Genomic DNA, 56,932 nt, shown 5'->3' on the forward strand with positions numbered 1-56,932 from the left:
GCTCACATCCGGCAGACGCAATTGCCAAAGGATCACGTAGAGCGGATTATACAAATGTATACAGAGCAGACCGAGCAACTACAACTTGATATCGCCGTTTAGACGGTTTCAACTGGACAGAAACCAAAACAAGGAAGTGTCATCAAGGCCAAGGGATTCGTATGCCCTTTATAAGCTGTCTATCGTTACCGCTTGTGGATACCGACCACTCCACCTGGTTTCCAAGGAATGAATACCCATAAGAGGAAAGTGAATTGCTGTGTTTTACGCCCTCATAAACTCATTCGGAAGGCTTTTCGGACACGCTCTACAAGCATGGGATAGAACCCAAAGGGAAGAGTCCCTATTTGAACAAAGATGGCACGTTCAAATGGTTGACCATGAGGTGTCCATCTATTATTATAAAATGTACGAATTATTTGAATAATAATCAAATAATAATCGAAATTTGTGTAGATGAGTATCCCGGCCATTGTGAATCAATAGCAGTCGAAAAACCAGAACTCCTTACATTCCGAATTGAGTAAATGAAGAAAGGGGGGATCATGTGGGTCTCGATACCACTATAACAAGCAAGATTTCTTGGCGCACCACTGTTCAGCAAGGGTTTCGTGATGCTCTTCCTCTTGCAATCGGTATTGCCACGTATGGAATTCCATACGGGGTCCTAGCAACTCATTCAGGGTTTGGGTTATTAAGCACTTTGGCAATGTCGTTCTTAGTCTTTTCAGGATCTGTCCAGATGGTATCCGTTGCAATGCATACTGCAGGCGGCGGCTTGGTGAGCATTCTTGGGACATCGATACTTATTAACTTGCGAAATCTCCTTTATGGCGCATCATTGGCGTCTGGACTTGCACCAGCAAAAAAATGGAGATGGCTCTTGGCGTTCGGTGTGTCTGATGAACCATTCGTCCTTGGCAGTGCTCGTTTTCGAGCTTGCGGTCCAGATCCTATGTACTTTGCAGTTGTTGCACTTACCTTCTATTTGACTTGGATTTTAGCCTCCTTCATTGGAGCTATCATTGGGAGTCATATCAATACAACAGGACTCGGATTGGAACTTGCGTTTCCTATGACCTTCGTTGCCATCCTGATGCAAATACTTGTTGACATCCAAGTCATCTCGACTGCAGCAGCAGGTGCCGCAATCGCAATTGTAATTGAAGCAGTTTCACCTGGCTCCCCTTATGTCATTTTAATCGCCGGTATAATTTCCCCCTTAGTGGGTTGCTACGTAAGGAGTCGACAAAAACATGTGGAATAATTGGGTTCTGATATTGTCTCTAGCCCTGGTTACTTATGTTAGCAGGCTATTGGGAATAGAGGCCTTAATAGGTAGGCAGGTCAATTCCAGAGTTGAAATGTACTTTCATTTTGTTCCCGCAGGTGTGATTTCAGCGCTCGTTGTATCGCAATTGTTCGTAACAAACAAAGGGCAGTTGTCCCTATCCATTCCCGTTTTAGTCGGTGGATGCGTTGTAGCCGTCTGTATGAAAATCACAAAATCATTTCTTCTGGCAATTATTTTGGGAGTCGTAGTCGGTGCTCTCGTAAATCAGCTTATTCATCTTCATACGATTCCACTATAAAAACTTAGGAATTGTGGTATGAATGAACTTGGCTATTCTTGCTGACGTTTGTCGTTGCCTACACCTTACGTTGTTTGGTGGAATAGGCCTTCAGCCTGTCTCACCACGTAAGATTGGCTTCTCTAGTGATTAATAAATGAGCCCCCACCTCACACGACAAAGAGACAGCGTCGTTACTGCATGCGCTTTCCACTCCACCCAGCCGCCCACTTAATGAAGCCGGTTGTTCTGTAACCTATACTCAAATCAGCAGCCTGCTTGTAAGCGTAGGTTGCAAGTCTTTCTTCTCCTGTTGGCCCCCTGCGGGGCCATACATAATTGGAATTGTCCCTGCCTCGGCTGAGGAGGGGGCTCTTTTCGTTACGCTGTGGGCTGGCCGGGTTGCGGTTCAACCAGCACGCGCTTGAGCCTGGCTGAACCCATGAGACGCGTGATACATCGGCGTGGCCGCATGTGCGCCAGACTCACAATGCGCAAAATCCGACGCGGTTTCCGTCCCCCTGAGCCAGACGATGCAAATGGCCATAAAACGTTACCATCCAAAGTTCGCCGGATATGGTGTAATAGATGTATTCGACGAAGGAGGAGTGACTTTAGAGTGTTCCTCATCTTGCTCATCACCTGCGCGGCAATCATAGCTTTTGGCTGGGTCATTTGGGCAGCAAAAAACCTGCTGCACAAATAGCATGGTGCACACCTTCACCGGACCATACCCCCATTCCTCAAAGGATGGGGGATTCGTTATGCAGTGGCCTGAGGCGTCGGCGCCTTGCGCTGGACCGGCGAGAGCGCGCTGAGCGCCACGCCAAAGGTCCGCCGCCAAGGGGTTTTAGCCCAACAGACAGATTTTGAATTTTTAGCGTCCAGTTGGGCAACTTAGAGGTGTCCTTTTCAAAAACCCTGCAAGGTGGTATAGATATGCGGACAATACGGCGATTGCTTGTGAGTACCATGGTATTCTGCGCGGCATCGTTTTTCGGGGATTTCCAACCCACGCATGCATTTGCGCAGCAGCGCACCACGACTGCAACGGTTCAGTTCCGAGTGGTATCGGCAGAAGATTACCGGGCGTTGCCTGGCGCCCGAGTCATTGTCGTTTCGGAAGACGGGCGACTCCTTGCGTCTGGGCTCACCAATGCACAGGGGATTTGGTCATCATCGCTCACGGTCCCTTTGGATTCTCGATTCCAAGACCTCGGTATTGTCACAGCCATTGGCATTGCCAATGGGCACAACGAAAACGTGGTTTTTGAAGTACCTATCAAGCAGGGCACCGTACAACCCATTACCTTGTACCCCATCCGACCGAAACTCCGTAACGAGGCATCCGCCTCATTGGGACAGTTGCATCACCTGGATGTGATACACATCGTCAATCGCTACGCCCAAATGTTGGGGCTGTCCAAACAGCCTGCGATTGCTGGAGAGTCGGGGTATTCTCCATGGAGTCCTTCATTAAAGGCCGGGCGTTAGGCCCTCTACCGATTCAGTGCGGCGCATGCGGGGGATATCGTGATGAAAAGCGGTCCACTGGCGTTGTGGCCGTGTCATACGACGCAACATGGCATGATTCGCCCCCACCTCGTGATGAGATGGGGGCTTGTTGCGTCTGCCGAAGGATTATCCGTGATGTCCGCATGGCTTGCAGTGGGTGCCTGGGCATCCCGGATCAACGACCACATGCTTTGTCATCGGTTGATAGTAATGCTTCGGCACATTGACAATGATGTGTCGGTTGACCGTCACCACAGGATGAACAACGGGAACCTCGCGCGGAACATAGCAATCCCGGATCACATATTGCGGGTCGCAGACGATGGGCGGGCAGTGGGTTTTGTGCGATACGGGTGCATGCGCCGGGGTATGTGCCGCCACATAGTGACCAGAAACGTGCACTTTCTTCTTCACCGCCTTTGGTACGCCATACGGAATGTAAGCCGGTGTGGGATACGCGGCAGGCGAATCATCAAAGTGTTTGTACACGCCGTGTGGATCCGAAGCGGATTCGTGCCAATGATGAGATTCTTTGTCGTGCTTGTAATGTCCGCTGTAGTCCGATTCCTGCTCAAAGTGATGTGACGCTGATTTCTTCCATTTGGATTTTCCATCCCATGGATAACCGTGCTGTCCTGGATGCTCTGCCATCGAGATGATTCCTCCCTATCCTGAAGATACATTACATGTATGAACACCCAGTCAACGAATGTCCTAGTCATTCGGCCATTTTCCCGTGTCAGATCTGGAAATGGGCCGGATGAGGTGGACAGGCGCACACAACCTTAGGCGGAAATGCGAGTGTTCCGTCAAAGCGGTGGAGGTTACGGAGCCATGCTTGTTTGGAAGCGTGTGCCACCGTCGCTTCAAATCCCCCACACCGCTGCGAACCCACAAAAAAAACGGCAGCCGCCTCATCGCGACTGCCCAATCGGAACAACAAGGGGGAAACTGGAGCGTACTGGCTGCCATCGTTCGATGACACTACCATCATGGACCGGTCTGCGGCGTTTTAGACGTCCCACCGAAAGAATATTCGTGAACGCCTCGTCATACTTGTCTAGGAGACAAGCCCGGCCCAAGCATCGTCTGGGCGGGGGTGAGGAGGAATATGGCAGTGGTCGGAAGGTGGGTCATCGGAACCATCAACACGCGCAGATTTTGGTTGGGCTTCCGGGTGAGGCTGCGCCGGTTCCTCCGCGCGCTGCGCCGCACCCGCGCTGGCGCACGGAACCAACCGCCGTCAGCCTCCGTCATCCGCTTTCCACACTGGAACAGTCGGTTTCGGGCCTGGATGAAGGAGCACATGGATTGGCGCGGAAAATTGACCGTGGGCCTCACGGCGGCGTTCACCGTGCTCATTCTCGTTCCGTCCATGACCGCGCTCGCCGTGCATCGGCCGGATACGGATCTCGCGCGCGCATGGCTGCATGCCGACGACGCCCAGGTACAGGTTCGCGTGTACGACATGGCGGCGGGCCGGGTTCACTCGGTCGCGCTGAACGACTATCTGGTGGGGGTGCTCGCGGCGGAGATGAGTCCCAAGGACAGCATGCAGGCGCTGGAGGCGGCGGCGGTGGCCGCCCGCACCTATGTGGTTCACGCCATGACGCGTTCCGATTCGTCCGCCGATGCCACGTTCGCGGCGCAACACGGCGCCGACATCACCACCAGTGCCAGCCTCGACTTGCCCTGGTGGTCCATGGCGGAGCAGGAGGAGCGGTATGGCGCGGACATGGGGGTGAACACGGTTCGCCTCCAGCATGCGGTGCTCGACACCGATGGGATGATTGTGACGGCCAATCAACAGCCCATCCTCGCCTTCACGTTTGAACAGTCGGTCGGGCGCACGCGCGACGGCAGCCAGCGATTCGGCAAATCCCTGCCGTATCTGCCGAGCGTGCCCTGTCCGGACGATACCGACACGCCGCATCCGCCCATCCCCCTGTCCGAAGACAGGCTGGCGAGCGCGCTGCAGATTCCAAAGGCCAGTCTGCAGCTGTCGTCGCTCCAAGTGGTCGGGCGCGACGCCGAAGGCTATGTGAAATCGGTCCAGTACAAGAACCGAAGCTGGACCGGGGACGCCTTCGCCGCCGCCGTGGGGCTGCCGTCGGCCAACTTTACCTTTACGGTGCAGGGACAGCGGTTGATGGTCACCTGTCGAGGGACGGGCAACGGCATCGGAATGAGCCTGCACGAGGCGCGGGCCATGGCCGCCAAAGGAAAGTCGTGGGCCGAGATTCTCGCCTATTTCTACCCGGGCACCAAGATAGAAGCGGACGATCCGTACGTCGCCCATCTCCGCTCCGCCACAACGGGGGCCGCCGCGGCGGGGTGATTGAGACGTTCACGGGGAGAGGGGGCGGTTGACCGGTTCCAGATGCGGCGGCCCAAGCGTCCGGCGGAGATCTCTGAGGGTCACCTCGCCGCGGGCGGGCGCACTGCATACAGTCTCCAGCCAGGAAATTGCTTCACCAACGTCGCCCATTTTGCACCGTGCGCGTAGAACTGCGGGTATTGAAGGTTGATGGCGTCAAATTGAAATACGGTATCCGGTTCCGGAACCAGCATGAATTGCACGTGATGCGCCGGCGGGTTGTGCAGGGCTGCTTGAAAATCTCTGTCGCTCGTGATGATGAGACGCTTGGGATTCCGGGTGTTCACAATCACGTTGAACGCCGAAAACGAGTCCATGAGAATGAAGGAATGGGGCGCGTGCGCATCCAGGTATTGCGCAATCTCCCTCGTTGTCTCCATTCTTCCCAGATTCCAGCGCTGGTGAATGATGTCGTATTCCTCCGGTGCAAGGCGCGCATTGTCCATCACAAAGCAGACACCGCTTCCGCTCGTGACCAGTGCCAGCGCGACTCCGTAAAGCACGCGCCGCCGCTGAAATCTTGATGCGGGCGCCTCACATCGTTCGGCCTTCCTCGCGGCAGGTTCTCGGTTCGCGAGCTCATACGGCATCCACGCGATGGTCAACGGCAGCGGATAGAAGAAAAACCGAAGCCATCCATACGAGTGCCCCTCGAGCAAGAGCACAAATTGCAGCGACGGTATGCTCAGGATGAGGAGGGTCAGCGTCAGGCTCGACCATGTCCACAAGCGTCCGTGCAGCCAGCGAAACACCATCAGCGCCAGGTACGGGAGGACAAAAACAGCCAGTCGCTGCGCCATGAAGGCCATCACGTGCAGCGGATGGCCAACCATTGACGAAAATTCCTCGGTCGACTGCAACACACTCGACTGGGACTGATTCGAGTACGCGGAGTGAAAGAAGTACAGGGGATCTTTCATGATGATCCCATTCGAAAGAATCCAGATAATCCCGGCGTACACACTGGGAGTCAGAAAAACGAGCAGCGAGGCTGTCGTATACCAGCGCTGCTCCCGTCGGATGGAGCGCATTCCCCAAGCATGGCCTCCCGGCGGCAGCGTCTCCAAACCGGCCAGTACATTCCGGCTATGCCGCCATGCGGCCATGGTCACGGCGAGGGCCATGGCCATACCGAACGCCACTGCCTCATAGCGCGTCAGGAACGCCAGGGACAGCGCAATGCCAGCACGGGTGAGATCTTTCACCGCGTGCGACGCCAGCCAGTCCGTCCATGCACACACGCACCACACCAGAAAGAAGGAAAACATCATTTCGCTCATCCCGTTGGCACCGTACAGAAACAGAAAGGGATGGATGGCCAGCAGGCCGGCCATCGCGAGTCCCCACCCCACGCTGCCGAGGTGCTTTCGGAATTGGCGGAGGATGAGCACCGCTTGCCCGGCCGCCGCCACGGCCGCCAGGATGACCCCAGCCAGCGCGTGGGAGACGAGGAGTGGGCAGAGTCGCGAAAGCAGAACCAACGGCAGCTCGGCGAGACTGGGCAATGGATTCCATACAAAGCCAATCGCCGCCAGATGCGGATCGCGACTGAAGAACACATAGTATGCATTGGCGACTCGACTCAGCGCGTCGTTCGGAATGTCGTACTTCACGACGCACAAGAAATATCCGAATGCGAATTCCGCACAAAACATGAACAGAAATACAGTCCAGTCGAGACGAACCTCACGTGTTCGCATCTCGGGTTGCATCATGACAGGGAAACTCCTTCATCCGTTGTGTCCGTGAGTTGGGCGGAAACCAATCCGTGTTCGGTTTTTCCCAATAAAAGGGATTCGCAACCAGTTGCCATACGGCCCGGTACGCGGCAATGCTCATCAACGCCCAGTACACAGGGGCGAGTACCGCGGACCAGACCAGCCGGAAGGACAACAAACCAGGATTCGACGTCGCGTACCGATGCGCAAACGCATAGGTTCCCACCACGCCGCTGTACACGAACACAAAGTTGCCAAGCACCAACAGAGACGCGGCCACGTAGTAGATGGCGCCCGGAAACAACGCCGGGATCCACTGTTGGTGCTGGGCATACCAAAGCACCATCATGGCCCAGAAGGGCGGGTTCATCAGGGGGAGCAGCGGCGTTCCGAGAATCATCGCCTGGAATCCCCAGAAGCCGCGCCCGCCAATGTCGCGGTACAGTTGCACGGGATGGCGCATATGCACCAACCAGGTCTGAATGTACCCCTTTATCCAACGCGTCCGCTGCCGTATCCAGTTCCGTACCTGGCTGTTCGCTTCTTCCCACGTGGTGGAATCGACGATGGCCGTTTGATACCCGAACTTGTACAGCCGGACGCCCAAATCCGCGTCTTCCGTGACGTTGTACGGATCCCAGGCATTCAGTTCCTTCAACGCGGACATCCGAAAGTGATTCGACGTTCCCCCGAGCGGCACGGGAATATTTAAGGCCATGACGCCGGGCAGCAGCAACCCAAACCAGTTGCTGTATTCCTGCGTGAACCAGCGCGTCAGCAGATTTTGGTTGCCGTTGAAGTAATTCAACTTTGCCTGAACACAGACCACGCTGGGCCCTGCCTGTTGAAAGGTGAGCAGCACCTTCTTCAGTTGATCCGGCTCCGGTCTGTCCTCCGCGTCGTAGATGACCACATAGTCGCCACGCGCTCGGATGAGCCCGTAATTACACGCCTTTGGCTTCGTCCGCGGATGAGAGTTCGGCACCAGCACGAAGGTGAAGTAGTAAGGAATCTTCAATTGCTTGGCCCGCTCGATGGTCTCGGTATCGTCTTCCTCCAACAGGAGACGAACGTCCAATTTATGCTTTGGATAATCCAGCGCTTCGATGTGACGCACCAGGTCCGCCAATACGTTGGCCTCGCGGAACAGCGGAACCAAAATGGTATAAATCGGAAGTTTATCCTCGTCAAGTTTCGAAATGTCTGCGGGGCGAACTTCATGTGTCGTCGTGTTCATGCCTCGATAGATGATCATCGCTTTGAACACAGCCAAGAAAAAATATAGGGATTGGCATACCACGTTGACGATGAATAGATAATGCTTTCCCGACACACAACAAGCCAGGATGGAACCGAGGACGAGGAGGCAAAAGATCATCACCTGGTTCCTCGTCAGCACGCGTGTCGCGGAATTCTGCGGTTGTTCCATCTCCAATTTGTTGATGCTTTCAGCCAACAGGTCCCGCTTGTATACCTGACTCCACAAACGCTCCAATTCGTAAGGCGTGGCCAGAACCTGTTCGATTTGTTTGGATGTGTAAGAGGAAAGAATGGAACGTTCCTCTTCGGACAGCGGTTCGCTCACCGCCACCCGAAGCGTGTCCCCGTGTTCTTCAATGGCGATGGCGTTAAACCGCCTTGCCAATGGTGCCGGCAATGGGTGCTCAACGCCGACGGGTTCCGTCACATCCGCCCGATGGAAGTGCAGCTGCTCCGCGAGCACGTTAAATAAATCGCGAGGTTTGATAAAGTCCAGTGCAATCAAAATCTCTCCCAATTTACCGCCGGACTTCTCCTGGAACGCCAGGGCGGCTTGCAGCTGTTGGGGCGTGATGCATCCCTTCTGCAGGAGTAATTGTCCCAACGGCGGCGTTTCTTCGTGTTCTGTTTCGTATTCTTGTCCCACCTCGGGTGCCATCCTTGGTCCTCACTCCTGTATGGACGCCGATGCCTCAAAAATATCCCATGTTAACATTATGACCTTGTCGAATGGCTTTTGGAAGAACCTCTTTCTGGAATATCAGGGGCGTGGTGGGATAAACGAGGTTCCGTTCGGCTCATTTTCACAGGACGGGCAGTTGGATAAGGGGAAGGTGACGGTTGTACCGGCGGCGGAGCATGCCTCTACCCACCAGGTTCACTTTGTGATATGTTTTAATCAAAATTGATTCGAAACAACTTTATTTCAATATTATCGTTGTACGAAGGAGGCGCGGGGGATGAGCGAGGACAGCCAGCACGGTGCGGATGAGCTGCACGTGACCCGCGTGCTGATGACCCAACTGGATGACTTTCTTCCCATCGCCAAAGCGCTTTCGTCCGAGTTGCGCGTCGCGATGTACAAACAGCTGCTGCGCCGGTTCATGAACATCAACGAGATTGCGGAGATGTTTCAAATTCCGCCGTCCACGGCGGCGGTGAACATCAAGAAACTGGAAGAGGCCAACCTGATTAAAACAACGCTGATTCCCGGCACGCGCGGCACGCAGAAGGTGTGCGCCGCGGTCATCAGCCGCATTGTTCTCGACGCCGGCACGCCCGATATGTCGGCGGAAAACCACGTGTTGATTCCCATGCCCATCGGGCATTTTTTTGACGCCGAAGTGCACCCCACCTGCGGGCTGTTGAGCGAGACCGGCATCATCGGGGAATTGGACGATCCCGGATCGTTCGTGGAACCTGACCGCGTGCACGCCCAGCTCATCTGGTTCCGCCACGGCTACCTGGAGTACCGGTTCCCGAACCGGGCGCCGCGCGGAAGCACGGTGACGGGGCTTGAGGTGAGCATGGAAATTTGTTCGGAAGCGCCGCTGCACAACAACAACTGGCCATCCGACATCACACTGTGGTTGAACGGCGTGGAGGTCGGCACCTGGACCAGTCCCGGGGACTTCGGCGGAGAGCGGGGGTTGCTCACGCCGCTCTGGTGGGGCACGGACAATACCCAGTACGGCCTGCTGAAGACTTGGCGCGTCAGCCGGGAGGGCAGTTTTGTCGATGGCCGCAGGGTCTCGGATGTGACGTTGGACGACCTGCGGTTGAATCAGGGATCGCACATCACATTGCGCATCGGCGTGAAGGCGGATGCGGACAATGACGGCGGACTGAACCTGTTCGGCCGCCGGTTTGGCAACTACGAACAGGATATGGTGATGCGTCTCGACTATATCCGATGAGTCAGGGAGGGGATGGCGGATGGCGGAACTGCGTTACAATCCGTTGCTGCGAGATTGGACCATGGTCGCCTCGCACCGGCAGAACCGGCCGAACATGCCGAAGGACTTCTGTCCATTCTGCCCGGGGTCCGGCCGCGTTCCGGACACCTACGATGTGCTCAAGTACGACAATGACTTTCCGGCGCTGTCGCAAGACCCGCCGGAGCCGGACGATGTGGGTACGGCGCTGTACCCGGTAAAGCCGGCGTACGGGAAGTGCGAGGTGATTCTCTACTCGCCAGATCACCACGCCACGCTGCCGGAGCTGCCCGTTGCGCACATCCGCAAGCTGGTGGACCTGTGGGCGGATCGATACGTGTCGCTGGCGGCCAACCCGCGCCACAAGTACGTGCTCATCTTCGAGAACCGCGGACCGGAGGTGGGGGTGACCATGCCCCATCCGCATGGGCAGATTTACGCGTATCCGTACATTCCGCAGAAGCTGCGGGTGGAACTCGAATCCTGCGAGGCGCATCGGCAGGAGACGGGTCGGTGCCTCGTCTGCGACATCAACCGCGAGGAGCAGTCGGCGGGGGTGCGGATGCTGGTGGAGACGGATCACTTCGTGAGCTACCTGCCGTTCTTCACGGATTACCCGTACGGCGCGTTCATTTCGAGCAAGGCGCACCTTGGCAGCCTGGCCGAGTTCTCCGAAGCGGAGAAGGATGATCTCGCCAACATCCTGAAGCAGGTGACGGCCGGCATGGACGCGTTGTTTGATCGGCAGTTCCCGTATATGATGGTGCTGCATCAGTCGCCGGTGAACGGGCCGGACACGGAGGCGTACTACCACTTTCACATTGAGTTTTACCCGCCGCTGCGGGCGAAGGATAAGCTGAAATACCTCGCCTCGTCGGAAACGGGGGCCTGGGCTCCGTGCAATCCGACGGCGGTGGAGCAGACGGCGCCGGAACTGCGGGCGGCCATCCAGCGGGCGAAAGGAGCGAATGTCCATGCATGACGGGAACAACGTCCTGTCCCAGTTTCTCGACTTTTCGCCGGGACCGGTGGACGAGGTGCGCGTGTTCTTCGCGCCGGGCCGGGTCAATTTGATTGGCGAGCACACCGATTACAACGGCGGTCACGTGTTTCCCGGCGCGCTGACCCTCGGCACCTGGGTGTTTGTGCGACCGCGCCGCGACCCGGTGTACCGGTTTGCGTCCACCGCGTTTCCGCTGCAGGTGCGGGTGGACGGGCCCGCCTTCCAGTATCGGGCGGAAGACGACTACGCGAATTATCCGAAAGGCGTCCTCTGGGCGTTGCAGGAGGAGGGGCTTCAGCTGCCCGGTGCGGACCTGTTCTTCCACGGCAATCTGCCGGGCGGCGCCGGACTCTCCAGCTCCGCGTCGGTGGAGGTGGCCACCGCCTTCGCGATGAACGCCTTGGTCGGCGGCGGATTGTCCACGGAGCGGTTGGCGCGGCTGTCGCAGCGGGCGGAAAACGAGTTCGTCGGAGTCAACTGCGGCATCATGGACCAGTTTGCGGTGGCGATGGGACAGGCGGGGAGCGCTCTCCTGCTCAACTGCCGCACCCTCAAGTACCGCGCGGTGCCGGTGCGGGCGCCGGGATACCGGTTCGTCATCACCCACACTAACAAACGGCGCGGGCTGGCCGACTCCAAGTACAACGAGCGCCGGGCCGAGTGCGAGGCGGCGCTTGCGCAGCTGCGGACGGTTCGAAAAGATCTGACCTGTCTTGCGGATTTGTCGAAAGAGGAATGGAACGCGCTGGCGTGGCACCTGAAGGACGATGTGCTGCAGCGGCGCGCGCGCCACGTGGTCACGGAGAACGCGCGCACGCTGGAGGCCGCGCGGCGGTTGGCTGCGGGCGACCTGCCCGGCTTCGGTCAGCTCATGAACGAGTCGCACATCTCCCTGCGCGACGACTACGAGGTGACCGGTCCCGAATTGGACGCGCTCGTGGAAGCCGCGTGGCAAACGGAGGGCTGCCTCGGCAGCCGCATGACCGGCGCCGGATTTGGCGGCTGCACCGTGAGCCTCGTCCGCGAAACGGCCGTCGAGCGCTTCCAGGATGAGGTGGCCCGGCAGTACGAGCGCGCCACCGGCCTCGCGCCCACCTTTTACGTGACCGATCTCGGTGCGGGCGTGCGCGAAGTGACCGCAGAAATCGAAGGGTTGTACATGATGGGAGAGGGGAAGATCGAATCATGAGTGTGCTTGTGACCGGAGGAGCTGGCTACATTGGCAGCCACACCGTCGCCGAGCTGGTGGCCCACGGCGAGTCGGTGGTGGTGCTGGACAACCTGCGCCAGGGGCACCGCGCGGCGGTGCTGCAGGCGCCGCTGTACGTGGGGGACATCCGGGACACCGCGTTGGTCTCCGAGATTCTGCGCAAGCACGAGGTGGACACGGTCGTCCACTTCGCCGCCCATTCATTGGTCGGGGAGAGCGTGCAGAAGCCCCTCGACTACTACGACAACAACGTCAACGGCACGGCCAAGCTGTTGTCCGCGATGCTGGAGAACGGTGTGAAGCGCATCGTCTTCTCGTCCACCGCCGCAGTCTACGGCGAGCCGGTGCGGACGCCGATTGACGAAGCCGATCCGACCGTGCCCACCAACCCGTACGGCGAGACGAAACTGGCGATTGAGCGGATGTTCCGTTGGTGCCATGACGCGTACGGATTGCAATCGGTCAGCCTGCGCTACTTCAACGCCGCGGGCGCCCATCCGACGCTGGCCATCGGCGAGGATCACAGCCCCGAGACGCACCTGGTGCCGATTGTGCTCCAGGCTGCGCTCGGGCAGCGCCCGCACGTGGCGGTGTTCGGCAACGATTACCCTACGTCGGACGGCACGTGCATCCGTGACTACATCCACGTCATGGACCTCGCCAGCGCCCACCGCCTGGCGGTGGCGCGGCTGCGCAGCGGGGACGGTGGCTGCGAGGCGTTCAATCTCGGCAGCGGCACCGGCTACTCCGTGCAGCAGGTGATTGACGTGGCGCGCGAGGTGACCAGGCGCGACATTCCCGTTCAGCAGGCGCCGCGCCGCGCGGGAGATCCGGCGGTGCTCGTGGCGTCCTCGGGCCGCGCCAAGGAAGTGCTGGGATGGCAGCCGCTCTACAACGACCTGGCAACGATTGTGGCCTCCGCATGGAACTGGCACCAAAGCCATCCGAACGGGTACGCTGACAGAACGAAACCGGAGGAAGCCTGATGTCATCCTGAGGCGAGAATCGACGCGGGATACGCAAAAATGGCGTGCGAATGGATCTTCGATTCGGCACGCCATTTTCTTGTTGCGACAGGGATCATTCGGTTGACCACGTCTCTTCATTCTAGACGCGGTACTCGGCGCTGACAGGAACCCTGAGCCGACCGTCGGTGACGGTGAATAACAGCGCCAAGGCGCTGATGACGACCATGATGCCGGCGATACGATGCATGCCGGTGTCTGAAACGCTCGCGTGGAAGAAAACTTCTACGATTGCAGAAGACGCGATGGACCCAATGTATCCAAAGGTACGGAATAGACCCGAAGCGGTGCCCATCTGGTCGGCGGTGACCTGAGTGTACAATGCAGTCTGATTGCCGCTGACGGTTGTACCCAACGTCACGCCGAACGCAAGGGTGATCAATAAAATCCACATCATGGGTGCGGTTGCAGTCAGAAAAAGCAATCCAATGGACGCGAGCATGCAGGACATGGCCGCCACGATGAGCGGTCCGCGTACCAGGTTCCGCTTCGAGATGGGGCCCACAATCACGGCGGAAAGTCCGCTCATGGGCAGCAGCAGGAGTCCGGTTTCCAGCGCGGAGACACCACGCAATGCCCCAATCCACTCCGTGACACCGTACAGCACCGTGTAAATGCACAGCGTCAGCGCAGCGAACCGTACGTAGGTGCGCGTCAGCGCAAGATTCGACGCGAGCATGCGAACATCAAGGAACGGGCGCTTTGCTCGTAACTCCCACCAGACCAGGGCCGCGCCGAAAACCACCGCCAGGCAGATGTCCCACCAGGCGGGATTGGGCAACGAGAACAGGAAGACCAGCAGGGCGGTCATGGTTGCAGAGAATCCGATGATGCCAGTCACGTCCAGGCGAGCGAATATGTCTCGGACGGACATGTCACCTTGGACAGGCGCGTCCCGTGGAATCCATAACACGGCCATCCCAAACGCGATGAGGGCAAAAGGAATATTGATAAGAAACGTCGTTCGCCACCCCCACGCATCCACGAGCACTCCGCCAACAGGGAGTCCCACGGCGGCCGTGACCACGCCGGCAATCTGCAGCGCGCCAAGCACACGACCGGGGGGTTTAGACATCCCGGCGACTTCCGCTCGTCGACGGATGAGGAGCATGGCCGATGGATAGGCGGTTGACGTACCAATGCCGATGAGAATCCGGGACACGACCAACATGGTCAGGTCGCGTCCCACCCCACCCAACACCCCTCCCAACAGCACCATGAGAATTCCGGCGAGGAAGACCCGGCGAGGTCCGAACTCCTCCGACAGTTTTCCGGCCGTGGGCTGAGCGATGGAACTGGCCAGGTAGAGTACCGTAACCAACATGGTCGTTTGGGCCACGGAGACATGCATGAATGCAGCGATGGGTACGAGCGCGGTGGCAATCATGGAACTGTTGATGGGGTTTAGTGTAGACCCCATATACAGCGGTGCTACAAACTTCCAGGAGAACGGATTGCCACTCGGCATGATGGATGCACTCCTCAGTCTGCTTCTCCCGCACGACTTGCGGCCAGATTGTTGATCCAAGCGTCGACCGTCAATACCTCCGCCTGACGAGGGAACACTTTCTCCGTAAGCACGCGATGAACCTCATCATCGTGGTCGGCGCATGCGTCCGCAAGCACTGTGATGGCGAAGTCTTTGTCTGCCGCTTCGCGCAACGTCGAAAGCACGACACCGCTCGTGGCAATTCCGGTGAGAATCAATGTGTCGATTTGTTTGGCGCGGAGAATCACTTCCAGGTTGCTGCCGGAGAACGCACTCACGCGATGCTTCGTGACCACCGGTTCCCCCTTCTTTGGGGCTATGGACTCGTGAATTTGCGTCGCAGGGTCCGAAACGGTCATGCCACCCATTTGAGGAAGTTGTGAGAATGACTTGTTTCTTGGATTGATCTCCGGATACCCTTCGCTGAAGGCAACGCGTACGAAGATGACGGGGATGTTGTGTTGGCGCGCAGCTTCCACCGATTTTTGGACCGCTGGCAACAGGCCTGCGTGGTTTTGAAAATGAGAGACAATGCCGTTCTGCATATCCATCACGAGCAGGGCGGGTTGGTTCATGGGTTTTGCACTCCTTTGGGTTGATTTATAATCAAACGGAGAATTCTCCGTTTGATAATAACCGGAGACCTCTCCGTTTGTCAAATCGGGTTGAAACTATTCGAGGTTGGGATTGGATGTCGTGAAACATACGGGAGAAACACACGGCCGCGCGGAACGCCGCGATGCGGCCGAAAATCGCCAGCGCATCCTGGACGCGGCCCTGAAGCTGTTTGAAAAACATGGCGTGGAGCAGGTGAGCATGAACCAAATTGCCATAGAGGCGCAAATTGGTCCGGGAACCCTCTATCGCCGGTACAGAAACAAGAGTGAATTGTGCCTGGATTTAATCAAGGACAGCGTGGATCAGCTGTTCGAAGACATTGCGGCGTATTTGGTCAATCATCAGGATGATCCGCCCCGTCAACGATTGAAGGGGATGCTCCGCTTGTTCATCTCTTTTCGCGAGAAAAAACTCGAGTTGCTGAAAGGCGTCGAGGAAAGGGCGCGAACCAATGGACCGCAGACCCGGACGCAGAGCCCGGTATACCAGGAACTGCATGACATCGTGGTCAAGCTGTTTGACGAGATGAGCGAGAGCGAACCTGCGGAAGCGAACAGTGTGTTCAAGGCCGATATGCTGTTGATGGCATTAACCAGCGATTCCTATGTCTTTCAGAAAGATGTGCGGGGTTATTCACCGGAATCGTTTTTAGAACAGCTCTGCCGGACGTTTTTCCCGATGAAGTAGGTACCGATGGATAATGTTCCTTTCCCGGGGGCGCTGGAGATGGCGGTGTGGACCTTCCAAGCCCGGTTTGGTCCCTTGAACAGAGGTTCGGACGGCTGGGCCGTACGCTGCTGAGTCCATGACGCGAACGGCCCGTTGAAGAAGTTCCAGCGCCCATCCAACTAGCCGTCCAATGCCGACTGGATGGACTGTGTCAGAGTGGATGTGCAGTTCAGTGTCACATCGCCCACCTGCACCGTTTCGCTGGCGATGGAGAATCTTGCGGACAGCGCCGTTCCCTGCGACGTGCGGAACGTGGCCGTGATGGTCCTGGCCGGTCCGGAGACGGCCAGACCACTGGACACCCCGGGCGTGCTCATGTGCAGCGCGTTGAACGCCTGCACCACCTGTGGAATCCAGTGTTTGTCGGTGATGGTCTTCGACGTCTGTCCGTCCGTCAGTGTCACGGACACAATGTCGTTCGGCAGATAGGTGTCCTTGGGGCGCTCGGGCGTCACAATGTACAGCGCTTTGACGGCGAACGTGGTCTTCCCGGACTCGGCGGACAGGAGGAATCCCACATCGATATCCGGCGCGGAGACGGGCTGGCCGGGGGGCACGCCGTCTTTCGTGAAGCTGACGGTCCCAGAAACCACCGCCCCATTCGCCGTGGATTGACCGTGTCCGCTCTCGCGGTACCCCAACGTCCGCAGCTGCTTGGCGTACCAGGCTTCAATCTGGTCCGGCGTCGCCTTGACCTGGAAGTACAGCGTGCCATCCACCAGATCCCCGTCGAGCGGCGTGCCCATGTCGCCGATGCGTTTGTCGGGGGCCGCCTTGGCCGCTCCCGGATAGACAGGCAGGTACACCACCACCGGTTGCTTTGGCGGGACTATTTGGGGGAGCGCCTGTTCGACCCTGGGGTCCGGCTGAAGGGTCAATGGGACATTCGGCTTCGGTACATTCTGAAAAAAGACGATGGCCTGCGGTGTCTCTCCGGTGGTCGTCTTTGGCTCCGGCTGGGCAGCCAGGGCAGGTCCGCAGGCACAGAGCAGAGAACTGCTCAGTGGAATCGTAAGCGCGATCCATTTCCTCATCTCGACACCTCCTTCCAAAGAAGGTAGACGCGGTCCGCAGGGGATTCGTTACAGCATGCGAAGTTTGGCCGGCCGCCCAACTTTTTGCTGGGGCGTCACACTTCCCGCCGCTCCACCGTCAAAAGCATGTCAGGCGAAACGCACACGGCCGCAATCCTCGCCGGCCGATGAACACACGGGAGGCGCGTGAACATGGGAAGAGTCACGCTTTGGATAGGCACCGTCCTCGTCGGGACGGCGTTGCTCGCCGGCTGCGGGTCTGCGAAACCCGCTGCGGACAATCCAACGGGCGTGGGGGTGGCGGGCAACGACACCGGAACCGCCCCGGCCAATTCGCCGGCCGCCAACACCCCCTCGGCCAACGATGGCAGCGGCAGCGCACCGCCGGCCGCGAACACGGGCGAATTGGGTCAGACTTCCACACCGGGCAACAGCACAGAGCCCGGTCCCACTACCGCCGCGCAGTCGCTGGTCCGGGAGTCCATGCAGTTGGCGCAGCGCGGCGAAGTGATTGACGTGCCGTTCGCGGTCACACAGGACATGGGGACGGTGGAAGCCGCCTGGGGCAAGGCCACCAGCCAGAGCAGCGCAGGCGCCGGGCAGTACGCGAGCTACGGCAGGCATGCCGTCGCCTTCGGGTTCAACAAGGGCGAGCAGATTTTCGACGTCCGCTCTTACAGCAGCAAACTGCAGGCCATCACCAAATCGGACGTCCAGTCGGTGCTCGGCCAGCCCGGAGAGACGCGCGAGACGTCCGATTCGGTCATCTACATGTATCCCGCCGGGGCGGACTACCAACTGCTGTGGGTCTTCCCGAAGACGGGCAGCACCAACCACGTCGACCACGTGTCGGTGTTCTGGCCGCAGGGCACCATCAACACCATGGCGCTCAATTTTCCGGCCCCGTCGGTGGTGGTGGACAGCGCGCCGGGCAGCGTCGGCCGGCTGTTCACCTTCTCCATCCAAAATCCGCCGAAGGGGTATTGGCTCGTGGAACTGGAGTGGATCCCGACCCACAACGGTCAACCGCTGGTGAACACTGTCTCGCAGGCGCTCCAAAACGGGCAGCGCGGCGGCGGGGTAACCGGCTTCTCCATCAGCGGCGACGGGCAGACGTCCAGCTTCGTCTATGCGCCCACGGACGCGGGGGTCTCCGGCCAGGTTCGCCTCATCTTTCAGAACACGGCCGGGTCCGCAGTGATAGGCACCAGCCCAACGGTGACGCTCAGGTAACCGCAGGAGAACGTCAGGTCCCGCACCGTCCCAGCTTTATGCTGTGGTCGCCGAGCGTGTAGAGGTAGGTCTTCAAATCGTGAAAGCACCCAAGGCAGCGTTTCGTGTGCGGGACCTCCAAGGAATTGATCTCGTAGACGGACGTGGTGTGGGAGTAGCCGAGAAAGTGTCCCGGCAGCCGGGGAATGACGTCCGGCACGTTGACAATGCGCCAACTGTCCGGCACCCGGGTGTCCACCGCATGGGCGAATGCCGCATCTCCCACCATGGGCGATCCGAACGTGAGCAGACGGGCCGGGATGCCGCGCTGCGCGAGCACCAGCGCGTGCAGGGTCGCCAGTGCTCCGCCGAGGCTGTGGCCGGTGACGACAAACCTTGCTTCGTCCGGCAGCGCGGCCAGGTATTCCGGCAGCGTGCGGACGGCCCCGGTCTCGGGCTCAACAAACCAGAATGAATCGTAGAACCGCGTGAAGCCGAATTCCGTCTTGCCGCTCCCGGGGGCGAGCGGGAATTCGGTCAGCGCAAATTCGAAGTCGTCGATGAAGTCGAGCAGGCTTTCACTGCCGTGCAGGACCACGGCGTACTGCGCTGCGTCCAGCTGGGATTGCAGCACCACGCCGATGAATTCCCTGCGCGTCAACCCAGGCAGCCCCGCGGCGGAGGTGATGTTGCAGACGACGCGCCAGTCCGCCGGGAACGTTGCGGGCGGCGGGTTGGTCACGCCCGGGGTGTACATGGATTCCACCGTCTGGATGAAACGGCCCCAATGCCTCGCCCAATCCACGTCCAAATGCTGAGGCATGCGCATTCCCTCCTCGTGTGAGCCGCAGGATCAGTCCCTCGCTTCCATAGATATGCCACTTTCATGGTGACATTGGAATATTTCCAAAACAACACAGACTCAGAACAGAGTACAAGTATAAAACATTGGGAACGTGGCGAGACTTCCTAGTGAGGTGAGCGCTACATGGATGAAAACAAGCATCCACAACATTCCCAAGCAAACCAAGAGATTGAACAGGGCAGCCAGACACCGCGCAAGGTGAAGTTGCCCGGAAATCGCAAGATTTTTGCAAAGCGCTGGGTGTATCCCGCGATTTACCTCGGAGCAGCCGCACTCATCATCGGACTTATGTACATCAAGAGCCAGTCCGGCGGCAGTGCGCCTGCAACGAGCACCGACGTGGAGAATCCGGGCGCAACCACGGCATCGACCGCCAACGAATTCATCTGGCCGGCGGCGGAAGGTACGCAGACCAAAATCACCATGGGCTTCTTCAGCGACAAGGCGAGCCAAAAAGACCAGGCGGCTGCGCTGGTGTTCTTCGACAACACGTACTACCCGCACGCGGGCTACGACATCCAGGCGACCAACAAGCAGCCGTTCACCGTCGTCTCGGCCACCAACGGCAAGGTCACGTCGGTGGAGCCAGATCCGGTCAACGGGCTGACCGTGGAAGTGACCACCAGCGATGGCTACGTGGTGCACTACGCGTCGCTTGGCAGCGTAAAGGTCAAGGTCGGCGACGCCGTGTCGCAGGGACAGCCCATCGGGACGAGTGGCACCTGTGCCTACGAAAAATCCCAGGGCAACCACGTCTACTTCGAGGTCGACAAGAACGGATCCGCAGTCGATCCCGGTTCGTTATTGCCCAAGGCCTGAGGATTTCCCGAAAACTTGATACACCTGCAGGTTTGGCCGTCTCTATGGAGACGGCCGCTTTCTTTTATTTCCCGACAAGAAAACGAGAGAAATCGGAAGAAAATCGAATGAAACAAGCGGTGATGGGCCGTAATGGGATAAACCAAGTCATACGGTGTACACCCCCTCATATACTGTATCAGACCATCTGAGCAGAACTGGGGAGGCGAGGGGAGTGCATGATTATATCAAGGAGCGTACGCTGAAAATCGGTGAGTACATCGTGGAGACCCGCAACACGGTGCGCACAATTGCCCGCGAGTTCGGCGTCTCAAAAAGCACGGTGCACAAAGATTTGACAGAGCGCCTGCCGGAAATCAACCCTGACCTGGCAAACCGGGTGAAGGAGATTCTGGAGTACCACAAGTCCATTCGCCATCTCCGCGGGGGCGAGGCGACGAAGCTGAAATACAACAAAGAGACGACGGATGTCGAAGAACCGGTGGAGACGTCGAAAAATTTCAGCGGGCGAAAAGGAGTTTCCAGCGGGTTGTAGAAACTTTACCTATTGTATACGAGAAACCGATTCACGCGTACGGTCTTGGGCGCTGGCTGTAGCGCGAATTCGGAGAATGGGCGGATGAGACGGAACGTGGTGCCAGCGATTCGGACAGACGGAGGGGCCGCTGTGTAGCGGGACGCCGGTCGGTCCTTGCGAGATGGTCAGCTTGAAACGTCACCGTGGCAACAGATACGCTCAGATGCACGCTCAGTTGGGGAGGACTCGCCGCAAATGTTTTCAAAGGAAATTGGAATTGACTTGGGGACCGCAAACGTCTTGGTTCATGTCAAAGGCCAGGGCGTTGTGCTGAATGAACCTTCCGTGGTGGCCATTGACCAGATCACCCGTCAGGTGGTGGCGGTCGGTGAGGAAGCCCGGAAGATGCTCGGGCGGACGCCGGGGAACATCGTCGCGATTCGACCGCTGCGCGATGGTGTGATTGCCGATTTCGAAGTGACAGAAATCATGCTTCGCCACTTTATCCGAAAAACCATCGGTAAGAGTGTCATGTTTCGGCCGCGTCTGATGATCTGCGTGCCGGCGGGAATCACGTCGGTGGAGCAGAAGGCGGTGCGGGAAGCAGCGGAAGCGTGCGGAGTCAAGCACGTTGATCTGATAGAGGAACCCAAAGCGGCCGCGATTGGGGCGGGACTGAACATCTTTGAACCGAGCGGCAGCATGGTGGTGGATATTGGAGGAGGTACCACAGACATCGCCGTCCTGTCGCTCGGCGATGTCGTGACCTCCAATTCCCTTCGCATCGCGGGGGACAAGCTGGACGACGCGATTGTGAAGTACATCAAACGCCAGCACAACCTGCTGATTGGGGAACGGACAGCGGAAGAGCTGAAGAAGGAGCTGGCGACGGTGTATCCGGGAAGCCGGATGGGCCAGCAGCAGGACGTGCGCGGGCGCGACATGGTGTCGGGACTCCCGAAGACGGTGACGGTCCGAGCGGAGGAGATGCAGGAAGCGCTGCAGGAGCCGATTGAGGCCATCATCGCGGCGACGAAGCAGGTGCTCGAAAAAACGCCGCCGGAACTCGCGGCTGACATCTTTGACAAGGGCGTCATCCTGACGGGCGGCGGTGCGCTGGTGGACGGATTGGACAAGCTGATGCAGGAAGAGCTGCAGATTCCGGTGCATGTGGCGGAAGACCCGATGAAGTGCGTGGTCATCGGAACGGGCATGGTGTTGGACAACCCGTCCTGGCGCAGAGCCGGACGCGGAGCGACAAAACGCAGGAAGGCGTGGTGAGTAGACATGCTGCGAGGGTTGACAGCGGCAGCGTCCGGGATGTTGGCGGATGAGCGGCTGCAGCAGGCGTTGGCGAACAACCTCGCCAACTCGGAGACACCGGGCTTCAAAGCCACGTCCGGCGCATTGATGTCGTTTCCGGAACAATTGGAGCAGCTGTTGAACTACGGGCAGAACGGCGGTGGACAAGCCATCGGGAAACTGGGCACAGGCGTGGCGTTTCAGGAAGGCGTGCCGCTGTTCAGCGAAGGACAGCTTCAGCAGACCAACCGCAACCTCGATGTGGCGGTGGTGGACACGACGCCGGTGGGCACGTACGCGGCGGTGGCCGGCGCCAACGGACTGGTGTCGCAAACGGGAACCATCGGTGTGGGTGCGCAGGGACGGTTGTCGGTGAACGGTCAGCCGCTGGCGGTGATTGGCCCGGATGGACAAGCTGTGCAGGGTGTGTACGCGGTCCGCAATCCGGCGTATCAGGGAACGAGCCTCTATGCGGCGGACGGCAAGCCGGACTGGGACGCGGCGGGCAATCCGAGTTACGTGTTCGAGAATGCGGCGGGTCAGGTGCTGGGTGCGCCCGGACAGCCGGGATTTGAGAACTGGGGCGTGCGCATTGGCACGCAGGACGATATGGGGTTGCACAGCTTCTTCCCGGTGGCCTACCAGTCACCGGAAGGCAACAATGGCATCGCCGTCACGCGGGACGGGCACTTTGACGTGACCGCCAACAACATTCTGGTGGACGCGAGCGGCAATGCGGTGCTGCCGGTAAACGCGCAGGGTCAGCCGTTGGTGAACGCACGCATCCAGATCAATCCCCAGTATCAGGGCACTGACCTGTTCGGCCCAAACGGGGGGCCGGTGACGGACAAGAACGGCCAGGCTTCCTACCGGATTGTGGACGTAAACGGAAATCCGCTGCCGGTGCAGGGGCGGCTTGGCACGGTGGACGTGGATGTAACGCAGCTCTCTCCGCTCGGGCAGACGGAGTTCATGGTCGGCAACACACTGGCGCCGGCATCGGTGCTGGCGCAGCTGCGCCCGGGGACCGGCACGCTCAAGCCGGGGGAGGAGGAACTGAGCAACGTGGACGTGACCTCCACCATGGTGAATATGATGGCCGTCATCAACAGCTATGAGGCGAATCAGCGCGTGCTGCAGACGTATGACACCGAATTGGACAAGGCCGTCTCGGACGTCGGCAAGGTGAACGCGTAAAGAACCGGAATTCCATCTGAGAAGGCGGTGTGAAGATGCAATCGTTGTGGACAGGGCTGTCCGCACTGCAGGCGAGTCAGCAATGGTTAAATCGCGTGGGGGACAATCTGGCCAACGAGGACACGGTCGGATATTCGGCGGACGAAGGGAGCTTCGCGGATACGTTCACGGCGCTCCTGAACCAGAGTGCGCCGGTGAACGCGGCGGCGGGCCGCATGACGCCGCCCAACTGGCGCGGCGGCACCGGGGTGATGGCGGTCAGCGAGGAAAAGGACTTCTCGCAGCTGCCGTTGCAGCGCACGGATAACCCGATGGACTTGGCCATCCAGGGGGACGGTTTCTTTGCGGTGCAGGGCGCGAACGGACAACTGCTCCTCACGAAGGCCGGCGACTTCACCTGGAGCGAGACGGCCAACGGCCAATTTGAACTGGCGACGCAGGCCGGGCAGCCGGTGCTGGATACGGCGGGGCGGCCCATCACATACAGCGGGACCAGTCAGCCCACGCTCGGCGTGGGGCCGAACGGGGATGTCACCATCAACGGCCGGAGCACGGGGCAGCGGCTGGCTCTGGTGACGGTGCCGCTGCCGGGGCAGCATCTGACGCCGGTGGACGGCAACGCGTACGTGGTGAACCCGGGCGTGGCGGTGACCGTGGCCAACCGTGGCAACACCAACACGGGCGGCCAGATTGAGCAGGGAATGCTCGCGATGAGCAACGTCGATTTGACGCAGCAGATGACCGACATGATTGCGGCCCAGCGGATGTTTGATTTGAACGCGGAGTCGGTGCAGATGACCAACCGCATGATGGGCGACGCGAACCAGATTCGCAGATAAACACGGCGGCCCGGTGGTCCGCCGAAGGCTTGATAGAATTGCAAATAGAAGTGGTTGGTGGGTTTGTCGCAGAACAACGACTGTGGATGGCGGTGGCAAACCCACCACGCTTTTCTGAAGGTCCCTTTTGGCACCTGGCGGTTTGGCGTGCTTTGCGCACTTGGGCAAACATCTTCAAGAAATTGGATTGGTTGCTGGAAACAAGCCGTAGATTTATAATGGGCGGTGTGCTAAGGGGGTACTATCTTGAATCTCCCAAATACCATTACACTATTTCGGTTTGTTCTTATCCCCGTTTATCTTTGGGCGTTTTATGGAACCGAAAGCGAGCACAAGGTCGGCGCGCTGTTCGTGCTGCTGGTGGCCGGCTTTACCGATATTCTGGACGGTTGGCTGGCAAGGCGCAACGGGCAGGAGACGCAGATGGGTCAACTGTTGGATCCGCTGGCTGACAAACTGATGCTCCTGTCGGTGTTGTTTTCCCTGCTGCAGTCCGGGCGCGTGCCGTGGCTGGTGGCGGGATTGCTGTTGTTCCGGGATGCGGCGATGATTGTCGGATCCGCGTTCTTTTATATCCAGGGCAAACGGGCGGTCCCCAAGGCGAACCGCTGGGGGAAAACCACCACGGTGGTGTATTATGTAACTATCTGCGCCGTGATGCTGCAGTGGCCGAGCAGCGACGCGGCCGAGGAGCTATTGTGGGTCACGGTGGTGCTGTCGTATATCACCACACTTCTGTACGTCGCCAGCATGCGGCTGATTGACGTGCGTCGACGTGTCCTGTAGCAACGGTCATCTTGCGCGTTCCCACGGCGTAAGCTTGTACGGGGGACGTGAGTACACCCGGTGCGGATCCGGCTGTGGCCGACAGACGGGATGGGCCGCCATCGGTCCTGCCGCAGCCGGTCCAACACCTATGCCAACCGGCGTCGAGAGCCGCTGCCGGGACTGACCTTATTATCTGCCGTGCCGGTGACGGTATGTCGGCAATCATTGGCGCAGCCGGAAAGGGCCGACCTCATCCGCTGCGGGATACATAAGGAGTGTGTACCTATGAGCGAATGGAAGCTGCCCATGTACCCGGAACAGATTCAGCAGTTGCTGGCGCACCGCTATCCGTTTCTGCTGATTGACCGGGTGACGGCTCTGGAGCCGGGGAAGTACGTGGAAGGATACAAGCTGGTGACCGCCAACGAACCGCAGTTCACCGGCCATTTCCCGAACTACATGGTGATGCCGGGCGTCCTGATGGTGGAAGCGATGGCGCAGCTCGGTGGCATTGCCGTGTTATCTTTACCCGAGATGCGGGGCAAACTACCCATGTTCGCAGGGATGGACGGCGTGCGTTTCCGCGGCCAGGTGCGGCCTGGGGATAAATTGGAGATGGCCATCACGATTGACCGGCTGCGCGGCACCATGGGCAAAGGCCACGGCGAAGCGAAGGTGGACGGGCAATTGGTGGTGGAAGCCAGCATCCTGTTTGCCATTACGGACGCGCCGACGGCGTGAATCGCTCCGCCAACACATAGGGACGGAATCCATGGGAGTTCCGGTGGCTCTTGTGCACGCATCTCCTGAGGGCGAGCCCCGCGATGTCAGAGTTCGCGCACGCGGGGCTCGGCGCGCCGCCCCATCAAAGGGCGGCCGCACTCAGGAGCGACCTCTCCTTTCCAATGCGACGATGGCGAGCACCAACCCGGTGAAATTCACGGCAAAGGTCAGCGCTTCGTACGTCGTCAACCGGCCTCACCCCCTTTCTTTCTCCGGGGAACGTTTCTCAAAAAGTCACTTGTACGAAGAACACAACTTCAATCAAAGTGGCGCAATTTCTTGAGCGCACGCTTTCGCCACGTTTTCACCGTTTCGGTTCCCACGCCGCACTGGACGGCCAGTTCATCGCAGGGAACGCCGTCCAGCAATGCTTGTATGGCCAGGCGCTCGCGCGGACTGAGCGGTGCGGCATCCAGCCAGAGCCGGTGAAACATGGCGTTCTCGGCACCCTCCGCCTGCGGACAACCGCCGACGAGAGTGCCCCATAAATCAAAGGCTCCATCCTCACCGGGAGCGACGGGCGCGTCCGCAGATACGGTGCGACTGCGGTACCGCCAATGGCGGCGCATGGCGGTGCGGACCGCGCCATGCACCTTCTTGCGGATGAAACCGGCGAACGGGACGCCGGTGCTGGCGTCGTACTGGCGCAGGGCGTGGAGGAACGCGGCGTACGCCTCCTGCAGCGCGTCCTCCCCGGATTCGGTGACGTAGCGTCGGGCGATTTTGCAGAGCAGCGGCCGGAACCGATGAAGCAGCGTTTCCATGGCCACAGGGTCGCCGGCCTGGGCGGCGCGGACACAATGGTCCAGATCATATGCATCCATGGCGGCTGACGTTGGCATGGGTCGGATCATCTCCTGAACAGGAGGCCGGCCTCCGACCTATTGCGCGCACCCAGAACGTAGCGCACGACGTGCTGCGACGGAAAACGAAAACTTTCGCACAAGTCTTCAAATTCTAGACATTCTATTGATGAGACAAGTCCACAACCGTATAATAATAGTTGCGTGAATTGACTTAATAAGGAATCATTGGGGGGAGTGACCAAAATTGTGATGAATCGCACATTTTCCGAAATCCCGGTGTACCTGAGCCGCAAGTCCATACCCCCGGCCTGCGAGTGGGCGCCACACGTGGTTGGGCTGCTGCCCACGTACGTGACCGGGTATGGCGGGAACGCCACGTGGATGTACATGCAGGACGGTCGCCAATTCATCGCGGGGATGCACACCAACCGGGCGTTCCGGCAAGTGGCGGGGTACTACGGGATTGATCTGGCGAGCATGCGGGCGCACTACGCGCAGGCGACCCAGCGCTCGCAGTGGGTTCCTCTGGTGCTGCGCGCGCGCCAGTTGGTCCTGTTCGCGTTCAAGGCGCGGATTCCGGCACTGAAAGGGGACGTGGCGACGGGCTACATCGCCACCACGGCGGTGGACCGGTACGTGGCGGACGTTCGCCCTGGTGACCAGCGCTGTGGGGAGTGGACGCGCATCACCCTCGCGTCCGGGCACGAGATTGTGGCGCCCACGCCGCTGCGGCGCTTTCAGGATCACCTGCACACCGCGGCGTATTTCTACATGTATCTGCAACTTCGCAAACTAATTTAACTCTCAGGCTGGTCCGCCGCATGCGGCCATACGTTTAACACGAACCCTCCGTCTGGTCGAATGCCCACGAACTCCGCTTCCGATGTGACACACTCTGCTTGGCCATTCGACCAGTCGGCCACCGACTGCAAAAACTCCGGCACGTCCTCTTCCGGCAACCGCACCTGAAACGACACATCCTCGGCGTAGACGGGGTCCAGCATGGCCAGGTTTCGCTGCGCCAGCTCATACTCAAACTTCCCGTAGTGGCTGTAGTCCAGCCGCACGGAGACCAGCACCATCCGCCGACACGTGAGCAGCGGGGTGTGATTGAGCACTTCCACCGTCGCGTCGGTGTACGCGTGGACGAGGCCGTTGGCGCCGAGCAGCGTTCCGCCGAAGTAGCGTGTCACCACCACCAGGGCGTTATGGATGGGACGACGCCGCAACACTTCGAGGATGGGGCGTCCCGCTGTGCCGCTCGGCTCGCCGTCGTCGGAGAAGCGCTCCACCGGCACGCCGAGCCCCACCCGGTACGCGTAGCAGTTGTGGGTGGCGGTCTTGTGTTCCAGGCGAATGGCATTGAGCGCCGCCTCCGCCTCCTCCACCGAGGTCACCGGCACCAGGTGGCCGATGAAGCGGGATTTTTTGATCACAATCTCATATTGGTTCGCCGTCTCCGGCGTGACGAACTCGGTTACCCGCGGCATGAATACCAGCCTCCTTCCACAGAGGTGAGCTTGGTGGCATCCTCCGACAATGCACCGTACGACAAAATCACGCGAACCTCAGTATACACCGCGCAGGGCGAACGGAGAAATTGAAGAAATATTTGTGGTGATGTAACATATCCGGACTCGGCTCCGTCTATCTATAGGGTGGATAGCGTGGTTGTCCCATCTGTGGGCTTTTCACATCACCTGCATGCCAAAGTCACTCAACTGGATGGGAATCGCTGGGGCTGGCATCCACACAGGAATGATTTAGGGCTTGCGTACAGGCCCATCCTATTGCAGAATGTTCTTGCGCAAGCCGCACTGGAGCTTTTGGCAGGCGCAACTGATGAAAATCTTTACTCTGCCAAGGGTTTTCAGTATAATACGCTCATGTGATAGACTTGGTTGCCGTTTCTCCAGACCATACATAATGAAATGCGGCAGAGACAGGTACCAGACAAAAATGCAAAATTCCGCGAAACAAAAAGGAGATTTGCGATTTGTGTCGTAATCTCTCAAATGAACGTCAGAAATGACGGGGCTTTTCATGGGTTTACAACCGCCATTTGGCGTGAGATCAGCGCACTGAAGGGAGGGATGCCGTCCTGCGGTCGGCACCTCGGAAGGCGCTTGGCGTGCCGTGACGGAAACGCGTCGGACGGAGCGCAAGCGTGGAAGTCGCAGGCATTGCGAAGATGGCTCCGAGAGGGTTGAACGCGGGGGCGTAGACGAGAAACAGAGAAAGGTGACTCGTCACCAATCCTTTTCAGTAAAGCATTCAAGTAGTTCATTTGGTTATTCAAGGAGGAGAAACAGACTTGAAACGTACGCTTACAGGCATCGCTGCGGCGTCGATGGTACTTGGTGCCTTCGCGCCTGCAGCATTCGCAGCTACGTCAACCAGCTACAAAGTTGCTGGACAACTGCCTATCATTGTGAACGGCAGTGTTCTGTCTAATCCGTACGAGCTGACGGCTCAGGATTCCGGCAACACCACCGGTTTCTTCCCGGTTTACTACTTCAACCAAGCGCTGAACAAGATTGGCTTCACGGCTACTTGGAACGGCACGACTCGCACGTGGGCTATTAACGCGCCGGGTGTCGATGCTTCCAAGATTTCCATCCCTGGCGGTGTTGGCACGGGTAACACCACCATCACCGTGAACGGAACTGTTGTGAAGAAGATCAACACCTTTGCTGCGAAGGATCCGGCCGGCGGTAAGAATGCGCAAGCGACCACTTACTTCCCGGCTTACTACATCGACGAAGTGTTCAACCAGCTGGGTGCAACGGTTTCCTTTGACGGGACCAAAGGTTTGACCATCACGGGTGGAACGTCCACGTCGACTGGTGCAGGATCCATTTCTGCGCCGAGTTTCACCGGTCAAAAGGTTGGTACAGGTGCGCAGGCTACTCCGGCAATCTCCTTCGGTGATCCTGTCACGGTTTCCGCGACCTTGACGGATCCGAATGGCAACCCGCTGGTCGGTGTCAATGCGCTGCTTGACGTGGTGTACTATGGCGGCGGTGCTCCGACGGTGAAGGACGCCAATGGCAACATCTTGTCTGCCACCAACGTGACCACCAGCGACGGCGCTGCATTCCAGTATAAGGTTCCGACGAACTCTGCTGGTGTGGCTTCCGCTCAAATTAGCGTTGGTGCAAACTTGAGCGCCAGCTACATGATTCGTTTTGAAGCGCCTTATAACATTGCGGGCACGACGAGCACGCTGAAGTCCTCCAAGGGCTATCTTTCCTTCGTTCCCGCGAACAAGCTGGGCATCACGCCGTTGGCTACCTCTACCAATCCGTTTGAAGCGACTGTGTCGAGCGGTTCCGACAGCACGGCTGGCGTTGTGCCTGTAACGGTCGTCATTCCGCCGAACAGCGCAACCGCGCAAGCTGGTGTGCCTGTTACGTTCCATTTTGTGAATGCTGGTCCGGCGTTCTTCTCCAGTGCAAACGGCGGTTCGATTGGAACCAATGACCAGACCGTTTACACCGATTCGAATGGTGTTGCTACTGTCTATGTGGATGCTGCATCCCTCGGAGATGCAACCATTGAGGCGAGCGCAACCAACTACAGCAGTGTCCAAACGACCATTCACTGGAGCCAGGCTGGCATCGTGAACAAGTTGGACAACAAGACGGCGAGCGGTTATCAAACCTCACCGTCCACGGATGTCTACAACGCCAACCTGGGTGACAATGTGACATTCCAGGCAACGGCTGAGGACGAAAACGGCAACCCGGTAGCCAATGCGCAACTGTTGATTGCAAACAGTGAATTGAATGGCGACGTGAATCACCCGCTCAATTCTGCGCATGGTGGGTATGTGGACAGCAACGGGAATACGACGGACTTCCCGAATGTTAGCGTGCTGAACCTGTCAGGTAGCACCAACCCGTCCACGCTGGGTGAAGTCGTGACGACGGATGCTTCCGGTAACTTCAGCTTCACTGTGAACGACTACAAGCTCTACAGCGATGGCTACTACGTATACAGCATCCAGGGTGGCGTAGTTCAGGATCTGCTGTGGGCCACTCAGGTTAACTGGCAGTCCGGCACCAACCTCAACTACATTGGTATTGCCGGTGCGGCTGGTGAAATCAAGTACGATAGCAACTCTGTCACTGGCTTGACGGGGCAAGCATCCCTGACCTACACGCCGACCAATGTCACGGTTGTCCGCTTCGCGGGCTTTGTCGGTAAGGAAGCGCCGCTGGGCGACGGACTGAACCAGACCTACACCCTCTCTACCACGGGTGAGCAGGATGCAGCTATCTGGGGCGTCCATGTGGACAGCAAAGCCAGCGGTGTTCCGGCTAGCGACTATGTACAAGATCCGGATGGCGGATATTGGTATCAGCTCAATCCTGGCCAACGGGGTGTCGGCAGTATTACCCTCCGGGTTGCACAGGAATCGAGTGGTTCGAACCTGTTTGACGTCTATGTCAACGGTACGTTGATTGGTACCAACACGCAAACCGGCTGGGACAACACGTCGAACGGCGGCGACGGTGAATACCAGGGCACTGTGAAGTTGGCGATGGCGGACGATGACAACGGAAGTGCAACACTAACCGTTTCGTCCTCCGGCAAGACGGCGACCGCACAGATTAACTTCAATGGTGGCCTGCCGTTTGAAACCGAACAGGTGACGCCGCAAATTGTGCTGACGAACGGTCAGTCTCAAGACCTGTCGTTCACGCTGGAAGATGACAACGGCAACCCGATTGCGAATACGCTTGGCGCCATCCAGTTCGCGGATTCTCCGGATCTGTGGGTAACGAAGATTAATGGGGTTGCGCTGACGATGAACCAGTCTGGTGGTAGCCTCGGCACCGGTTCTGCGGCAGAACCGACTCCGATTCCGCTGTGGGATACCACGAATGCAAGCGAACAACCGCTTACGAACGGCAAGCTGGGTTACAACAGCGTCAACGTCGCAGGCGTTGGTTCCTGGTCGCCAAACGGCAGCACGAATACGGTCTACGCGTACTCTGATTCGAACGGTAAGATTACGCTCACCCTGCAAGATGGTGCAGTCTCCTACTGGAGTAACGATGCAATTGCCGGCGGTGGCAGCGTCGTCTCTGCGCCGAATGCAACGGGCAGCGTAATCACTGAAAAGATGTGGTCGCCAGTCGGCAACGAGACCAACATCGAAGCGGATTCGAGTGCACCGAAGGCGCAGCTGGTTATCCGTCAAGCGAACCCAGGTTCCGGTGCTGCTGCATGGACTCAGGTGGGTGTCATCACGTTCGTCGGTCCGTAAGGCAACAATAGCTCACTTGATGGCTCCGCTCAGCCGAGTTGCATCATAGTTCCGAACCCGTCGAACCTGTCGGTGGACCGCCGACTCTGTGACTGTGTCGTTTGATCAGGACAGTCAACTGGGGCGGCGGAGGATGTCACCTCTGACTGGGCGGCAAACGGCACGACGTCGACGGTTCGGAGCGGTCTGGCGGCAAACACCTATCAGGTGGTGCTGGTTTACGGAGTAAATGGTCAGTTCTATACCAGCAATTCGGTGACGTACACTCAGAACTGAGCTTTTGCTCAGAGCCGAGCCAGGGAACATGGATTGCTGAGAAAATCGAATGGGAAGTCCGGAGGTCGGCGAGCTATCTGCCGGCGAGTCGGACTTCCCTTTTTTGGTGCACAAGTGACTTACCATATTATGAGGCGTTTCTCTTAATGAAACGCGGCTCAGCGGCCTACCTCGTTTCTACGGGCTCTGTAGGGTACGGAGGTACAGAAGACAAGGGTCTACTGCCAACGACCCCCTGAGCACTGACTGGGATAGCCAGGTGCAGTCTGTACAATCGTCCAATCCGGCTGTTGCTATAAGCAGATATTAAATTCCTGGATACTGATATACACAATGTTCCGGATACAGTGAGCCTGATGTGGAACATACGACGTAATGCCGACTTGTCGACAATGAGGGAAGAAAAGGCGATACCGGTCGGTGTGTTAGATTTGGTTGGGCAATACTACCGTGAGATGAAGGAAGCAGGTGTATAGCGCATAATAAAAGTGCAGAACACCGCAACGTAAAAATGCAGACTCGGTGCGGTGCCTGCGGATAGTGAATAGGCACTTGCAACACCACTCTTCCAACTCTACCCTAGGGTTTGGCGAAGAACACCTGGGGAGATGAGAGAGGATGTTGAAAGTGCCACAGCAGCAGTATATCAAGTTTCTCTACGAGAATGGGGACTGTTCGATTTCCGAAATTGCCAAGTCTCTGGGAATCAACTGGCGTACCGCCAAGAAGTACGCCATCAAGGACGACTGGAATGAGCCCTTGAGGAAGCGCCGGAAACGGTACCCCATTCTCGGTCCGTACCCTGACATCATCGATACATGGCTGACGGAGGAGCAGTCGCTGCCCCGCAAGCAGCGACAGCCAAGCGAATCTTTGACCGGCTGTGTGAGGAGCACGGGTTCGAGGGCAGCCGTCGGACCGTCCAGCGGTACGTGGCCCAGCGTCGCAAGGAGCTCAAACTCGAGCGTGCCGAATTCTACGAGCGGCTGGAGCACCCGGGTGGCGAGGCACAGGTGGACTTTGGGACGGCCTACGTGGGATAAGCTGGGCAGTTTGTGGAGCGGAAAGTGCTGGTGATGTCGTTTCCGTTCAGCAATGCCGCCTTCGCCTTCCCGGTCCGTGCGGAGAACACGGAGTGCTTCCTGGAGGCGATGAAACGCATATTCCAGCGGATAGGAGGTGTGCCGAGAAAGATCTGGTTCGACAATCTGTCGGCGGCGGTCGTCTCGATTGACAGGGATGGGGGACGAACGTTTACCGACCAGTTCCTGCGGTTCGCGGTCCACTACCGGTTCCAGCCGGAGTTCTGCAACCCATACAGCGGCCATGAGAAGGGGCATGTGGAGAATAAGGTGGGATACAGCCGTCGCAATTGGCTCGTGCCTCCTCCCGTGTGCGATACCGACACCGAGCTGGGCGTATCTGGCCCGTAAATCAGGGGCCGATATGGAACGCCCGCATTACGCCAAGAACGAGCGTATCGCCGACCTGTGGGAAAAGGAGCGTCCAAAACTGCTCGCGTTACCGGCCACGCCGTTCGAGGTGTTCCGCCTGGAGGCTGCACGTCTGAACAAGTACCGGGAATTGCGGTTTGAGAAAGCCACCTACCCAATGCCGCAGTGCCGGGCGCTAGAGGCGGTGCTGCTGAAAGTGAAATGGGACGAAATCGAGGTCTTGTCGAGCGACGGGGAATACCGGGTCTTGGGGACGCTTCCACGGCCTTATGCGGACAAGCCCATTACGATTGAGTGGACCGCCGTGTTCGACGGATACCGGAGGAAACCGCGGTCAGTGATGTACTCGGACCTGGCGAGATACATGCCTCCTTCAGTACGCGCCTTCATACAGGTGGAGGATGTCGAGATGAGAAAGGCCCGTATCGCCCTCGTTCGTCGCCTGCTGGAGAACCACGAGATGGCCGATATAGGCGCGGCACTCGATACGGTGGCGGGCCATTTCAGCCCGGAAGCTGTCCTCGAGCACACCCTATACACCATGAAACACCCCGAGTTTCGGCCTGAACCGTTGGTGGAGTCGCACACCCCGGTGGAGATTCACGGGCACATGCCCGACTTGCGGCAGTATGACGCCATTCCGGGGGTGAGCAGGTCATGAAACAGGCGTTGGCGGACGCATGCAAGAGTTTGCACCTGGGGTATGTGATGCCAGGCTGCCCCCCGCACTGGTGGACCGCCTCGTGCACCATGCACACGTGCCGGCCTTCACCGGCGAGAGTTACCGTCTGCAGCATGCGTTATCTGAAGTGAAGTCGTCGTAATCTTCAGAGCTGCAGTGCCTATGCACAAATCCGTGTCGTTTCTCTGCACTTTTTGCTTGCGAAAAACAGATTGCGAACGAATCTGGAAGTGTAGCAGGAGATTTGGATAGAGAACGTGGAGTCGATTGATTTGGACAACGGAGTACAGGTGATTCGGATTGGGAGGATGCTGGACAATCCCCGCCAACATTTCCTTACTCCACCAACAACTATTGCCAATCTGTCGTTGGAAACGTGACCGGTTTCACGCTATGATTTTTCCCAAACGTATTGTAATCTAAACGGTATGATATGAAGGAGCATGATTGATAATCATCAAACGACTCTGCCCTCACGATTCATGGAGCAGATGTCAGGTGATTCGGCGTGTTCAGAACTCTATTGACACTTGCGAATAGATCATTGAGAAACCAATCCGCTGGTAACAGACATGGACAAGGAGTGCATGGTGTTACATGAACAAGGAACGATTAAATCAAGTGAAAGCCGCGATTCTCACGCTTTCATCACTGGCTTTCTTGGCGGGGTGTGGGCTAAACGGCAAACAGGTGGCGACTTCACTGCCTCCGGAAGCTGTGGCGGTGCAGACGGTGCACCTGTCGAAACAGTCCATCGGCGATACATTTATTGGATCTATCACACCGTATATTCAGACCACTTTATCTCCCGGAGCCAGTGGAACGCTGGCGGAGCTGGATGTGCGGGCCGGTTCAGTGGTCAAAGCGGGACAGGTGTTGGGGAGACTGAGTGATGTGACCGCAGTTCCGGCGCAAAACGCGGCAGATCAGGCGGCGGCGGCGCTGGCCAGCGCCGAAACCCAGTACCAGGATGCACTGGCCTTGTACAACGATAACATGAATGCGGAACAACAAGTGACCAACGCTCAGAACGCGGTCGATGAGCAAAAGGCGGCCCTGCAAACGGCCCAGATAAATCTGCAAAAGGCTCAGCTTCAGGCGCAGGCTTCGTTGAATGGCGGCGGTACACCCCAGGATGAGCAGGCTTTACAGGCGGTGGTGACGGCAGATCAACAAGCGGTGACGTCGGCTACCAAGCAGCTTGAGCTGGCGCAAAGCAACTTACAGATCCTTCAGCAAACGCTCGATGATGCCAAGGCGCAGTACGGGTCCATCACGAGTGCGCAGGTACAGCAGGCGTATCAGGCTTATCAGGACGCACTGAACCACTACAATTCTTGGCAGAAGGGGGCATTTGCAGGAACCAACCCCTACAGCGCCGAGCTGACTTCCACGCAAACGGTGTATCAGGCCCTGAGCAACGGTTATAACACGCTGCAGCAGGCGCAGCAGAGTTACAATCAGGGGCTTCAGGCGGTCAGCCAAGCCAGCTCTGCGCTCGCGAGCGCCCAGGCCAACCTGTCAACCGCCCAGAAGAACCTGGCGGACGCGAATCCCGACAGCAATACCAATCAGGCGCAACAGATCCAGCTTGGGGTGGCGGCGGCCCAGGCCTCGCTGAAGCAGGCGCAGGCTCAGTATAACGCGGCGGTAACGTCGCTCCAGTTGGCCAAACAAATCGCCAGCGACAAAACCCAAGCCAAGGCCAATCTGGACAGCGCCCTGAATGCGCTGCGCCAGGATCAGGTGAATGTACAGACTGCAAACCGCTCTTTGCAGGCACAGGTTCGAAATGACGAAGTGATTTCACCGATTTCTGGTTACGTACAAGCGGTGGGGGCGCAGGTGGGGCAAAGCGTCGGGCCACAAACGAGTCTTGTCACCATTGCTTCCATGTCACCCGTGATGGCGACAGTGCAGGTGCCGGAGACGGACATCGGCAAGGTGCACAAGGGAAGTCAGATGAACGTGTTCGTGCCGACGACGGACCAGACATTGAACGGACACGTGCTCGACGTGCATCCACAGTTGGATAGCACAACGAACCAGTACCCGGTGGACATTCAAATTGACAGCTCTGGCAACAATCTGCTCCCCGGCATGGCTGTGCAGGCCCAGATGCAGAGCCAGGCATCGAAGCCGGTCATTCTCGTCCCTGCAGACAGTGTCCTGAGCCTGCAAAGCGGAGCAAACGAAGTGTTTGTTGTGCGAAACGGACACGCGTACAGCAAGATGGTGCAGGTTGGGAATATGTCAAGCACTCAGTATGAAATCATATCCGGACTCGCCGTGGGCGATCAATTGGTGGTCCAGGGTCAGAACCTGTTGTCTGATGGAGATGCGGTGAAAGTGGTGTCGACGGACGGTTCAGCAAGCAACGGCAGCACCAAAGCGGCGTCGTAGAGGTACGTGCACGTCATCTGTCTGTTTTCTGAAGGCAAAGGAGAGTAGACCGTGAAAATCACAGATTTATCGATTCGTCGCCCGGTCACCATCACCATGCTGATGATTGCCGTAGTCATTGTCGGAGCGTTTGCCGTCTTTGAGCTGCCGCAAGAGCTGTTTCCGACGCTGAACCTGCCGGTTGCCGCGGTGACGACCTCGTGGCCGGGGGCATCCCCAGAGGAAATGGAACAGCAGGTCACGAGACCTGTGGAACAGGCGCTGCAAAGTCTGCCGGGCGTGTCGGAAATCGACTCCACCTCCACACAGGGGAGCAGCCTGGCGATTGTCCAGTTCAACTACGGTGTGGATATCAATCAGGAAGTCAATCAGATGCGCAGTGTGGTCTCGCGCGTTCAGAACCAGTTGCCCAGCGACGCGGATGCGCCAGAGGTACAACAGTTCGATCCCACGAATCTGCCCATCATGACGCTGGCCCTGTATGGCTCGGCTTCTCAATCAGATTTGAGCGATATTGCCCAAAACATCGTGCAGCCGGCTCTGCAGCATTTGAATGGTGTTGCCTCAGCCAGTACGACGGGTGCCTTGACCCGCCAAATTACTGTGCAGGTAGATCCGGTCAAGCTCAACCTCTATCACTTGTCTATCACTCAGGTAGCGCAGGCGCTGTCGTCTGATAACGTATCTGCCGATGCAGGGCAAATGCAAAAAGGATCTATGCTCATTCCAATGCACGTGAATGGTCAATTCACCTCTCCGGATCAACTGCTCGACGTGCCCATCAGCACCGGCAAAGGCACCATCCGTCTGGGCGATGTGGCCGATGTTCAATCCGGGTTCAAAGATGTTACATTGGTTTCGTCTGTCAACGGACAACCGGCTGTGGGGCTGACCATCACGCAGGCGAGTGGCGCAAACACCGTACAGGTATCGAATGAGGTTCACCAGGCAGTGGCGCAACTGCAAGGCCAATTGCCAAAAGGTGTCCATCTCATCATTCAGGAAGATAACGCGCAGACCATCCGCGACACCATTAACACAGTTGTCAACCACACGATACTGGGCTTCGTCTTCGGTGTGCTGGTGATTATGTTTCTTCTCCGCAGCCTGCGGACGACGGTGGTTGTGGCGGTGGCCATTCCGATTGCCGTGTTGTCGACATTCATGTTGATGTACGCGGCGCGTCTGTCGTTGAATTCCATCACTCTTGGTTCTCTGGCGGTGGGTCTCGGATCCCTGGTTGACTTTTCGATTGTTGTGTTGGAGAGCATTTTTCGTGCGAGACAGTCGGGCCTTGATTCCATCGAAGCGGCGCGGCGTGGGACACAAGAGGTGGGCCTTGCCGTTGTGGTCGCCGCGATTGCTCAGATTTGCGTTTTTGCACCGTCCATATTCGTCCCTGGCATCGCAGGGCAGTTTTTCCGCCCGCTGTCCTTGACGGTCAGTTTCTCCCACATCGCGGCGCTGTTTGTCGCGCTGACCTTCACGCCGATGCTGGCTTCACGCTGGCTGCGTGGTCGCCGCTTCGAAATGGAGGAAACGGTGCCTGGGAAAGACGCTCCGTTTCGCATTTGGGCGCCGTTTGACTGGTTCGGGCGCGGGATGCATGACCTCAACCAGGCTTATCGCCGCGTCTTGACCTGGGCGTTGGGGCACCGGAAGACAGTGGTCATCGGTTTTGCCGCCACGATGTTGGCGAGTTTCATGATGGTTCCGTTGATTGGCTTCGAATTGGTCCCCAACGTCGCGGATAATACGATGTCCATCTCCGTAACGCTCGCGAACGGAACGGACCTGGCGACCACAGAATCCGTTGTGAAGCAGGTAGAGGCCCTGGCAAAAAAGAATATGCCGGGCATTGAATCTGTCTATACTCAAGTCGGTGGGGCATCTTACGGAACTGGCGCGCAAACGAACACGGCGACCATTGATTTGACGTTTAATCCACAAGAAGCGAAACAGATTGCCACCATGGCGAACCGTTTTTCAAACCAGGTCGCCAGCATTCCAGGTGCGCAGATTTTGGTGACCCCGGGTACGGCCAACAGCGGACCAGGCGCCAGCAATTCGGTGCAGGTGCAGGTGCAAGGTCCTGACATGAAGACGTTGGAGATTCTCAGCAATCAGGTGGAAGACATTATGAAGAAGACACCTGGTCTTGAGTACGTGAACAATTCTTTGGCACAGGGGACACCGGATTATCAGCTGAACATTGATCACAACGCCCTGGCCAGATATGGACTCACCGCACAACAGGTGGAGTCGGCGTTGCGAACGGCAATTCAGGGAACCGTCGCATCCTCTTTCTACCAGGGGGATGAACAGACGGATATTGTGGTGCAGCTGCCGGAGTCGTTTGCGCGGGACATCAACCATCTCTCCGAGATTTCGGTGATGAACAGCCAGGGAAGTCTTGTTCCCATCCTGCAGGTCGCGAGCTTGACCACATCGCAGGAACCACCGCAAATCAGTCATGTGAACGGCGAGCGATCCGTCACGGTTTCGGCCACTGTGTATGGTGTCACTTCCGGACGAATCCAGGCTCAGTTGATGAAGGACTTTCAAACCATGCGCATTCCGTCCGGCTACAGTGTGGGATTTGGACAAAACGGAAAATTTCTCTCGAATACTCTGGTTGATCTTGGGCTCAGTGTTGTGTTTTCAATATTGCTTCTCTATATGGTGATGGCCAGTTTGTTCGAATCGGTGCTGACACCGTTCGTGATTATGTTTTCACTTCCGCCGACATTCATTGGTGCTGCACTTGGCCTGTTGTTGACCCATCGCTCGCTGAACATTGATTCGGCGATTGGCGTCATCATGGTGATGGGGCTGATTGCGAATAACGCGATTGTTTTGGTGGACTACACGAATCAACTGCGGGCAACGGGGATGTCACTTCGCGATGCGTTGTTGATGGCGGGTCCCATTCGTCTGCGACCCATTCTCATGTCCACTTTGACCACTGTGCTTGCGATGATGCCGCTCGTCATCGGCTATGGCACGGGGGCAGAGACCATGGCTTCAATGGCCACTGTCATCGCGTTTGGCCTCACGTTCTCTACGCTGGTTACACTGGTACTGGTACCGGTGATGTACGTCATTCTCGACAACTGGATCCAGCGTATCCGGCGTTGGACTCACCGAGGCCCACGCATTGCTAGGTCATCGCCCGATTCGACACTCAATGTTTGATGGGGTGTACCCCGCTCGGTGGCTGGACACGACAGGTATCCAACGAGGAGAGCCACCATGGATGAAGTGAACTTCCATTGGAGAGGGGCGGGCCTTTGTGAATTGCACCTCCGTAAGTGGACATGCGGTCAACAAGATGTGTGATGAACTCTACTTTACGGGGGTGCTTTTGGGGGCAATGTATAGCGTGCTCGACCAAGCGGCTACATCACTGCCCCCTTCGCTTTGCCACATGGCCATCTTTGGCCACATAACCCGTGACGAAAAACTCACTCTCGTTAATAATCTTCCGCGTTTTCTCAAAAAATAAACTAGGCTTAAATAATGCAGTATTGAAATAGTGAGAAAATTAGTACTATAATACCGGAGAGCGGCTTTTCGCTGCTTGTCATTCATTCTTTCTTCAGCTCATGTCTCGCTCTGACGCTCATGTGGGTAGGGGGGCCATTTTGACTCTTTACATGCTGAGGGGGCGAACAAGCAGACGGATGTCAACAGGTGGTTAAAAGGGGGAATTGTGATGAACAGTCTGAAATCAACATGGACCTCAATGGCAGGTGCTAGTTCGAGGAACGCTGCGGCCGGCGGAAATCAAGTGTCTCTAAAACGTGCACTCACAGGTATTGCGGCAGCATCTGTTGTACTCGGTTTGTTCTCACCGGTGGCGTTCGCGGCTTCTTCAGGATTGACCAAAGCCAGTCAGCTGCCCATTGTGGTAAACGGCACGGTATTATCCAATCCATTCGAAATGACGGGCAAAGATTCAGGGAACACCACCGCATTCTTTCCGGTCTACTACTTCAACCAAGCATTGAACAAACTTGGCTATCAAGCGACCTGGGATGGTGTAAATCGCATTTGGGCCATCACGGCGCCTGGTGTCACCCCGGCTTCGGTGGCCGGTGGCGTCGGAAACGGGAACACCACTGTCACCGTCAATGGTACGGTTGTGAAAAAGTTCAACACCCAGGTTGCCAAGGATCCGGCTGCCGGACCGTCCGCACAACCAACCACCTACATGCCGGTGTACTACATCAACAACGTCCTGGAAGCCATTGGCGTACAAGGATCCTGGAGCGGCTCCAATGGGTTGAGTCTAACTGGCGGCCCAAGCACATCTACGGGTGTGGGTTCCATCAGTACAGTGACTTGTACGGGGCAAGCCCTCGGGACCGGATCGCAAATGCAACCGGCAACCTCTTTTGGGAAACCAATTACGGTTTCGGTGAAGTTGACAGATCCCGATGGGAATCCGCTGGTTGGTGTGAACGCTTTGTTGGATTTGGTCTATTATGGTGGCGCGCCCACCGTGACCGATGCAAACGGCAATACGTTGTCCGCTCAACAGGTGAGTACAAGCGATGGGGAAGCATTCCAGTACAAGGTTCCTACGAACCAGGATGGGGTGGCGAGTGCCAACGTTTCTGTTGGAACGAATATATCTGCTGGTTATTTGGTACGATTTGAAAGCCCTTACAATCTAGCTGGTTCAACGGCAACCTTGAAATCTGACAAGGCCTACATAGGATTCGTCGCGCCGAACCACCTGGGCATTTCACCGTTCGCGACAGCAGCGAGTCCGTTTCAAGCCAGTGTTTCCGGTGCAAGCAGTGGCACTGCAGGACTCGTACCTGTTATCGTGGTCATCCCACCGAACAGTACAACCGAACAAGCGGGCGTACCCGTTACATTCTCACTGTCTAACAATACAGCATCCGCTTTCTTCTCCACCATGACTGGGGGGTCAATTGGAACGAGTCCACAAACGGTCTACACCGATGAAAATGGTGTAGCAACGGTTTTGGTCAATGCCAGTTCCATCGGTCTCGTCGAGGTTACAGCCAGCGCGACCAACTATAGCGACGTTCACACGCTGATCAGTTGGTCACAACCCGGTATTGTGAACAAGTTGGACAACAAGACGGCGAGCGGTTATCAAACTTCTCCGTCCGACAATGTTTACAATGCCAACCTGGGCGACAATGTGACATTCCAGGCAACGGCTGAGGACGAAAACGGCAACCCGGTAGCCAATGCGCAACTGTTGATTGCAAACAGTGAAGTGGATGGCGACGTGAATCACCCGCTCAACTCTGCGCACGGTGGGTATGTGGACAGTAACGGGAATACGACGAACTTCCCGAATGTCAGCGTGCTGAACCTGTCAGGTAGCACCAACCCGTCCACGCTGGGTGAAGTCGTGACGACGGATGCTTCCGGTAACTTCAACTTCACCGTGAACGACGACAAACTCAAAAACGACGGATACTACGTATACAGCATTCAGGGTGGTGTAGTTTCGAATCTGCTGTGGGAAACGCAGGTGAACTGGCAGACTAGTACAAATTTGAACTATATTGGTATTGCGGGTGCTGGCGGTGAAATTAAATACGACAGCAATGCCATCACGGGTCTGACCGGCCAGGCGGCTTTGGGCAACTACCAAATGAACTCAATCGTTGTACGTTTCGCTGGATTCGTTGGCGATGACGCGCCACTGGGCGCCGGATTGAATCAGACTTACACCCTTTCCACCACGGGTGAGGCGGATGCAGCCATCTGGGGTGTCCATGTGGACAGCAAGGCGAGCGACGTTGCTGACAGCAACTACGTGGCTGACCTGGATGGTGGCTATTGGTATCAATTGAATCCGGGACAACGCGGTGTGGGCAGCATCACGCTGCGCGTGGTACAAGATGCGACGAATTCGAATCAGTACGACGTTTACATCAACGGAATCCTGATTGGGTCCAACACGGAAACTGATTGGAACGACAGAAGTAACGGCGCGGATGGAGAGTACCCGGGTACCGTGAAGTTGGCCATGGCTGATGACGATTCCGGCAGCGCAACGCTCACGGTATCCTCATCCGGCAAGACGGCGACCGCACAGATTAACTTCAATGGCGGTCAACCGTTTGAAACCGAAGGGGTTACTCCGCAAATTGTGCTGACGAACGGTCAGTCTCAAGACCTGTCGTTGACGCTGGAAGATGACAACGGCAACCCGATTGCGAACACGCTTGGCGCCATCCAGTTCGCGGATTCCCCGAATCTGTGGGTAACCAAGATTAATACGGTTCCGTTGACGATGAATCAGTCTGGTGGTAGCCTCGGCACCGGTTCTGCGCCAGAACCGACTCCGATTCCGCTGTGGAATACTGCTGGAACTGAACAGCCGCTTACGAACGGCAAGCTGGGTTACAACAGCGTTAACGTCGCAGGCGTTGGTTCCTGGGCGCCGAGCGGTGGAAATACAACCACGGTCTACGCGTACTCTGATTCGAACGGTAAGATTACGCTCACCCTGCAAGATGGTGCAGTCTCCTACTGGAGCAATGATACGATTGCCGGCGGTGGTAGCGTTGTCTCTGCACCGAATGCAACGGGGAGCGTAGTCACTGAAAAGCTGTGGTCGCCAGTCGGCAACGAGACCAACATCGAAGCGGATTCGAGTGCACCGAAGGCGCAACTGGTTATCAGTCAAGCGAACCCAGGTTCCGGTGCTGCTGTATGGACTCAGGTGGGGGTCATCTCGTTCATCGGTGCGAACAACGGCGGTACTACAACGGGTCAAAGCAACTGGATTAGCAGTGCATCCGCGAAGTTTGACGGTCTGCTGGAGACAGCCATTCAAGCGACGGTTGATCCGGCGGTCACGAGCGTGCTGGTGGTGGATCAAACCAACGGCAAGGAGCTCGGACCCCTTTCAGCGAGCAACGGTAGCGTGAGTGGTAATCTGCTCGGTGCAACCAAGGGCGATGTGCTGGTCCTGACCCCGTACGAAGGGACCACGGCTGGTACAGCGTTGAGCATTACTGTTCAATAACGTCTGTGATCAGTGAGGGCGGGGAGAGAGCAAAGGCTCTCTCCCATACCCTTCAATGGAGCAAAGGGGCCGCTCGGAAATTCGTTTCAGCTAGCCAGGATACAGCCGATGAGGTTCCTGTGACCCTGTCGTAACCATAGCGTGCATGCAATGGGTTGAGGCGTCTGCGGTCAATGACGCGATAGGCCGCAGGCGCCCTCCTTGTTGGTGCCGTTTAATTCACTGGAATCAACGTTCAATCAGCCCCTGTGTCGCTACCACTCCTCATCCTCTCCAGTCAAAACTTGAAGCCGTTTCGTGAGAACGAAAGTGTGATCCCCCGATAATCCACATACCCCTGTTGCGGGCGTACGACCCGCGGGCTTTTCCGCACCGAGGCCACACACTCCACGGCATCTTACCTTGACCCTTGTCAGACACCTACGTTGCACGGGCAAATTAAATTGATTGATAAATGTTTTTTCTGCGAATCATTTTGTGCTATAATTTCCGCCGTGGCCTTTAATTTCGCATGATAGGTTATGGGCTCTCAAACTTACTACAAAAACGGTCAAACAGACCTACGTGCGCCATTGCGCACCTCAGAGGCAGAGGGGAGTGATGCAGTGCTTGACTCGCGTCTCCGGATTGAGTTGTTGATGTCGTATCGCCGCTTGCAGCTGCAATTCAAGGCGACCGCGAGAGCATTCGCGGCACGAGTCGGTTTAACCGAGTTTCATCTTTTCGTGTTGTCCGCATTGGTAGAACACCAAGAGATTAGTTTACGTCAACTTGCGGAACTCATTGCCACCTCGGAAAGTCAAGCCAGCGTGACGGTGGATGAGCTGGTGGAACGGGGATGCATACATCGTGTGCGCGCAAAAGAGGATCGCCGACGCTTGGTTCTCCGGCTGAGTGAAACCGGGGAGGGCCTGTTGCGCGATGTATTCGGAGAGAACTCGCCCTTTCAACGGATGATGACGCGTGTCATGGACATATCCGAAGAAGAGGCGAAATTCCTGATTCATCTCAATCAACGAATTTTGGTGAATTTACAACGAGAGGGAGTGGGCCATTCGTGAGTGCGAAAGGGCGGAAGATCATCTTGACCATTGTCGCCGTCGTGGTTGTCGTCGGCGCGTTGGTCGGCGCTTGGATCTACCATCAATCCCAACTGTATTTATCCACGGATGATGCGTATATAGACGGGCGTGAGATTGTCGTATCCGCCTCCGCGTCAGGACAATTAGAAAATTGGTCTGGGCACGAGGGAGCTACGTTTCAGCAGGGCAGTACGGTAGGACAGATTGAAGCGCGCACGGGTGATGCGACATCAACGGTTCCCATTCCTATTCCGGCCAATGCGACCATCGTGCAAAATGACGCGGTGGATGGTGAGTTCGTCTCTGTGGGAACGCCGCTGGCGTACGCATACAACATGAACGACCTGTGGGTCACCGCCAACGTCAAGGAAAAACTGATACATACTTTCGCGGTGGGAGCCCCTGTCGATATTACGGTGGACGCTTATCCGGGCGTGGTGCTGCACGGGAAGGTTGTACGCATCGGCCTTGCGACTGCCAACACGTTTTCACTGTTGCCGACGGAAAGTACCAACGCGAACTTTACCAAGGTTCAGCAGGTTGTGCCTGTGAAGATTGAGATGGACGGTTATCAGGGAATCGGTTTGGAACCGGGGCTCAGCGTGGAAGTTCGCATTCATAAACAACACTGAAACGTGTCAGTTGCCGAAACCCATGGAGTCTATGACACCCGTAATTTGGCGGGTGCTTGGAAGCATGCGGGAGCAGCGGCTGCATGTTATACATCTCAATTTGAATGTCAGGCATAATTTTTAAGTTACAACCAAGGCAGAGGGGGATTTTCCATGGCGGAGGTTGGAGTGCAAACGGAGGCGGGCCTTGCCCTGAAATCTTCACGCCGTAAACGATGGGTGGCTGGTGGCATCGCTGTCATTGTGGTACTGGGAGTTGCCGCCGCGGTCGCACTCAAGGCGACGAATGCGGGCGCAGCGGAGATTCCAGCTACGGATGTGTACAAAGTGACTACCGGCACGCAGGTGACCAGCATTTCAACAACTGGAACGGTGGCATCCAGTTCAGAGTCCAATCTTGCATTTCAAAATGTCGGAGGCATGATAAAGACCCTCAACGTCGATGTCGGTACACATGTGAAGGCGGGCCAGGTCCTGGCCACGTTGGACGACTCCAGTATTCAGGCACAGATAGAGTCTGCCCAGGCCAACGTTGCGGTTCAACAGGGCAATCTGCTGCAGGCGCAGGCCAAGCTGTCTCTAGCCAAAGAGGGACCGACAGCGCAGACCGTTCAGGTGGCGCAGGCGGGCGTGAAGGCGGCGCAGACCGCTTTGGCGAATGCGCAGAAGGCGTATAAGGATGCCCTGGCTAACTACAACGACCGTACGGCTCAGCAGCAGCAATTGGTTGCCGCACAGAATGCGGTGAATCAGGCCAAGGCAGCGCTGGACACGGCGCAGCAGAACCAGCAGGCGGCGATTCAGGCTGCGCAGAACAACTTGACTGCGGCTCAAACCAAACTGGCGACAGATCAGCAGAACTTGCAGACAGATCAGGCTCAGTATGGAAACATCACACTGGAACAGGTGCAAAAGGAATATCAAGCCTATGAAGATGCGTTGTCTCACTACCAGGCTTGGCAAAATGGAGCTTTTGGGGGGGCAAACCCCTATCAACAGTCGCTGCAGGTGGCGCAACAAGTCTATCAAAGCGACAGCCAGGGCTACTACAAGCTGCAGGGAGATGAGACTGCGGTGAAGGCGGATGAGGCCGCAGTAACCCAGGCGCAGCAGGCTCTGACACAAGCGCAATCCAGCGTGTCAACCGTGCAATCGCAGTATGATGCCGCTGTAAAGGCGCTGCAAGCCGCACAGCAGGCGTACGACGACAGGACCCAGCAGCAGACTGCCGTTGACCAAGCGGCGAACGCGGTCAAACAAGCACAAGCGCAGGTCCAAAGCGCTCAGGCGCAATTGCAGCAGGTGCAGCATCCGCAGGATCCAGGTAACATACAGGCGGCGCAGGCCGGCGTGACCACCGCACAAGCCGGTGTCCAGACCGCTCAGGCACAGGTGAAGCAATTGCAGGTGCAGGATGGATACACGGTGCTGCGTGCTCCGGAAGATGGGGTAATTACAGCGAAAAACGTTGCCGTAGGCGATGTGGTTCAACCGGGGCAGGCAGTGTTCACCATGAATGTGAACAAGCGCCAGGTGTATGTGGCGGTGTCCGAAGCGCAGCTGCAGTCCGTCTCGGTGGGGGATCCGATAACGATGACCATCTCCGCCTTGCCTGGCCAGACTTTTACGGGCAAAGTGTTGGAGATTGATCCCACGCCCATCGACGGTTCTGCGGGTATCACGGAGTATCGTGTGAAGGCAGCGCTGGACAACGCGCAACCGGATGTGGTGAAGCCGGGCATGAGCGGAAATGTCGTGATTCATACGAATTTGAAGCATGCTGGCGTTATGATTCCAGCGATGTCGCTTCAGAATGTGGATGGGTATTATGGTGTTTATGAGCTTCGCCAGAACGGAACGAAATCCATTGACAGTGGCGCTGCTGCGGCGGCAGCTGGGGTTCCCCCTGTACCGCAGAGTGAACTGGACAAGATAGATCAGAATATGCCGAAGGGCGTGTACTTCCAGCCGGTACAAGTTGGCTATCAGGGCAACACGCAGGTTCAGATTACGGCTGGATTACGTGAGGGCGACAAGATTTTGCTGGGAGCGAGCCGGTTTACAGTGGAACCCGACGGCACCGTATTGTCAAACGATGACTGATGCATCCTCAGGCAATCGGGGAAGCGCAACGGTTGCCTGGGGAGCGAAATTCCCCAGGCAACCGTTGCCCTGACGAGCCTTGGCCAGTACCGGACCGATGTATTCTGCACATTCTGCACCGCATGGCCGGATGGCGGTCCCTATGCTCCTGGCTGCGTGTTTCTCAGAAACTATGCGTCTGAAGGGGGGAATTCCATGTCTGCTTCCGCCGTATCGGCAAATCAAGACAGCGGCTCTATGCATCGTGGAGTCATCGTCACGGTCATGGTGTTGGGTGCCTTCGTCGCCTTGCTCAACCAAACTCTGTTGAACGTGGCGATTCCACATCTGATGAATGCGTTTGGGGTTGATGCGGACACAGTACAGTGGCTGTCCACCGCATACATGCTGACGAACGGGATTGTCGTACCACTCTCTGCGTTTCTGATTGCGACGTTAACCACACGCACACTGTTCATGGGGTCAGTGCTGATATTTGTGGTGGGAACGTTGGTATGTGGTGCTGCTCCCAGCTTCTCAGTGATACTTGCGGGGCGTGTGATTCAGGCTATCGGTGCTGGGTTGATGATGCCCCTGATGATGACGGTCATTATGAGCATTTATCCACCGGAGACGCGCGGAAAGATGATGGGGGTCATTGGAATTGCGATGTTTTTCGCCCCTGCTCTGGGGCCGACATTGTCCGGGTGGATGATTGAAAACTGGTCATGGCGATTGCTTTTCTATGTGACCATCCCCATCGGCCTTTTGGATTTCGCGCTGGCGTTTGTGTTCCTCAAAAATGTGGGTGAACCCCGTCGAATGAAGTTTGATATTGTCGGCTTCGTGACATCCACTATTGGCTTTGGCACGCTGCTATATGGCTTCAGCGAAGCCGGAAGCAAGCAATTGCACGACCCTCAAGTCGTCATACCGGTCATCTGCGGGATTATCTTTCTCGTATTCTTTGTCGTTCAGGAGCTTACCTATGATGCACCTATGTTGAATCTGCGGGTCTTCTCGGTATCTCAGTTTTCACTCGCGACCATCGTGAGTTCAATTTTAAATATGGCGATTTTTGGAGGGGCGCTTTTGGTGCCCATCTACATTCAAAACATCCGTGGATATTCAGCATTGGAATCCGGGTTACTGATGTTGCCGGGTGCTCTCATTATGGCGGCCATGTCACCGATTTCCGGAATCCTGTTGGACAGATATGGAGTGAGACCGCTTGCCGTCATCGGCCTGTCGATTACGGCGGTCACAACCTGGTTGTATACAGGACTTAGCATGGACACCACCTATGGACACGTGATGCTGCTGTATACGCTTCGGATGTTCGGTATGTCGTTCGTTGCGATGACCATCATGACGTCTGGTCTGAATGCTTTACCCCGGAACCTGGCGAGTCATGGTACCGCAGTTTCAAACACTGTACGCATGGTGGCTTCTTCACTGGGAACGGCCATACTGGTTACCATCATGTCCACGCAGTCCACAACCCACTTTGATGCGTATGCCGATATGATGAACGTCAGCAATGCTTCGCTCCACAATGGATTCATGGAGGTTGCGCAAAGTATGGCGTATCAGCTGAAGGTTCCGCTGAGTACGGGGATTGGCGTTGCGCGCGAAATATGGGCACAGTTGGTGCAAAGCAATGGGACCGTTGAGGGAATTGATGACGCTTTTAGGGTGGCAGCGGGCTTAGCGGTATTCGCGCTGCTTCTCTCGTTCTTCCTCACGAGACCAAAGCAACAGCCAGTGGCTCAGAAGGCCAGAGTGCAGGGGGCTGCATCTCCTAAAGAGACATCGTAAAATCTAGGCAACGATATTGCAGCCGAGTTGGTTCTGAAGTCTGATGAATCGAGCGAGAAAGGGAATGTAAGGAATAGAAACCGTCTTTGGGTTTGTTGTGAAAGTATTTACTTCGGGCTGTGGCTTCATGTTTGCGAATGCCTTAGAAACAGCAAGGTGCCTCGAACCATTAGGGGGGGGGGGGGGGGCAGAATGTCGATAAAGAGGTGCGTGGCACCTCTTTATCGCGTGTTCTTGGTTCTTGAGCTTGTTCGGCCCATAACGTGTTCCAGTCAGCTGTTGCTGATTGCGTCGCTTGAGCTGGCACTACTACTGTTGCCGACAGTAGTTCCGCTTTGTTGAGGACGCCCTTTTCCACCCTGGAACGTTCCTGTGTGCTCCAGCATCTGTTTGGCTTTGGACGCAAAATTACTCAATATTTTCTGCTCTGCTGTGGAGGTAAGCTTGCCGCTTTGCACCGCTTGGTCTAACTTGCTTTGCAAATCTGCTTGCAAGTCGGAAATCAGCGTGTCCTCTGAAATTCCTTTGCTCTCAGCGATTTGTGCGATGGATTGTCCAGCTTGCAAATCCGCCTTCAACGTGGCTTGGTCAATATTGAGAATTGATGTGAGTTCGCTAAGCGCATTGAACGCCATCCGCTGCCCCGAATTCTTGGCAGCAACCCCGCCCTTTTGTTCGACGAACTTCTTTTCCTGCGCGTCAAAGTTGCTTAAGATTTTTTGCTCCTGTGCTGACGTAAGTTTACCGCTTTGTACCGCTTGATCCAGTTTGCTTTGCAAATCTGCCTTCAAGTCGGAAATCAGCGTGTCCTCTGAAATCCCTTTGCTCTCAGCAATTTGCGCGATGGACTCGCCTGCTTGGATGTCTGACTTCAACGTCGCCTGGTCAATACCGAGAATGCTCAGCAGCGATGAAATCCCTGCACCCGTTTGTCCCTTGAAGGCATGATGCGCCTTGGCGACGCTCGTTGACGTCGATGTACCCGAGTTCGCAGTGGACGCAGCAAATGCCGACGCGGGCACCAGGATGGTCGCGGTCAAACCTGCAGCTCCAATCAGCAATTTTGTTCTTGCGTTCATGGTGATTCCTCCCTCGAAAAGAATGTATTGCTCTATCCATCAACATAGACAGGACATTTGGAGATTTCGTGGAGAAAGTTTAACGTTCGTATGGTGTTTCTGTGGAAAACGTTATTGTATCTTGGCCTAGTTTGCCAATATGCGTACTGGACTTTCTACAGCCCCTTTACACGCAGTTAAGACCAAGTCAAACTCCGTGTAAAGGGGATGATTGTTTTACAGCGGAAGCTGGAAGAACTTGAGATGGAGGACGAGATCCTAAAAAAGTTTCAAGCATTCTCAAAGCAGGTCGAGCGCTCAAATACCAATTCATCAACCACCAACAAACGTACCCAATAAAACGGATATGTCGAATCCTTCAAGTGAGTCGACAAGGCTACTACAGCTGGTGTAAACGTCGTAAGAGTTCCCGCATCATCGACCGTGAGATTCTTGAGCAGTCCATTCTGGAAATCTACCAGGAGTACAAAGGGCGTTACGGAAGTCCACGAATTGCACTCGAACTATACAAACGAGGCATGTTCACAAGTAAGAACCGCGCCTTACGACAGATGCAGCGTATGGGGCTTGTTGCAATGCCCTGGAGAAGAAAACAGCGCCTGGGACGACGGGTACCGGCTCATATGGTCGAGAATCTCGTACAGCGCGCATTTCATGCGCAAACAAAAATACGCTTTGGGTAGGTGATGTCACTTATATTCCGGTGAAGTCAGGGTTCGTGTATCTGGCCACATGGATTGATGTATTCTCTCGCAAGGTGGTCGGATGGTCGTTGCAGGGCGGATGACACAACAACTGGTGATGAACGCATTTGTCCAAGCCATCGGTCGGGAGAAACCGGCGCCAGGGCTTATCCTTCATACGGACCGGGGCTCGCAGTACAGCAGCCGTGCGTTCCAGGAGCTTGTTCGAAGGCATGGGGGCGTGCCTAGTATGTCCAGGCTCGGAGCTCCCTACGATAACGCCGTCATGGAGTCATTCTACAAGACGCTGAAGACTGAATTGCTGACAGGCAAAAGATTTGAAAGCAGGCACGAGGCTGAAAAAGCCATCTTCGAGTACATCGAGATGTTCTACAACACAAAACGGATGCATTCCGCACGGAAATATCTCTGCCCAAGGGAGTACGAGATGAAGTATACTGGATTGAAAGGTCTTATCTCCGTGTCAAGAAAACCGTGGGAAGTCCAGCACATTCGTCTTCCATCCATAAAGTAACTTTGAGTCATTCCAGCGGGACAGGTATAATAGCAACCAGTCAAGATGAACCACAATTGGTTACAGGTAGGTGGATGTAAGATGAAGCGAGGCACAAAGGCACTCTTGGCACTTGTGATGGCAGGTTCGGCGACCCTCTTTGTCGGCTGCGGGACCTCGACCGATACCAATAGCACCTCCAATACGGCAAATGCAAATAACGCTACGTCCAATTCGACGACAACGAAACCATCCAGTTCTTCCACTGGGAAGGTGATGGTGATTGGTGGACAACAGTACGAGGGTTCTGCGAATCTGAAGAAATACGAATCGAAAGCGGCTGCCAATCCCAATAACGCCGAGGCGCAGATAGATGCTGGCCGCAGTGCCCATGTCAACGGGGATGATAAGGCGGCCATCAGCTACTACGAAAAGGCGATTAAGATTGATCCTAAAAATGCACAGGCGTATAACAACATCGGAAACATCTACTTCCGAGACATGAATCAACCGCGTTCAGCGGTGCCTTATTATCAAAAAGCCACCCAGGCGGACCCAACTTACGTATACGGATGGTGGAATCTCGCATTGGCGGAGAAAGCGTTGGGAAATAACACAGCCGCGCAGGAAGCCGTGAAGGAAGGATTGCAGAAGGTTCCGAAGTCAGATCCGAATTACAAAAACCTGGAAAACGCACTCAAGTGATGCCATGGTGATTTCGCCATCGTCGCCTGTTGCCAAAGAGCCTCTGACGCCAAGTCGGAGGTCCTTTGGCAACTTTTCTATTTACATTCCCTACTTCATATCACCGCCAAATCTTCTCCATACTTTCTCCATACCATATTGATGTGCCGTGGATATAATTAGCATAAGTTTGGGCGCGTGCACGGTTCTGGAGTTGGTCGAAGCGCCGAATTGTCTCACGTGCCGACTGCGCGCTCCGAAAATCAAGCTAGATCTCTGAACAGTTTGATGTGGTCATGGGGGAGTTAAGATGGTGGGGACCAGTGTAGGGCAAGAAAGTGAATTTATCCAGCCGATGTTTAAGAAATCCCGGCGAAAGTGGATCTACTCCGGTATCGCGGTGGTGGTTGTGCTCGGTGCTGGGATTCCTGCACTGGCGCATACGCTCGGTGGTTCCACGCCAATTCCGGCCAATGACATCTACCAGGTTCGGTACGGGAATGTTATGCAGACGGTGAGTGCTTCGGGAACCATTCAGGTACCGACTGAAATCGATTTGAATTTCTCCGGATCTGGTTCTTCGGGCAGCGTAAAGAGCGTCGGTGTAAAGATTGGGCAGAAGGTGAAGGCTGGGCAGGTGTTGGCCCAGTTGGATGACTCAACCGCGCAGACGCAGGTTGCGACCGCAAACGCCCAGGTTGCGCAGGCCAAGGCCAATTTGGCTTCTGCACAGGCAAAACTTGCTCAGGATGAAGAAGGTCCCACCAAGTCGGCGATTGCGATTCAACAGGCAAACGTGGAGAAGGCTCAGGCTACTTTGAGTGCGGCGAATCAACAGTATCAGCTTCAGCTTCAGCAGTACAATGACCGAACCAGTGATGAGCAGGCGCTGGTGAACGCGCAAAATGCGCTTGCGAAAGACGAGCAGACAGCCAACGATACGTCCTCCGTGTCGTCTGCGCAAGCCCAGGTGGACTCTGCCCAGGCAGCCTTGGCTGAGGCGGAGCAAACGCTGCAGCAGGACCAAGCGCAATACGGAAACATCACCGAAGAACAGGTTCAACAGGCATATCAAGCATATCAAGATGCTCAGGCCCGATATTACGGTTGGGCCAATGGTGCTAATACAGGATCGAATCCCTACAGCACACAGTTGCAAAACGCCGAGAACCAGTACAACACCTTAAACTCTGAATACCAAGACCTGCAGCAGGCCCAACAGGCGGTGAACAATGCCAAAACCACACTGGCCCAAGCGCAGGCGGACCTGAAGACTGCGCAGACCCAGGTGGCCCAGGCGCAACAGCAGATACAGGCGGACGAACTCGCGGTTCAACAAGCGGAAGACGAGTACAATAACCGCACCACAGCCAAGCAGAACCTCGAAAATGCGCAGAGCCAGGTGCAGCAGGCGCAGGCGGATCTCGACAGCGCCAAAGCGAGCCTGCAACAGGCGGAACAGCCGGCGGATTCAGCAACCATCAAGCAGGATGAGGCGTCGATTGCCGGTGCCCAGGCCGGATTGCAATCGGCAGAGGCCAATCTTGAGTCGGCGCAGCTCCAGGTGCAAAACACCATGCTGAAGGCGCCCATTGACGGGGTGGTGACACAGGTGAACATCAAACCGGGAGAGCTGCCTAGCAACTCCACACCAGCGATTGTGATTGACGATTCGGTTGCCACAGATCTGCAGGTGAACATACAGGTCAGCGAATCGCAGATGGGTTCCATCAAGCCGGGGCAGGCTGTCGACTATACCGTATCTACATATCCAGGTGAGACGTTCCATGGGACCATCACTGAGATCTACCCAACACCGCAGGTGGTGTCCAACGTCACGGAATACACGGTGATGGCCACCATTGACAACTCATCTGGCAAGCTGAAGCCGGGAATGACCACGAATGTCACGATACACACGGCGGAAAAGGATCACGTCTTGACCGTCCCCGCCATCGCTCTGCAAACACGGGGAAGCATTGAAGGGGTCTACGTCTATGACACCTCTGGCACCTCTTCGCAGAGTGGTAACAGTGTGTCCGTCGGATCTTCCGTCCGGACCGGAGGATTCGGGGCAACCAGTAATGGAACCGGAGCAGGTACAGGGGCCAAGACCGGGTTTGGAACAGGGGGCGGCACCCGAGGCGGCGCGGCGAACGGCATTTCATTTGGCACCAATGCCAAGCTCCCCAAAGGTGTTCGATTCCAACCGGTTGAGGTGGGTCTGTTTGGGACCAACACCGTGGAAATCACCGCTGGATTGAGCCCTGGCGAGGAGATTTTGCTTCAATTGCCGGGTAACTCAGCCTCCACGAACACCCCCAGCAGCAGCGGCGGAATTCGCATGGGCATGGGCGGATTTGGCGGCGGTGGCGGTCGGGCCTTTGGCGGCGGAGGAGGCCGTGGATAATGGGGGCTTTGATTGAAATCCGGAATTTGGTGCGCCAATACGTCATGGGTGGTCAAATCATCCGCGCGCTGAACGGTGTGAATCTGGAGATTCAGCGAGGGGAATTCGTGGCCATCATGGGGCCATCCGGGTCAGGGAAGTCCACCTGCATGAACATGATAGGCTGCCTGGACAAACCCACGTCGGGGAGCTATGTCATTGACGGAAACGACGTGTCACAACTGACCGAGGACCAGTTGGCCGAACTCCGAAATCGGAAGATTGGCTTCGTGTTTCAAAATTTCAATCTGCTGCCGCGAACCACCGCCCTCGAAAATGTGGAGCTGCCAATGATGTACGCGGGCGTGCCCGCCCGCGAACGCAGGCGACGTGCGGTGGAAGCACTGGAACGTGTGGGACTGGGTGAGCGACTGCACAATCGGCCAAACGAGCTGTCCGGTGGTCAGCAGCAGCGCGTCTCTATTGCACGTGCGTTGGTTAATCGCCCAGCTCTGATCTTGGCGGACGAACCGACTGGGGCGTTGGATTCTCAGACCACCGAAGACATCCTCAAGCTGTTTGAGGAACTGCACCAACAGGGCAACACCATTGTCATTGTGACGCACGAAGACGAAGTCGGCCAGCACGCGCACCGCATTGTGCGGTTTCGCGATGGTAAAGTTGAATCTGACCTGCCGACGGATCGAGCTCGGGAGGTAGAGCCTGTATGATGTGGCTGGAAACCGTGCGCGTAGCATGGCGAAGCATCAGAGCCAACAAGATGAGGTCTTTCCTCACCATGCTCGGCATCATCATCGGCGTCATGGCGGTCATTGGTAGTTCCGCCGTCGGTGTGGCCGCCAAGAATTCCGTCACCAAGCAGGTGGAAGGACTCGGATCGAATGTCATCACCGTGATGCCAGGGGCCGTGACTTCCGGCGGGATCAACCGCGGATTTGGCTCGGCATCCACACTGAAGTATGAGGACGTGTCTGCCATCCTTCAGCAAGATCCCGATGTGGCGATGGCCGCCCCGCTGGTTTCACACAACTCTCAGGTGGTGTTTGAGTCGAACAATACCTCCACGGCGATTGAGGGGACAACGCCGGATTACATGAACATCCACAACATGGCGATTGCGGAAGGGCGGTTTTTCCAACAGCCTGAGGTGGACCACAGCGCCAATGTGGCGGTGCTCGGTAGTTCCGCCGCGCAAACGCTGTTTGCCGGGACTGGCGTCAACCCCATTGGTCAGACCATCACCATTGACCAGATTCCGTTCACCGTGATTGGGGTAGCTGCCCCCCAAGGATCCAACGGATTTCAGAATCTGGACGACGCTATCGCCATTCCAATCACAACGGAAATGAATCTGCTGACAGGCAGTGATTCGGTGCAGTCCATCAGCGTGTCCGCGAAATCGGCCGATGTGATGACCCAGGCGCAGAATGAAATTGAGGCCACCCTGCGCGTGCAGCACCAGTTGGCGGCAGGGCAGCCCGACGACTTCACCATCATGAACCAGCAGACGATTCTCAACGCTCTCAGCAGCATCACCACCGTCCTGACACTGCTGCTGGGAGGTATTTCAGCCATCTCGCTGTTGGTCGGCGGCATTGGCATCATGAACATCATGCTGGTGTCGGTAACGGAGAGAACGCGCGAAATCGGCATTCGGAAAGCCATCGGTGCCAAGCGGCGAGTGATTATGAATCAATTCCTGCTGGAGTCACTGACGCTCAGTTTGATGGGCGCGGCCATGGGACTCATCATCGGCGGTGGTTTGGCGGAGTTGATTGGAAACCTGATGCACGTGGGGAACGTGTTGTCTCTCACGGCCGTGGTGCTCGCCGTCATCTTTGCCGTTGCGGTGGGGATTATCTTCGGAGTTTATCCGGCTCGAAAGGCCTCCAAGCTGAAACCGATTGACGCGTTGCGGTTTGAATAGGGGGGCTGGGCCCACAAGGGGAATGGAGTGATATTGAGCCGGGAGAAGGCCTGTCTGCGCGTTGGGCAGGCATTCATCCTGGCTCGTCATGCCAAGTCAAATGTAAAAGGCTACGAATGAGAGAAAAGACGTATTGAACCCCACATTGTCAAGACAGATGGGATGGCTTTTAAGAAAGAGATGATAGATTTACAATTCAGATAAAAACCGTCTCACGCTGCGTTCTGTTGCATTTTCCAGTTTCTGAATTCCGACGGTGACCGATAACCTAGTGCGGAATGAGGTCGGTCCGTGTTGTAAAAGTGAATGTATGACT

At 56.7% G+C, this 56,932-nt stretch carries 46 protein-coding genes and 2 pseudogenes; 37 read left to right on the plus strand and 11 right to left on the minus strand.

Annotated features, from left to right (window positions below; translation table 11 throughout):
* Positions 1-547 precede the first annotated feature (547 nt).
* The 3 genes from G463_RS0109765 (at position 548) to G463_RS19765 (ending at position 3,065) form a co-directional block, all read left to right on the plus strand.
* Positions 548-1,267: an AzlC family ABC transporter permease gene (locus G463_RS0109765; RefSeq protein ID WP_245575806.1), complete on the plus strand. Its 720-nt coding sequence runs from the start codon at positions 548-550 to the stop codon at positions 1,265-1,267.
* Entirely contained in the window at positions 1,257-1,592 is a 336-nt protein-coding gene (locus G463_RS24030) for an AzlD domain-containing protein (protein ID WP_026975017.1), read from the plus strand. The genes G463_RS0109765 and G463_RS24030 overlap by 11 nt, the downstream gene beginning before the upstream one ends.
* A gap of 918 nt (positions 1,593-2,510) precedes the next feature.
* Complete coding sequence (locus G463_RS19765; RefSeq protein WP_051322164.1) at positions 2,511-3,065, plus strand: hypothetical protein; 555 nt, start codon at positions 2,511-2,513, stop codon at positions 3,063-3,065.
* 147 nt (positions 3,066-3,212) lie between these two features.
* Here the strand turns inward: G463_RS19765 and G463_RS23550 are convergent, their stop codons facing one another.
* On the minus strand, positions 3,213-3,737 hold the full coding sequence (locus G463_RS23550) for a hypothetical protein (protein WP_245575807.1): 525 nt from the start codon (positions 3,735-3,737) through the stop codon (positions 3,213-3,215).
* Between the two features lie 466 nt (positions 3,738-4,203).
* Between G463_RS23550 and G463_RS19770 the strand changes: the two genes are divergently transcribed.
* The gene (locus G463_RS19770; RefSeq protein WP_051322165.1) at positions 4,204-5,424 is read left to right on the plus strand and encodes a SpoIID/LytB domain-containing protein; all 1,221 of its coding nucleotides are present in this window, start codon (positions 4,204-4,206) and stop codon (positions 5,422-5,424) included.
* Between the two features lie 80 nt (positions 5,425-5,504).
* Here G463_RS19770 and G463_RS0109795 read toward each other — a convergent pair whose 3' ends face one another.
* Together G463_RS0109795 and G463_RS19775 are read right to left on the minus strand one after the other, a co-directional pair.
* Positions 5,505-7,178, minus strand: coding sequence for a glycosyltransferase family 39 protein (locus G463_RS0109795; protein WP_026975019.1), 1,674 nt, complete (start codon positions 7,176-7,178; stop codon positions 5,505-5,507).
* Positions 7,150-9,099 (minus strand): glycosyltransferase, encoded by a 1,950-nt coding sequence (locus G463_RS19775; RefSeq protein WP_051322166.1) that lies wholly within the window; start codon positions 9,097-9,099, stop codon positions 7,150-7,152. The genes G463_RS0109795 and G463_RS19775 overlap by 29 nt, the downstream gene beginning before the upstream one ends.
* Before the next feature lie 301 nt (positions 9,100-9,400).
* Here G463_RS19775 and G463_RS0109805 point away from each other — a divergent pair, with 301 nt between their 5' ends.
* Genes G463_RS0109805 through galE form a run of 4 tightly spaced genes read left to right on the plus strand, consistent with a single transcriptional unit; the run spans position 9,401 to position 13,574 of the window.
* Entirely contained in the window at positions 9,401-10,357 is a 957-nt protein-coding gene (locus tag G463_RS0109805; RefSeq protein WP_026975020.1) for an ArsR/SmtB family transcription factor, read from the plus strand.
* 19 nt (positions 10,358-10,376) lie between these two features.
* Positions 10,377-11,357, plus strand: a complete 981-nt coding sequence (gene galT / locus G463_RS0109810; RefSeq protein ID WP_026975021.1) for a galactose-1-phosphate uridylyltransferase — start codon at positions 10,377-10,379, stop codon at positions 11,355-11,357.
* Positions 11,350-12,567, plus strand: a complete 1,218-nt coding sequence (locus tag G463_RS0109815) for a galactokinase (RefSeq protein WP_156900161.1) — start codon at positions 11,350-11,352, stop codon at positions 12,565-12,567. The genes galT and G463_RS0109815 overlap by 8 nt, the downstream gene beginning before the upstream one ends.
* Positions 12,564-13,574: a UDP-glucose 4-epimerase GalE gene (gene galE / locus G463_RS0109820; RefSeq protein WP_026975023.1), complete on the plus strand. Its 1,011-nt coding sequence runs from the start codon at positions 12,564-12,566 to the stop codon at positions 13,572-13,574. Before G463_RS0109815 ends, galE begins: the two co-directional genes overlap by 4 nt.
* A 121-nt stretch (positions 13,575-13,695) precedes the next feature.
* Here the strand turns inward: galE and G463_RS0109825 are convergent, their stop codons facing one another.
* Positions 13,696-15,081: an MFS transporter gene (locus G463_RS0109825; RefSeq protein ID WP_035486678.1), complete on the minus strand. Its 1,386-nt coding sequence runs from the start codon at positions 15,079-15,081 to the stop codon at positions 13,696-13,698.
* Between the two features lie 14 nt (positions 15,082-15,095).
* A complete protein-coding gene (locus G463_RS0109830) occupies positions 15,096-15,677 on the minus strand; it encodes a cysteine hydrolase family protein (RefSeq protein WP_026975025.1) in 582 nt (193 codons plus the stop codon).
* Positions 15,678-15,798: 121 nt separating this feature from the next.
* On the opposite strand from G463_RS0109830, the gene G463_RS0109835 reads away from it, so the two are divergent.
* Positions 15,799-16,407, plus strand: coding sequence for a TetR/AcrR family transcriptional regulator (locus G463_RS0109835; protein ID WP_026975026.1), 609 nt, complete (start codon positions 15,799-15,801; stop codon positions 16,405-16,407).
* A 161-nt stretch (positions 16,408-16,568) separates the two neighbouring features.
* Here G463_RS0109835 and G463_RS0109840 read toward each other — a convergent pair whose 3' ends face one another.
* Positions 16,569-17,483, minus strand: coding sequence for a hypothetical protein (locus G463_RS0109840; RefSeq protein WP_026975027.1), 915 nt, complete (start codon positions 17,481-17,483; stop codon positions 16,569-16,571).
* Positions 17,484-17,675: 192 nt separating this feature from the next.
* Between G463_RS0109840 and G463_RS21745 the strand changes: the two genes are divergently transcribed.
* Entirely contained in the window at positions 17,676-18,716 is a 1,041-nt protein-coding gene (locus G463_RS21745) for a DUF4309 domain-containing protein (RefSeq protein WP_051322168.1), read from the plus strand.
* A gap of 13 nt (positions 18,717-18,729) precedes the next feature.
* Here G463_RS21745 and G463_RS0109850 read toward each other — a convergent pair whose 3' ends face one another.
* Positions 18,730-19,518 carry a lipase family protein gene (locus G463_RS0109850; protein WP_051322169.1) on the minus strand — a complete coding sequence of 263 codons (789 nt, stop codon included), beginning with the start codon at positions 19,516-19,518 and terminating at the stop codon, positions 18,730-18,732.
* Positions 19,519-19,683: 165 nt separating this feature from the next.
* Between G463_RS0109850 and G463_RS0109855 the strand changes: the two genes are divergently transcribed.
* The 7 genes from G463_RS0109855 (at position 19,684) to fabZ (ending at position 25,743) form a co-directional block, all read left to right on the plus strand.
* Positions 19,684-20,379, plus strand: a complete 696-nt coding sequence (locus G463_RS0109855) for a M23 family metallopeptidase (RefSeq protein ID WP_026975029.1) — start codon at positions 19,684-19,686, stop codon at positions 20,377-20,379.
* 214 nt (positions 20,380-20,593) lie between these two features.
* Positions 20,594-20,914 carry a sporulation transcriptional regulator SpoIIID gene (spoIIID, locus tag G463_RS0109860; protein WP_026975030.1) on the plus strand — a complete coding sequence of 107 codons (321 nt, stop codon included), beginning with the start codon at positions 20,594-20,596 and terminating at the stop codon, positions 20,912-20,914.
* 237 nt (positions 20,915-21,151) lie between these two features.
* Positions 21,152-22,177, plus strand: coding sequence for a rod shape-determining protein (mreB, locus tag G463_RS0109865; RefSeq protein ID WP_026975031.1), 1,026 nt, complete (start codon positions 21,152-21,154; stop codon positions 22,175-22,177).
* 6 nt (positions 22,178-22,183) lie between these two features.
* Positions 22,184-23,395, plus strand: coding sequence for a flagellar basal body rod C-terminal domain-containing protein (locus G463_RS0109870; protein ID WP_026975032.1), 1,212 nt, complete (start codon positions 22,184-22,186; stop codon positions 23,393-23,395).
* Positions 23,396-23,430: 35 nt separating this feature from the next.
* The gene (locus G463_RS0109875; protein ID WP_035486682.1) at positions 23,431-24,234 is read left to right on the plus strand and encodes a flagellar hook-basal body protein; all 804 of its coding nucleotides are present in this window, start codon (positions 23,431-23,433) and stop codon (positions 24,232-24,234) included.
* 246 nt (positions 24,235-24,480) lie between these two features.
* Positions 24,481-25,020 carry a CDP-diacylglycerol--glycerol-3-phosphate 3-phosphatidyltransferase gene (gene pgsA, locus G463_RS0109880; protein WP_026975034.1) on the plus strand — a complete coding sequence of 180 codons (540 nt, stop codon included), beginning with the start codon at positions 24,481-24,483 and terminating at the stop codon, positions 25,018-25,020.
* A 267-nt stretch (positions 25,021-25,287) separates the two neighbouring features.
* Positions 25,288-25,743 carry a 3-hydroxyacyl-ACP dehydratase FabZ gene (fabZ, locus tag G463_RS0109885; protein ID WP_026975035.1) on the plus strand — a complete coding sequence of 152 codons (456 nt, stop codon included), beginning with the start codon at positions 25,288-25,290 and terminating at the stop codon, positions 25,741-25,743.
* Positions 25,744-26,042: 299 nt separating this feature from the next.
* On the opposite strand, the gene G463_RS21750 is transcribed toward fabZ, so the two are convergent.
* Positions 26,043-26,627 (minus strand): RNA polymerase sigma factor, encoded by a 585-nt coding sequence (locus G463_RS21750; RefSeq protein ID WP_026975036.1) that lies wholly within the window; start codon positions 26,625-26,627, stop codon positions 26,043-26,045.
* A gap of 213 nt (positions 26,628-26,840) precedes the next feature.
* Here G463_RS21750 and G463_RS0109900 point away from each other — a divergent pair, with 213 nt between their 5' ends.
* Positions 26,841-27,392: a hypothetical protein gene (locus G463_RS0109900; RefSeq protein WP_156900162.1), complete on the plus strand. Its 552-nt coding sequence runs from the start codon at positions 26,841-26,843 to the stop codon at positions 27,390-27,392.
* Here G463_RS0109900 and G463_RS19795 read toward each other — a convergent pair.
* A complete protein-coding gene (locus tag G463_RS19795) occupies positions 27,389-28,081 on the minus strand; it encodes a YigZ family protein (protein ID WP_035486685.1) in 693 nt (230 codons plus the stop codon). The two genes, G463_RS0109900 and G463_RS19795, sit on opposite strands and share 4 nt — an antisense overlap.
* 824 nt (positions 28,082-28,905) lie before the next feature.
* Between G463_RS19795 and G463_RS0109910 the strand changes: the two genes are divergently transcribed.
* From G463_RS0109910 to G463_RS19810, 12 genes and pseudogenes are all read left to right on the plus strand, one after another.
* The gene (locus G463_RS0109910) at positions 28,906-31,866 is read left to right on the plus strand and encodes an Ig-like domain-containing protein (RefSeq protein WP_026975038.1); all 2,961 of its coding nucleotides are present in this window, start codon (positions 28,906-28,908) and stop codon (positions 31,864-31,866) included.
* Positions 31,867-32,960: 1,094 nt separating this feature from the next.
* On the plus strand, positions 32,961-33,185 hold the full coding sequence (locus G463_RS23555) for a hypothetical protein (RefSeq protein ID WP_245575808.1): 225 nt from the start codon (positions 32,961-32,963) through the stop codon (positions 33,183-33,185).
* A 12-nt stretch (positions 33,186-33,197) separates the two neighbouring features.
* Positions 33,198-33,575, plus strand: a complete 378-nt coding sequence (locus tag G463_RS23560; RefSeq protein WP_245575809.1) for a hypothetical protein — start codon at positions 33,198-33,200, stop codon at positions 33,573-33,575.
* Positions 33,576-33,588: 13 nt separating this feature from the next.
* Positions 33,589-34,257: a hypothetical protein gene (locus tag G463_RS23565; protein WP_051322171.1), complete on the plus strand. Its 669-nt coding sequence runs from the start codon at positions 33,589-33,591 to the stop codon at positions 34,255-34,257.
* Between the two features lie 46 nt (positions 34,258-34,303).
* A pseudogene (locus tag G463_RS23570) lies at positions 34,304-34,420 on the plus strand (ATP-binding protein); the annotation flags it as partial.
* Between the two features lie 455 nt (positions 34,421-34,875).
* Positions 34,876-36,681: an efflux RND transporter periplasmic adaptor subunit gene (locus G463_RS0109920; RefSeq protein WP_026975039.1), complete on the plus strand. Its 1,806-nt coding sequence runs from the start codon at positions 34,876-34,878 to the stop codon at positions 36,679-36,681.
* A gap of 51 nt (positions 36,682-36,732) precedes the next feature.
* Positions 36,733-39,876 carry an efflux RND transporter permease subunit gene (locus G463_RS0109925; protein ID WP_026975040.1) on the plus strand — a complete coding sequence of 1,048 codons (3,144 nt, stop codon included), beginning with the start codon at positions 36,733-36,735 and terminating at the stop codon, positions 39,874-39,876.
* 520 nt (positions 39,877-40,396) lie between these two features.
* Positions 40,397-43,705 (plus strand): beta strand repeat-containing protein, encoded by a 3,309-nt coding sequence (locus tag G463_RS0109930; protein WP_026975041.1) that lies wholly within the window; start codon positions 40,397-40,399, stop codon positions 43,703-43,705.
* Positions 43,706-44,310: 605 nt separating this feature from the next.
* Positions 44,311-44,766 carry a MarR family winged helix-turn-helix transcriptional regulator gene (locus G463_RS0109935; protein ID WP_026975042.1) on the plus strand — a complete coding sequence of 152 codons (456 nt, stop codon included), beginning with the start codon at positions 44,311-44,313 and terminating at the stop codon, positions 44,764-44,766.
* Positions 44,763-45,419 (plus strand): HlyD family secretion protein, encoded by a 657-nt coding sequence (locus tag G463_RS0109940; RefSeq protein WP_026975043.1) that lies wholly within the window; start codon positions 44,763-44,765, stop codon positions 45,417-45,419. Before G463_RS0109935 ends, G463_RS0109940 begins: the two co-directional genes overlap by 4 nt.
* Positions 45,420-45,572: 153 nt before the next feature.
* Positions 45,573-47,522 carry an efflux RND transporter periplasmic adaptor subunit gene (locus tag G463_RS0109945; RefSeq protein ID WP_026975044.1) on the plus strand — a complete coding sequence of 650 codons (1,950 nt, stop codon included), beginning with the start codon at positions 45,573-45,575 and terminating at the stop codon, positions 47,520-47,522.
* Between the two features lie 195 nt (positions 47,523-47,717).
* Positions 47,718-49,319, plus strand: coding sequence for a DHA2 family efflux MFS transporter permease subunit (locus tag G463_RS19810; protein ID WP_245575811.1), 1,602 nt, complete (start codon positions 47,718-47,720; stop codon positions 49,317-49,319).
* Positions 49,320-49,591: 272 nt separating this feature from the next.
* Here G463_RS19810 and G463_RS0109955 read toward each other — a convergent pair whose 3' ends face one another.
* Positions 49,592-50,398: a hypothetical protein gene (locus G463_RS0109955; protein WP_026975045.1), complete on the minus strand. Its 807-nt coding sequence runs from the start codon at positions 50,396-50,398 to the stop codon at positions 49,592-49,594.
* A gap of 362 nt (positions 50,399-50,760) precedes the next feature.
* Here G463_RS0109955 and G463_RS24035 point away from each other — a divergent pair, with 362 nt between their 5' ends.
* The 7 genes and pseudogenes from G463_RS24035 (at position 50,761) to G463_RS0109980 (ending at position 56,616) form a co-directional block, all read left to right on the plus strand.
* Entirely contained in the window at positions 50,761-51,081 is a 321-nt protein-coding gene (locus G463_RS24035; RefSeq protein WP_169725461.1) for an IS3 family transposase, read from the plus strand.
* Between the two features lie 35 nt (positions 51,082-51,116).
* Positions 51,117-51,292 (plus strand): annotated as a pseudogene (locus tag G463_RS23575) (DDE-type integrase/transposase/recombinase); the annotation flags it as partial.
* A gap of 39 nt (positions 51,293-51,331) precedes the next feature.
* Complete coding sequence (locus G463_RS23580) at positions 51,332-51,616, plus strand: IS3 family transposase (RefSeq protein ID WP_281171073.1); 285 nt, start codon at positions 51,332-51,334, stop codon at positions 51,614-51,616.
* Positions 51,617-51,697: 81 nt separating this feature from the next.
* Positions 51,698-52,300 carry a tetratricopeptide repeat protein gene (locus tag G463_RS19820; RefSeq protein WP_026975046.1) on the plus strand — a complete coding sequence of 201 codons (603 nt, stop codon included), beginning with the start codon at positions 51,698-51,700 and terminating at the stop codon, positions 52,298-52,300.
* A gap of 292 nt (positions 52,301-52,592) precedes the next feature.
* Complete coding sequence (locus G463_RS0109970) at positions 52,593-54,689, plus strand: efflux RND transporter periplasmic adaptor subunit (protein WP_169725463.1); 2,097 nt, start codon at positions 52,593-52,595, stop codon at positions 54,687-54,689.
* Positions 54,689-55,399 (plus strand): ABC transporter ATP-binding protein, encoded by a 711-nt coding sequence (locus tag G463_RS19825; RefSeq protein WP_035486697.1) that lies wholly within the window; start codon positions 54,689-54,691, stop codon positions 55,397-55,399. The genes G463_RS0109970 and G463_RS19825 overlap by 1 nt, the downstream gene beginning before the upstream one ends.
* On the plus strand, positions 55,396-56,616 hold the full coding sequence (locus tag G463_RS0109980; RefSeq protein WP_026975048.1) for an ABC transporter permease: 1,221 nt from the start codon (positions 55,396-55,398) through the stop codon (positions 56,614-56,616). Before G463_RS19825 ends, G463_RS0109980 begins: the two co-directional genes overlap by 4 nt.
* A gap of 212 nt (positions 56,617-56,828) precedes the next feature.
* On the opposite strand, the gene G463_RS24040 is transcribed toward G463_RS0109980, so the two are convergent.
* A partial coding sequence (locus G463_RS24040) for an integrase core domain-containing protein (protein WP_156900163.1) occupies positions 56,829-56,932 on the minus strand: 104 nt, incomplete at its 5' end.

Source organism: Alicyclobacillus contaminans DSM 17975, assembly GCF_000429525.1.
Classification (GTDB): domain Bacteria; phylum Bacillota; class Bacilli; order Alicyclobacillales; family Alicyclobacillaceae; genus Alicyclobacillus_A; species Alicyclobacillus_A contaminans.

Bases quoted from the DNA above. Each gene is read 5' to 3' on its own strand.
- G463_RS24030 (WP_026975017.1), top strand. From the start codon at position 1,257: ATGTGGAATAATTGGGTTCTGATATTGTCTCTAGCCCTGGTTACTTAT.
- G463_RS19765 (WP_051322164.1), top strand. From the start codon at position 2,511: ATGCGGACAATACGGCGATTGCTTGTGAGTACCATGGTATTCTGCGCG.
- G463_RS23550 (WP_245575807.1), bottom strand. From the start codon at position 3,737: ATGGCAGAGCATCCAGGACAGCACGGTTATCCATGGGATGGAAAATCC.
- G463_RS0109795 (WP_026975019.1), bottom strand. From the start codon at position 7,178: ATGATGCAACCCGAGATGCGAACACGTGAGGTTCGTCTCGACTGGACT.
- G463_RS19775 (WP_051322166.1), bottom strand. From the start codon at position 9,099: ATGGCACCCGAGGTGGGACAAGAATACGAAACAGAACACGAAGAAACG.
- G463_RS0109805 (WP_026975020.1), top strand. From the start codon at position 9,401: ATGAGCGAGGACAGCCAGCACGGTGCGGATGAGCTGCACGTGACCCGC.
- galT (WP_026975021.1), top strand. From the start codon at position 10,377: ATGGCGGAACTGCGTTACAATCCGTTGCTGCGAGATTGGACCATGGTC.
- G463_RS0109815 (WP_156900161.1), top strand. From the start codon at position 11,350: ATGCATGACGGGAACAACGTCCTGTCCCAGTTTCTCGACTTTTCGCCG.
- galE (WP_026975023.1), top strand. From the start codon at position 12,564: ATGAGTGTGCTTGTGACCGGAGGAGCTGGCTACATTGGCAGCCACACC.
- G463_RS0109825 (WP_035486678.1), bottom strand. From the start codon at position 15,081: ATGCCGAGTGGCAATCCGTTCTCCTGGAAGTTTGTAGCACCGCTGTAT.
- G463_RS0109830 (WP_026975025.1), bottom strand. From the start codon at position 15,677: ATGAACCAACCCGCCCTGCTCGTGATGGATATGCAGAACGGCATTGTC.
- G463_RS0109840 (WP_026975027.1), bottom strand. From the start codon at position 17,483: ATGAGGAAATGGATCGCGCTTACGATTCCACTGAGCAGTTCTCTGCTC.
- G463_RS21745 (WP_051322168.1), top strand. From the start codon at position 17,676: ATGGGAAGAGTCACGCTTTGGATAGGCACCGTCCTCGTCGGGACGGCG.
- G463_RS0109850 (WP_051322169.1), bottom strand. From the start codon at position 19,518: ATGCCTCAGCATTTGGACGTGGATTGGGCGAGGCATTGGGGCCGTTTC.
- G463_RS0109855 (WP_026975029.1), top strand. From the start codon at position 19,684: ATGGATGAAAACAAGCATCCACAACATTCCCAAGCAAACCAAGAGATT.
- mreB (WP_026975031.1), top strand. From the start codon at position 21,152: ATGTTTTCAAAGGAAATTGGAATTGACTTGGGGACCGCAAACGTCTTG.
- G463_RS0109870 (WP_026975032.1), top strand. From the start codon at position 22,184: ATGCTGCGAGGGTTGACAGCGGCAGCGTCCGGGATGTTGGCGGATGAG.
- G463_RS0109875 (WP_035486682.1), top strand. From the start codon at position 23,431: ATGCAATCGTTGTGGACAGGGCTGTCCGCACTGCAGGCGAGTCAGCAA.
- fabZ (WP_026975035.1), top strand. From the start codon at position 25,288: ATGAGCGAATGGAAGCTGCCCATGTACCCGGAACAGATTCAGCAGTTG.
- G463_RS21750 (WP_026975036.1), bottom strand. From the start codon at position 26,627: ATGCCAACGTCAGCCGCCATGGATGCATATGATCTGGACCATTGTGTC.
- G463_RS0109900 (WP_156900162.1), top strand. From the start codon at position 26,841: ATGAATCGCACATTTTCCGAAATCCCGGTGTACCTGAGCCGCAAGTCC.
- G463_RS19795 (WP_035486685.1), bottom strand. From the start codon at position 28,081: ATGCCGCGGGTAACCGAGTTCGTCACGCCGGAGACGGCGAACCAATAT.
- G463_RS23555 (WP_245575808.1), top strand. From the start codon at position 32,961: ATGGCTGACGGAGGAGCAGTCGCTGCCCCGCAAGCAGCGACAGCCAAG.
- G463_RS23565 (WP_051322171.1), top strand. From the start codon at position 33,589: ATGGAACGCCCGCATTACGCCAAGAACGAGCGTATCGCCGACCTGTGG.
- G463_RS0109920 (WP_026975039.1), top strand. From the start codon at position 34,876: ATGAACAAGGAACGATTAAATCAAGTGAAAGCCGCGATTCTCACGCTT.
- G463_RS0109930 (WP_026975041.1), top strand. From the start codon at position 40,397: ATGAACAGTCTGAAATCAACATGGACCTCAATGGCAGGTGCTAGTTCG.
- G463_RS0109945 (WP_026975044.1), top strand. From the start codon at position 45,573: ATGGCGGAGGTTGGAGTGCAAACGGAGGCGGGCCTTGCCCTGAAATCT.
- G463_RS19810 (WP_245575811.1), top strand. From the start codon at position 47,718: ATGTCTGCTTCCGCCGTATCGGCAAATCAAGACAGCGGCTCTATGCAT.
- G463_RS0109955 (WP_026975045.1), bottom strand. From the start codon at position 50,398: ATGAACGCAAGAACAAAATTGCTGATTGGAGCTGCAGGTTTGACCGCG.
- G463_RS23580 (WP_281171073.1), top strand. From the start codon at position 51,332: ATGTCCAGGCTCGGAGCTCCCTACGATAACGCCGTCATGGAGTCATTC.
- G463_RS19820 (WP_026975046.1), top strand. From the start codon at position 51,698: ATGAAGCGAGGCACAAAGGCACTCTTGGCACTTGTGATGGCAGGTTCG.
- G463_RS19825 (WP_035486697.1), top strand. From the start codon at position 54,689: ATGGGGGCTTTGATTGAAATCCGGAATTTGGTGCGCCAATACGTCATG.
- G463_RS0109980 (WP_026975048.1), top strand. From the start codon at position 55,396: ATGATGTGGCTGGAAACCGTGCGCGTAGCATGGCGAAGCATCAGAGCC.